Source organism: Kitasatospora viridis (assembly GCF_007829815.1).
In the GTDB taxonomy this organism is placed as follows: domain Bacteria; phylum Actinomycetota; class Actinomycetes; order Streptomycetales; family Streptomycetaceae; genus Kitasatospora; species Kitasatospora viridis.
Map to the genome: position 1 here is coordinate 458564 of NZ_VIWT01000004.1, position 53002 is coordinate 511565.

A 53002-nucleotide genomic window follows, 5' to 3' on the forward strand; every position below is an offset into this window, starting at 1 on the left:
CGGCAGGCGGGCGGACGATGTGACGATGCGTCAGGCGGGGCCCGACAAGCTGCGGGTCGACGTGCGGAACATCCCGCCCGGCGACACCGCACTCATCCTCTACCAGACCATGCCCGGCGGGCAGTTGGTGAGCACCGTCCTGCTGATCAACGGACCGGCGCCCGCCTGCGTCAGCTTCCCGCCGCTGAAGGTCCCGGAACCGCAGGACGACGGCGGCACGGGCAGCGGCAGCTCGCAGCGGCCGGGGGGCTGAGGAGCCGGCGGTACGACTGCCGCTCCTGCGGCTGTCAATACTGCGACTGGCGCTACTGCAGCTGCCATTACTGCGGCTGGCGCTACTGCAGCTGCCACTGCTGGTTCCACGCGTTGTTGCAGGTCCAGACGCCCAGCGCCTTGGCGTCCTCGTCGTAGGTGAGGCAGTCCTGGTCGGTGATCCGGATCTCGTACTGGCCGTTGCCCTCGTTGACGAGCTGCCACTTCTGCTGGTCGCTGCCCGTCCAGGGCTGCGCCTCGGCGAAGTAGCTCTTGGTGTTCTCGGTCAGCGCGAGCCCGTTGACGGCACTGGTGATCTCGAACCGGCCGGTGCCCTGCGGGGTGAGCAGCCAACCGGAGTTCTTCGGACCGCTGGCCCCGGCGACGATCGACGGGCCCGAGGCGGCGCCGGTGGCGATCGGGCCGCTGCCGGTCTTCACCTTGGGGTAGAGCGGCGCGGTGCTGGTGCCGCCACTGCCCGGGGCCAGCGCGCCCTGGGGAGTGGCGGTGCTACCGCCCGGAGCGGGGGTGCCACTGCCGCTGCTCGGCACGCCCGGGGCCACCACCGGGCCCTGCGGGGTGCTGGGGGTGCCGCCGATCGGAGTGCCGCTGCCGGCGCTCGGCACACCCGGGACGAGGACCGGGCCCTGCGGGGTGGTCGGGGTGCCGCCGATCGGGGTCCCGCCGCCGGCGCTCGGCACGCCCGAGGAGCCGCTGCCGGCGCCGCCGTTGCCGCCGCCGTTGCCCGTGCTGATGCCCGGACCGCCCGTGCCACCGGTGCTACCCGTGCTGCCGGTGCTACCCGTGCTGCCGGTCCCGTTGTTGACACCCGGGCCGATGCCCGTGCCGATGGTGCCCGAGCCGTCGCGGGAGGGGAAGTGGAGGGTCCGGTCCACGGTGAAGCAGGGCACCGGGTAGCAGCCCCCGTCCTTCTGCACGGTGGTGTCGGAGTCGTTGCCGACGAAGGCCCAGTTCATGTAACCGCCGTCGCCCAGGTTCTCGAAGGTCGAGTCGCCCGAGAACACCCAGATCCGGAAGTCGTCGTAGCCGAGCGGGTTCTCGGTCGTGCCGTGCTGCAGCCTGACGGTGCTGTCGAACACCACCCCGTGCAGGTTCGCCACGTAGTGGTTGAAGAAGAGCAGGGTGTTCCAGTAGTCGGTGCCGTCGTACTTGAACACCATGATGTTGTAGCCGGGTGCCACCGACCTCAACTGACTGGCCATCAGCTGGGTGTACGCCGCGTTCTCGGCCTGCACCTGGAGCGCCCCGGCCCGCCAGCCCTGGGTCAGACTGCTGAGCGAATTGGCCAGGTCCGTGGCACAGTTGCCGCCGCCCACGCCGTCCGGACCGGCGCAGTCGGCGGAGGCCGACTGCGGCGCGACCAGCAGGCCACCCAGCGACAGACCCGACAACAGGGCGCCCGCGACGAGGCGCCGGCCGAGCCGGACAGGACGGCGGGAGGAAGTGCGCATGCTGAAGTACCCGATCTCTTGCGGGGGATGAGATGCGTCCGAACAGGACACTTCTCGGATCGTAGAACCCGCAGGAAAGCCCGGTTGTCGCTTATGGCGCTTTGCTGGCGAACTGTCTGGCGCCGCTGCCCCTTGGGGTGTTGGCGGCCGCCCCAAGGGACACCGAATCACTCCCGGGCGTGCCGGACCGCCATGCTCGTGCGACGCAACAGCCGTGGGGCGATCCTGAACACCTCCAACAGCGGTAGCCGCCGTGCGACCCCGGCGCTGCCCGCCTGAAGATCCACCAGGCCTTCAGCCGCGGAACACCGCTCTCATGGTACTGATGACCCGTCAGTTCTCCGACAAGTCATCGAACTTGCGTCCGGGTGCGCTATAAGGGGGTTCCACGAAAGCTGAGGAAGGGGAACCGGATGAAGCTCAAACTCGGCCTGGCCTGTTCGACGCTCGCCGTGACCGCCGCGCTGGCGGGCACCGTGCCGGCCGTGGCCGCCGCGCCGCCCGCTCACGCGACGAACGCCGCGTCCGTGCAAGGACCCGACGAGGCCATCTCGATCTCCACCGACGTCGTCCCGCGCTTCGGCGAGGTGGACGTCCAATGGACGGCGGTGGGGACCGCCGACACCACCGGGCCCACCCAGATCACGCTCGACCTGCCGTCCTGGATGACCTTCGGCAGCCTCATGCTGACCGACGAGCAGACCTACACCTTCAGCTACACCATCTCGCCCGACGGCCACGAACTCACCGCCCTGTACGACGGCACCCAGAAGCCGGGGCAGACCGAGATCCTCCAGGCGCGGGTCTCCTCGGCCCTCACCGTCCCGCCCGGCGTGATCACCGCGACGGTGTCCAACCCCGGGGACCGCAATCCGGCCAACAACGTGACCACTGCGGGCATCGGCGGCGAGACCGCCCCGCCACCGGTGATCCCCTCCCAGCCGACCGTGACCGGCTCGGACATCAGCACCGGCCCCGGGGCCGGCGGATCCGTGGTGACGCTCTCCGGCACCTCACTGGCGAACGGCATGGTGCTCTTCGGTGGCACGCCGGCCACCAACGTCACCTGCACGGACACCAGTTGCACCGCCACCGCACCCGGTGGCCTGGGCCCCGTCCCGGTCGAGGTGGTGACGCCCGGCGGTAGCGCCTACTCCCCGTCGGCCTTCCTGTACACGGGCCCGCCGCCGCCCGCTCCGCCGGCCCCCTCGCTGAGCTTCCTGGCCGTCGCGAGCGGCCCGGCGGCCGGCGGCAACGCGATCTACCTGGGAGGCGCCAACCTGGCGGGCGGCCAGGTCCTGCTCGGCAACCGGCCGGCCGCCGACTCCTCCTGCGGTCCCTCCTTGTGCAGCGCCACCGTTCCGGCCGGCACCGGCACGGTCGACGTCCGGGTGGTCACGGCGGGCGGGATCACGCCGGTGGTGACGGCGGACCGGTACACGTACACCGGCTGACCGGTCGTCGGCCGCGGGCGGGCCAGGATGTCAGCACTCCTGGTCCGCCGTCAGCATGGCCGGTGCCGCCCGACCGAGGGCCGCACGCACCGCGTGCGTGATCCGTCGGACGTGGTAGGCGCGGCAGGCGGCGTCGAGATCGGCGGGCGACACCCACTCGAAGCCGAGCAGGCCCGGGACGCGCTCCTGCGGGCGGGCCAGGCCGGCGTCGGCGGGAGTGAGTCGGTGCACGAAGACGAAGTGGTAGGACTCGGTGGCGGTGCGCCCGCCGGGGGTGTGGTCCACGGCGGCCAGGTCGGCACCGGAGAGCGGCAGGTCGATGCCGAGTTGACGGCGGACGGCGTCGCGCAGCGCCGTGGCGGGCGGCTCGTGCGGCATGCACGAGCGGCCGGGCAGCCAGCCGCAGGGCCGGTGGGCGATGTCGAGCAGCAGCACGCGGTCCGAGGCCGGGTGCACGAGCACCGCCTGCGCGCCGATCCGGCGGGGCGGAGTCACCCGGCGGCGGGCCTGCGCCCCGGGTGCATCGCAACGCCCGCCTCGCGCATCAGGGTTCGGGCCGACGCACCGGACACCCCGAGCGCGAGGCCGACGGCCTCGGTGGTGTGCAGGCGCGCATAGAGGGACTGGAGTTCCGCGTGGGTGGGGCTGATCCACCGTCGGCGAACGGGCCGGATGTTGCGGGCCGGCGCGACGGCGCACTGGAGCACCCAGCTGTGCGCGCGCAGGGTCCCGCGCTGGTCCCGGTGCCAGCCGAGCGCGGTGCGGGTGACGGTGCCGGCCGGGTCGAACTCGCGCAGGGCGGCGAGGAGGTGGGCCGTGGAGCCGAAGGGATCGGTGTGCGGCTCACCGAGCGACGGGAGCTCGGCGGTGACCACGCAACCGCCCTGTTGCTTGAGGGGGCACTCACACGTCAACTCCTTGCCCTGGGCGAGCCAGGCGGCGTCGTTGAGGCCGAAGGTCCAGGCGCGGTGCTCACTCATCGGGGTGGGTGCTCTCCGGCTGGGCCACGTTCTCACGCCGGGCCGCGAGCGCCTCGTCCTCTGCGGCCACCAGGCGGGACGCGACGCGCGCGGCCACCCCGGTCCAGGGCGCGAGGTGCTGGTCGAGCGCGGCGAGCACGCGGGAGCCGTGCCGCGGGGCGGGGGTGGGGGCCGCGGGGGTGGGGCCGCTGCGGGAGTCGGTCATGGGTTCACTCCGTTGGTGGTTCGTCGAACTCCGGTGCGCCGTAACGCCGCTGGAGCTCGCTGGTCGCGGCCACGCTCGCGGTGACGGCAGCCCGGTACCGGGCGTCGTCCATGAGGAGGGCGAGGTGTTCGCGGGGGTACTGGCGATGGTTCCGCCCGTGATCGGGGTCGGCGAGGAGGAAGGCGAGAACGCCCGACGGTATGTCAGCTACGTTCACCCCGCCGCAACCCGGCACCGCGAGCAACGGCAGTCGGGCCACTCGGGGATGGCGAGCGGGTGGTAGCGGTCCCCGAGCCGGATGGTGAAGGAGCGGAGCACCTCCCGCTCGCCGGCGGGGGTCAGGCGGTAGATCTTGAGGGTCATCGAACTCTTGTCCTTCTTCGGCACCGCGCCTCATCTCCCTTGATAGGCATGGTCGTCGGGTCAGTCCGACGGCAGCACTCGAACAGCCAAGAGGGCAGCAGTACCTCGGCAGCTCGATACAACCAGTAGCGACAGCACTACCGACAGGCGTTACGATGACTGGCCACGAGAGACCTTCGCAACTTTCTGCCCCCAGCTGAGAAGTTGAGGAACCGTCATGAACATCAAAAAGCTGGACCCGTCCACGAGCCCGCGCGCCGCCTTCGGCGACCATCTGCGCAGGTCGAGGATCGAACGAGGCTGGACCCAAGATCAGCTGGGCGAACGGCTGGGCTGCTCCGGAACCCACATCTCCGGTATAGAAACAGCGGCCAAGTTCCCAGCCCCGAAGTACGCGGTACGCGCCGACAAGGTCTTCGGTACGGGCTTGACCTTCCAGATCCTCTGGGGAGCCATCAAGAACCGTTCGCTTCTCACGGGCTTCTCCTCCTACTTGGCCGAGGAGGCCAAGGCGATCGAGATCCGGATGTTCGAACTGGACGTCATCCCCGGGCCACTTCAAACACCCGACTACGCGGCTGCCTTGGCAGATGCCGAGGTCCAGCGCGGCACCATCGACGAGCAGCAAGCCCAGGAACGCTTGGACCTTCTTCTGGCTCGACAAGATCGGCTACTCAAGGGGCCGAACGCGCCCTACCTCCACGTGGTCCTGAATGAGGGATGTCTTCGCCGAATGGTCGGAGGAGTTGAGGTGATGTCGAGTCAGTTTCGCTACTTGGAAGATGTCGCGGTGCTCCCGAAGGTGACCCTACAAGTCGCGCCGTTCTCCATGGGGGCTCGCCGCCCCTTCGCCGCACCCGTGATCTTGCTTACCTTGGCTGATCGTTCCTTGGTCGGATGCACAGAGTCCCAGGCAGAGAGCTATCTCTCGCATGGCACCGACATGGTTGCGTCGTGGGCAAGGGACTACGATCGGCTGCAGGTGGGGGCCCTCTCCGATGTGGAGTCCCTCGCCATGATCCGCGCAGCTCGAAAGGACCTTGACGCATGTCAGCATTGACCAGTGCTCAGTGGCGCAAGAGCACCTACAGCCAGAACGGTGGCAACTGCGTGGAAGTTGCCACGAACTTTCCGGGCACTGCCCCCGTCCGCGACTCCAAGGACCCCGAGGGCCCCTCCCTCACCTTCCCTTCCTCCTCCTTCGCCACCTTCCTCACCGCCCTCAAGGCCGGCGCCTTCCCCGCCATCTGACGGCTCGCCACTCTCCAGGCCTCGGCCGGGCACCAAGCCCGCCGGGGCTTTTCCATGCCCCGTACCCCCATGCCCCCATGCCTCCGTGCGCCGTTCCCGCGCCGACCGCCTCCACCCCTACCATCACCACCACACCCCACCGCCGAAAGGACCACGTCCCATGGCGCCCCTCCCCCAGCCCCGCTGGCACAAGACCACCCACAGTCAGCACGGCGGCAACTGCGTCGAGGTCGCCACCGGCCTCCCCCACACCATCCCGGTCCGCGACTCCACCGATCCCCTCGGCCCCGCCCTCGCCTTCCCTTCCTCCTCCTTCGCCACCTTCCTCACCGCCCTCAAGGCCGGCGCCTTCCCCACCACCTGACGGTCCTGCCAAACCCACCGGGCCGGCCTACTACGACCGCCGTTCGCTCTCGTCGAGCCACCTCAGGTACCACCGGGCGAAGGTCACCGGCTCACCTCGCTCGTCCACCAACGGAGTGAGGTCCTCGTCGTCCACCCGGTTGTCGGACCAGATCCGCCCCTGCTCGGGCCCGCTGACGATCAGCCACTGGCGGGCGGCGCAGCCCAGGTGCGAGATGACGACGGCGCCGACCGTGCGGTCCGGTGCGAACATCACGGGTTCCCATCGCTCGTCCCAGGACTCGATGGCGTCGTCGAAGTCTTCGATCTCCTCGAAGTCCTCCTCCTCCGGCCGTTCTTCCAGGAGCGCCCTCACCTGCTCCGGGTCCGGGCCCTGCCGGGGGAAGGGCTCGGCCAGCCTGGACAGGTCCGCGAGGTCGGCGCCGTCGCCCTCCCAGCGCCAGCGACCCTGGATCCGCCGGACGGGGAAGACGCCGTGCGCGGGGCCTGCGCCGCCGGCGCCGACCTGGAGGAGGAACTCGCGGTACTCCTCGGGCAGGGCGACACCCGTCTGGGCTTCGAGGTCAGCCACCTCGCCCGGGGTCAGCGGCTCGTCCAGGGCGAACCGGTGCCCGTGGGAACCGAACACGCCGACACCGGCCGGACTCGTCCCCAGCGCGCGCACACGTTCCCGAACTCCGACCCAGGTCTGATCAGTCATGGGCCGAGCCTACGAGGCACAACCGACAGGCGGCCCAGCTCGTCCAACGGTGCGCGCTGCGGCTGATGGCGCGGGCGGTGGCAGGCGGCCGCCCGGCGAACCCGTAAACCCGTTGCCGTTTGCGGGATCCACCGGCTACCTTCACCGGGCCGTCGGTCGGGATGCCGAGCCGACGTCCATGCCCTGGCCGTCCCCGTCACCAAGGAGGTGTGCAGCAGATGCGCACGAGCCGTCAGCAGTCGTACCCGGGCCCTGACACCTTCCCCCTCCCCACGACGGAGACACCTTGTCCATCCGCATCACCCCGCTGATCGACCCCGATCGCACCCCGTCCGCCCACCGCCTCGCCTGGCTGGCCTCCGACGCGGACGGGATCCCCGTCGGCTCGGCGTTCCTGCGTCTGTTCACCGGCCCCGGGCAGGACCACCTCGCCGAGTTGGACCTGTGCGTCCACCCGGCCGAGCGGCGCAAGCACGCCGGCTCGCGACTCCTGGACGCGGCCGTGGCCGCCGCCCGCCAGGACGGCCGACGCTGCGTCATCGCCCAGGCCGAGGAGGGCTCTTCGGCCGACCGGTTCCTGCCGTCCCGGGGCTTCCGCAAGGTCCTGACCCTGACCTTCACCCGCCTCCCCCTGGCCGACGCGGACGTCACGGCCCTCTCCGGGATCATCGAACAGCCGCATCCCGGCTACCGGCTGGCCTCCTGGGAGGGCACGGTTCCCGACGACCTCGCCGAGACCTTCGTCGCGTCGCGCCACGCCATGGACGACATGCCGATGGGCAGCACCGACTTCGGCACCGTGACCTGGGACCTGGAGCGGGTCCGCGGCGCGGCGGCTGCCGTCGAGAAGCGGGGTGACCTGCTGCACACCGTCGTCGCGGTCGACGAGTCGGACGGCTCCATCGCCGGATTCACCGAACTGGTCGTCCCCGGCAACGGCAAGGGCGACGGCCAGCACTACGGCACCGGCGTCCTCCCCGCGCACCGCGGACACGGCCTCGCCCGCTGGATGAAGGCCGCCTCCATCCGCCAGGCCATCGAGCACCATCCGGACCTCGACGGCCTGTTGACCGACACGGCCGACAACAACCCGTACATGAGGCACATCAACGACGCACTCGGCTACGCGCCGACGCACACCACCTTCGAGTACCAGCTCGATCTCTGAGCAGACATCTCATCCGACGGTGCCGGCAATACCGACGGTGCCGGCGATGCTGGCGATACCGGCAGGGCCGGCCAGGGCGGCGAACCGCTCGGCCGGTGCCTGGCGAGCCCGAAAGCTGTTCAGAACAGCAGAAACACGATCGCGCAGATGATGAGCACGAGGGCAGCCGCGCATCCTCCGCCACCTCCCACGGAGTCAGGTCGCCGTCCAGCGCGTTGCGCTGGCGAAGCAGCACTGCTCCTGCCGGGAGTCCAGACGCCGGGACGATAGCCCTGGAGCTCTCCCCCTCGATGGACCAATGACGACCGCACGAACGCGTCATGGGCTTGCGGCTTCCATTGCTTGTGCACAACAGCGCCGGCCGCAGCCGGGTGCACACCGCTGGGGACTCGGAACACCAGCCATGCCCGGGGCGGCTCCATGTTCCAGAGCATGAACTCGTCGCTCGTGACATCGCTGGTCAGGAGCGCCGCGCACGCCTCGTAGCCCGGCAACTGGCCATCGCCCTCGCCGCGCAGCCAGGTGCGCAGATCGGCGCTCGCCTGACCGGCGGTGTCGAAGGTCCTGAAATGGGCACTGTCGAAGCCTCGGGCGAACACTTGCGAGTAGTCCCCCGGCCCAGGCTCCCACTGGGACTGCCACGGGTCCACGACCTGGATCCAGGTCCACTTTTCCACGCTGCCTCCTTGGATCGGCTCCTGGACCAGACATGACGTGGCGTCAGTTCCTTCTATCCCCCATCCCCCTGCTCCTGAGCCTGCCCAGCGTGGTGACCCGTGTCAACGGCACGTCCTCGCTCACCCTGCTGCCGGACGAGTCGCCTCACTTCGGCAGATCGGCGGCGAGGAAGGGGGCAAGGAGCGCGTACAACGCGTCGGGGCGGTCCAGGGGGATGATGTGGCCGCAGTCCTGGAGCTGGTGTCCGACCAGGTCATCGGCGATGGGGCGGAGTTGGCGTTCGAGCCCGGTGCCGACGGGGTGGGAGCCGACGGCCATGGTGGGCATGGTCAGCCGGGCCGTGGCGACGGCGTCCTGGATCTGCTGCGCACTGGTGGGCAGGGCCCGGTAGTAGGAGAACGCGCAGCGAAGGGCTTCGCTCCCGGTGTACGCGCGGACGAAGGCCGCGCGGACGTCGTCGGGTACGCCGCGCCCGAGCGTCCCCGAGTCGAGGAACCAGTCGACGTACGGGGCCTCGTTGCCGGCCAGGACGGTCTCGGCGAGGCCGGGGACGGCGTGGAAGCCGAACCACCACGGCGCTCCGCCCGCGACGGCGTGTTCGGCTCCGGGCAGGCGGCCGAGCAGCGCCTCCATCACGACCAGGCGCCGCACCAGGCCGGGCCGGCGCAGCGCGAGCAGGACGGCGGGGGCGGTGCCCGCGTCGATGCCGACCACCGCTGCCGAGGGCTCGCCGAGTGCGTCGAGCAGCCCTTCGGCGTCGGCGGCCAGGGTGCCCGCGTCGTAACCCTCGACGGGACGCGCACTGGCGCCGAGGCCTCGCAGGTCCGGGGCGATGACCCGGTACCGTCCGGCCAGTCGGCCCATGATGCCGCTCCAGACTTGCCAGGTGTGTGGGAAGCCGTGCAGCAGGAGAACCGCGGGTCCGTTCCCGGCGATCGCGACGTTGAGGTCGACGCCGTTCGTCGCGATGCGGCGCAGTTGGGGTGCGGTGGGGGCGGGCATGACGGCTCCTCCGACTGGTTACCATTGGTGACTACCGAACGATAGGTAACTGTCCGACCGCTGCCCAGACGGCACTTTCAGGGAAGGTGGTGAGCCACAGGTGACCACCGAAGGAGCCCGAGCCTCCGGGCGTGGGGTCCGCGGCGATCTGTTCGATCCCGACTGCCCGACGCGGCAGTTGCTGGACCGCATCGGCACGAAGTGGACGTCCATGGCCGTCAAGACGCTCGCCCACGCCGCACCGGACGAGGTGCGCTTCGCCGAGCTGAGACGCCGGATGCCCGGCGTCTCGCAGAAGATGCTGTCCGTGACACTGCGGAGCCTGACCCGCGACGGGCTGGTGTCGCGTCGGGTCGAACCGACCGTGCCACCGCGGGTCTTCTACCGACTCACCCAACTCGGGCTGTCCCTGGAAACCGCACTCGCGGGGCTGCGGACCTGGGCGGAGGAGCACATGGCCGAGATCGACCGCGCCAACGAAGCCACCGACCAGGAGGCCGACGCGGGATAGGCAGGCCGGTTCCGCGCTCATTGGAACTCCGGTCAGAACCGTTCTCGCGTGCGCAACGCGTCAGACGACTCCCCAGGCGTCCTGCTCAACGGCTTGGGCGACGGCGCCGGCGGCGCGAAGAGCGCTGACAGCCGCCCGGGCCCAGGCTTCTGGCTGATCGCCGAGCACCGTCGCCGGGAGCTGCCCGATGAGGAGTTTGCCGTGCCACAGACTGAGCCCGGTGAGCCGGCTGATCTCCTTGAGCACGTCCATGGTGCGGGGGCCCGGATCGGTCAGCACGACGCTGTACGGCACGTCGTCGCAGACCAGTGTGAAATACCTGACCTCTCCCATGACACTCCCACCACTTTCGCTGGCTACGGACGGATGACGACGGTGCCGTTGCCCCGGACAGCGAGTCGCAGGTCACGGCCCCTCCTCGGAGTCACCAACGGGTCCAGAGATGCGGTCAGTTGTCGAACCAGACGACGAGTCGGACGTTCTCCCCGCCGTGGACGTCGGCGAGGGCGCTCATGGCCTTCCACACCGGAGCCCACTCGCCGTCCTCCGGCACGGCGTCCCGGCGCACCAGTCGAGCGACGCGGAGCAGCTTCCCGTCCTCGATCCACTCGGCGCCTTCCGGCCTGCCCTGGCGGCGACTGCGGGACGACTTGCCCGTCCGGACCCAGCCCCGGTCCGGCGTGCGGGCGTACTCGTGGACACGCTCGTCCACGGTTTCGGCGGGTTCGTCCCAGTCCACCGTGGTCAGTTCGGCCCAGCTGATCCAGGACGGGCTGTGCCCATCGGGACCCCACTCCTCGAACGCCTGCCGGATCCGGGGCGACACCTCGGCGGGCAGCCCCCGGTCTCCGGCCAGCGGGCGGAAGCCGGCCTGGTTGCGGACGCCGAACAGGCAGCCGAAGGCGTCGTAGCTCCGACCGCCGTACAACAGGTCCAGGTCGATCGCCGCATGCCAGCGCGCGTCGTCCCCGTCGAGTGTGCCGTAAGTGGCCCGGCACTCGACGAACCCGTGGATGTCGGCTCCCATGCGAACGGATTCTCCGGGCCGGACGGCCGGACCGCCAGGGGTTTTCGGGCGGCCCGACCCTGTCACGACGGGCCCTGGACCACCGCCCCTGCCGCCGCCGTGCTGGTGACCCACTCCTGGAACCGCTGCACCGGTATCGCGGGCGAGGCCGGCGAGCCGGCGGCGAGGCTGCCGGCGGGGTAGAAGGCGACCAGGCAGGTCCGGCAGAGCCAGCCGGCCTGCCAGATCCGCTTGCGGGCGGCGAGGGCTGCCGGGTCCTCGGCCGGGCCCCGCCTGGTCGGCTTCGCCGCGACCGGCTCGGCGAGCAGCACGCTCGCGGAGACGCCGACCGGCTGGACGGTGTCCGCGAGGGCGCGCGGGATGGGCAGGGCGTGGTCCGTTCCGGCGCACTGCGGGCAGGCGGCGGTCGTCGGCGGCAGTTCGGCGGACCAGGGGCTCTGGTCGGGCGGGTGGCCGCCGTCGACGGCCGCGATCACCCGGGCCTGGTACTCCGCGGGCTCGATCGCGGGCGAGGCAGCGGAGTCGGGACCGACCGCGCCCGCCGGGAAGAAGGCCACCCCGCAACCGCGGCAGAGCCAGCCCGCCTGCCAGACCCGCAGCAGGCCCTGATGGCGCGTCTGCTGCTCGTACCCGGCCTGCTCGGCGGCCTGCCGGGCGCGGTCCCGCGACCTCGACCGCACCGCGACGCCGATCGCCACCAGGATCGCGGGCAGCCCGATCGGCGCGGCCTTGCCGGCGGTGAGGCTGAACAGCGCGGCGCCAGCGGCCAGCCCGGCGAACACGAAGAGCACGCTCGCCCCGGTGCTCTGCTGCGGCGGCGCCTGCGGCTCGGGCGGCGGCGGTGCCAGCACGGCGCGCGCTTGCGAGGGGATGGACGCGTCCGCGTGGATCTGCGGGACCGGAACCGCGTGGTAGGACGTGGCGCACTGCGGGCAGGCGGGGGCCATGAAGGGAACTGCTCCTGGAGGTGCCGAAGGTACTGGAGTGCTGGATGTGCTCGAACAGTGTGCGGTAGTACATCACATCCAGTGATCCGAGTGAACGCCCTTCACCTCCCCGGCGGTCGGCGCGAGGAGACGGTCAGTCAACCGCGAGCCGCACACGCCCACCGGGCAGCATCAGCTGGTGCACAGGACTTCCCAATCCGCCGTCCACAGCTCGCCGTCGAACGAGGCGGACGGGTCGCCGACCGGCGCGCACTGACTGTTGACGAAGCCGGCGGCGCGGGCCTTCGCGAGGGCGTGGTTCAGCGCCGACTGGGTGGCGATGGGCACGGTCGCGCCGAGACCGGTGCCGGGGTAGACGCCCTGCGCCGGGGTCGCCGAGGCGGGCAGGGCGGCGAGCACCAGCATGGTGCCGGCCGCCGCGGCCGTGCCCAGCAGTCGAGAGATCGTCCTCACGGGTTCGTCCTTCCGTCGGTGCGCCTTGACCGGAGTGCTCCCTGAGCAGGGCGGAACGCCCCAAGTGCGTGAGCTGATATGGGAGACCATAAGAGTCTGATTCATCTCAGTTCATCAGGTCAGCACGACCAGCTTGGGGCACCTCCGACAAGGCGTCAACGGGTGGGAAGGACTCGGGAAGTCACCCGTCAGTCGACGACCAGTCGTTGCTTCCCGTCGATGAGTTCGCGCACGGCGTCCAGGTGGCCGGCATGGGTGGCGGTCTCGGTGATCACGTGCAGGATCACCTCGCGCAGGTTGTCGCACCGCCAGTCGCCGAAGAAGTCCGGCCACCAGGCCGGAGCCACGTCCAGGTCGGCGTCGGCCAGGAAGGCGTCGGCGAGCTCCGCCTCCTTCCGGTAGCGGGCGAAGATCTCCTCGGCCGTCAGCTCCGGGGCGGGCTTCCAGGCGTCCTCCCCGGCACCGAGGATCTCCTCGATCGCCGTTCGCTCCCCCGCCGCGACCGCGCGGAACCAGAACTTCTCGTCGTCCAGCGCGAGATGGTTCACCAGTCCCAAGCACGTCCAGCCGGACGGCAGCACCGGGCGTCGCAGTGCCTCCTCGTCGAGGCCCTCCAGGATGCCCAGGACGTGCTTGCGCTTGCTGTTCAGGGCCCCGAGCAGGGTCGTCAGTTCAGTGTCAGCCATGGCCCGGACGGTATTCGGCTCCACTGACACCCGGCGCACCGTCGCAGGGGCAGGCTCGCGCGGCCGTCAGCCGGGCCGGGCCGGCTATCAGGAACAGCCACGCCTGGACCGGTCGTCGCGGAGCGCGCCACTGCTCAGTAGGTCTCTTCACGGCCGCATCATCGCAGCAGGCCTGCGATCACAGCCGACCGCTCCTCGGCGCCACAGGCCAGCACCGAACGGCCCTCATGGCTCCTCCTGCCAAGAGTCCCTAGAGTCGTTTCCCGTGGCGGATCATCAGGACGAAACCAGGGCGGCCTACGACGCCGTCGTCGAGCTGTACGCGTCGCTGTTCGCGGACCGGCTGGAGGGGCAGCCGTTCGCCCGGGCGATGATCGGTACCTTCGCCGAACTGGTGCGCGCGACGGGCAACCCGCGGGTGGCGGACGTCGGGTGCGGGCCCGGGCACTTGACCGCCATGCTGCACGAACTGGGCCTGGACGCCTTCGGACTCGACCTCTCCCCCGGCATGGTCGACCACGCCCGGCGGGCCCATCCGGCGCTGCGGTTCCAGGAGGCGCGGATGGAGTGCCTACCGGTCGAGGACGGCTCGCTCGGTGGCGTGCTGGCCCACTACTCGATGATCCACACCCCGCCGGGGGAACTGCCACGGCTGCTCGTCGAGCAGGCCCGCGTGCTGGCACCGGGCGGCTTGCTGCTGGTCTCCTTCTTCGGGACGGACGGGCCGGAGCCCGTCCGCTTCGACCACAAGGTGACGCCTGCCTACAGCTGGCCGGCCGACCGCCTGGCCGAACTGCTGGCCGATTCCGGGCTCGTGCCCTTCGCCCGGCTGCTCCACGACCCGGCCTCCGAACGGGGCTTCCTCGACGCCCACCTGCTGGCCCGCCGCAGGGAGCCCGGGGCGTAGCCGGGCGCGGAGTGGCGGCCCGACCCGAACCCGCTGCGTGAAAACGAAGTTGACGCTGCCACAGCTCCGGACGATCATCGCTGCTCATGCTGCAGAGTGAGATTTGGGACGCCCGCGCCGCGCAGAGCTACGACACCCCGGGGGCCGGCATGTTCGCGCCGGCGACGTTGGGGCCGACTGTCGACCGGCTCGCGGAACTCGCGGAGGGTGGGCGGGCGTTGGAGTTCGCCATCGGGACCGGGCGGGTGGCGGTGCCGCTCGCGGCGCGCGGTGTGCCGGTCAGTGGCATCGAGTTGTCGGTGCCGATGGTCGACCAGCTGCGCACCAAGGTCGACGAGACGGCCGTGCCGGTGGTCGTGGGCGACATGGCCACCGCGCGGGTCCCGGGCGAGTTCCAACTCGTCTACCTCGTCTACAACACCATCTCCAACCTGCTCACCCAGGCCGAGCAGGTCGCCTGCTTCCGGAACGCCGCGCGCCACCTCGCGCCGGGCGGCCGGTTCGTCGTCGAGCTGTGGGTGCCCGAGCTCCGCACGCTGCCGCCGGGGCAGCAGGCCGTGGTCTGGGAGCAGGCGCCGGGCTACATCGGGCTGGACACCTACGACGTCCTGCACCAGCAGGTCGTCTCGCACCACTTCCGGTTCGACGCCGAAGCCGGCCACGAGGCCCAGGTGGTCCGCAGTCCGCACCGGTACATCTGGCCGGCCGAGCTCGACCTGATGGCCGAACTCGCCGGAATGACACTCGAATCCAGGCACGCGGACTGGACGGGGGCGGAGTTCACCGCGCAGTCCCGCTCCCACGTCTCGGTCTACCGGACGGCGGGTCCGCGGTGACGAGGCCGGTCAACCGACGGCTCGGGCGCGTTGTCCACCGGACGGGTGCGGTTCAGCCGTTTCGACCATGACACGAAGCGCCGCCGAATCGGTGGGCCAAGCGTGGCGAACGACCGCTGCCGGACCGGCGCAACCGCCACATTGGCGGCGATCCCGCTGCTACGTTGTCGGCATGGCTATCGACACGAACTACGAGTCCACCGCCGAGGTCTTCGTCCGGGCTTTCTACGAGGCGTTCGACACGGACGACGCGTCCCGTGCGGGGCTGGCCGAGTCCTACTCGGACGACTCGATGGTCCTCTTCGAAGGCATGCCGTTGCAGGGGCAGCAGAAGATCATGGCGCGGTTCCAGGAGCTCGGATTCCCCAAGACGCGCGTCGCGAACACCTACGACAGCCTGCCCCTGCCCGACCGGGCCATCCTCATCGCCGTCACTGGAGCGTTCGCGACCGCCGACGACGAGCCCTACACCTTCAGGGACACCTTCGTGCTGACGCCCACCGACCACTCCTTCCTGATCAGCCACCAGATCTTCCGCACCAATACCTTCTGAACGGCCCCGAGCGAACGTTAGACCGACGGGCTTCACGAGGAGGTGGGCGTCCTCCGGGTACGGTTCACGCCGGAGCGTCCAACACGGCGGTGACGTACGCGTCCAGCCGCTGCTCGACGGCACGCGCCGTCAACTCCGGCCGCCCCGCCTCCCGCCAGGCCCGCGCCACCGGCTCCACCTCCTCCGAGAACGCCAGCGCGCTCCGCAGCCGCCAGTACAGCCGCTCGCTCGCGGTCCCGGCCAGCTCGCCGCCGGCCTCCTGGTACGCCTCGGTGAACCGGCGGCCCCACTCCGGGCCGTGCAGCAGCGCCAAGTTGGTGGAGCAGTGCGCCACGTCCAGATCAGTCGGGCCCCAGGAGGTGGACGCCCAGTCGACGACACCGGAGATCCGCTCGCCCGCGCCCACCCCCGGTGAGGTCGGCACCTCGAACAGCACGTTGCCGGGCTGGAAGTCCCGGTGCAGGAAGCGTCCTTGCCAGGACGGCACGGGCCGGCGCAGCACGTCGATCGCCGCGGCCCAGGCCGCCGCGTCGGCGCCCTCCGGGACCACGACGGTGTCGGCGGTCGTCAACGCCACGTACTCGCGGGGTCGCTGGGCGGGGCGCACCGTGTGGATCGCCGCGAGCTGACGGGCCAGCAGCGGCACGCGCGCCGCCACCCCCGCGTCGGCGAGGACCGACCGGCCCGGCAGGTGGGTCATCAGGAGCGACGGGTACTCGCACCGCGCGGCGGTCGGATCCACCGCGACCAGCCCGGGAGCCGGCACGTCGGTGCCCGCCAGCAGGCGCAGGGCACCGACCTCGCGCTCCAGCAACTCCCCGGCGTGCGCCAGGTACACCGGGTCGACGAAGCTGCGCAGCACCAGGGCACGGGTGGAGCCGTCCCGCCCGCCGACGGTCAGCCTGCGCATCTCGGCGGTGATGCCGCCGTGCAGCGCCTCGGTCCTGACGATCCGTTCGCCGTCCGCCAGGTGCCGGCTCACCCAGGCGAGCGTCAACGGTCGGACGGCCGCCGCGTCATCGTGGTTGGTCACCGTGCCAGCTCATCATCCGGACGATGGCGAGCGCAAAGGGCTTGCCCCGCCGTTTCACCCCTCGCGGTCGTCCTCGACGGTCACGTCCTCGGGCCACCCGCCGTGGTCGATGACGTGTGCCACGGCTCGGGCGGCGACGCCGAAGGGCACGGTGTCCCGGTCCGCGTAGGTGTCCGACTGTCCGTTCGACAGCAGGTACCCGTCCGAACTCCCCTCGGCCCCGGGGTCGATCAGGTGCTCGCCGGGGTCCCCCGCGCCGTGCATCAGGGTCACCATCGCGCGCTCGCCGTTGGTGACCACGGCCAGCAGTCGGCCCTGCTCGTCCTCGAACCAGGTCTCCTGGCTCGCCCAGTCGAACCGGTTGCCCACCAGCCGCCGCGCCTCCTCTCCGGAGTAGGCGTGGGCGGTCGAGCCCTGGAGGTGCCAGCGGTGCAGGGTGTTCACTTTGACTCCGTGACTCAGAGCGGCCAGACGGTGCCGAGCACACGGTCCGCCCAGTCCTCGGGGATGCCGTCGGTGGTGACGTGGCGGGCGTAGAAGGAGCCGATGAGCATGCTGGTGAGCGCGTCGAGGTCGGCGGAGGCCGGGAACGGGCCGGCTGCCAGGGCGTGGCGGAGCAGCGACCGGCGCGGCTCGACGATGGCGGTCCTGAAGAGCTGGAGCAGTTCGGGGTGCCGGTCCTCCTCTGCGAGCAGGGAACCGAGGATGGCCAGCCCGGGGGCGCCCCGCAGGTTGTCGTGGAAGTTCCGCAGGATCGCCAGGGCGTAGGCGCGGGGGGTCGGTGCGGTGGCCGGCGGCTCCTCGACACGGAGCGAGCCGATCACGGCGGCGGCCAGCTCCGCCTTGCTGCGGTACCGGCGGCGCAGGCTGGGCACGGTGGTTCCGGCGGCCGCCGCGATGGACTCCATCGACATCCGGGCGTAGCCGCGCTCGCCGAGTTGGCGGGCGGCGGCGGTCAGGATCGCCGAGTCCAGCTCGGGGTTCCTCGGCCGTCCGGCCCTTGCCTGTGGATCACTCATTCCATTACGATAGCCAATCGGAACGTAATTCGTCCAGGGAGTCCAGGGAGGGGCCACCCATGACCGAGTCACTGCCCACGAACGCCTATTTCCGGGTCTCGCGCGCCAACTTCGATCCGAGCCGGTTCGAAGAGGTCGACGCCATGAACAAGCGGACCTCGGAGTACCTGATCCCGGCCGTCCAGCAGCTGCCGGGGCTCATCCACTTCTATGCGGGCGTCTCGCCGGACGGCTCGGCCACCCACGTCAGCATCTGGGACTCCGAGGAGCACGCGAAGCAGCTCGACCACCTGAAGGAGATGGTCGTCGACGCGCGCGCGGAGGCCGAGGCGGCGGGCGTGACGTTCACGCCGATCGTCAACTACCCGATCAACTGGACGATCTGACGGTGAATCAGTAGGAATCTCTACCGCACCGTGGCAGCAGCCGGAGCCTGCGCGGCCTCGGGCACCAGGTGGTCGAGCCCCCGCGCGCTCGCCGTCGCGGCCTCGACCGAGCGCGGCAGCATGACGGCTTCGTAGGCGCGGACGGCGGCGTCGACCCCGGGCTCGGCCACCAGGGCGTGGGCGAGGTCGGCGCCGTCGAGCATGGCGAGGTTGGCGCCCAGGCCGACCGGCGGCATCAGGTGCGCGGCGTCGCCCAGCAGCGTGACGCCGGGGACGTGCCGCCAGGTGTGCGGCGCGGGCAGGACGAACAGCGGGCGGTTGACGAATTCGTGGTCGCCGTCGCGCAGCAGGGCTCGCAGACTCTCGTGCCAGCCCTCGAACAGGCCCGACAGGTACTCGCGCACGGCCCGCTGGTCGCCGAGGTCGAGGCCGGCGGCAAGGTGCCAGTCCTGCGGGGCGCGGAACGCGAGGTAGGCGCGGATGTGGTCGTCGCTGTTGCGCTGGGCGACCAGCGAGCGGCCGGCGCCCTTCGCCAGCAGCGATCCGTTGCCGACCAGCCGCGCGATCTCGGGGTGCCGGGTCGCGCACTGGTCGAACCCGGTCTCGATGAAGGTGACCCCGGTGTAGCGGGGCACGGCGGGCGACAGGGCCGGGCGGGCCCGGGACCAGGCGCCGTCGGCGCCGATCACCAGGTCGAACTCCTCGGCGGTGCCGTCGGCGAGGAGCAGTCGGCAGCTGCCGTCCGCGAGCGGGGTGACGCCGTCGACGGCGTGCCCCCACCGCACCGTGCCCTCGGCCAGCGAGTCCAGGAGCAGGCCGCGCAGCTGGCCCCGGTCGATCTCCGGACGTTCGCCGTCGCTGACGGACGGCGGCTGCTGCGCCAGCGGGGCGGCGGTGGCGGGGTCGAGCACGCGCCACTCGTCCCCTTCGGGGCGGGCGAGGGCCTGGAAGCGGTCGAGCAGCCCGGCCGAGCGCAGGGCGGCCTGGCCGGAGTCGGGGTGCAGGTCGAGGCTGCCGCCCTGCGGGCGGGTGTCGGCGGAGGCCTCACGTTCGAAGACGGTGACGGGGCGGCCGTGCCGCTGGAGGATCCGGGCGCAGGTGAGGCCGCCGAGGCCGGCGCCGACGACGGCGATGCGGGGAGGGCGAGTCGAGTGCACGGGCGTGCCCTTCGAGAGGTGGTGGGTCGGCCGGGAGTCCGGCACCTCCAAGAAAGCACACTCGGTAAATAAGTGCAATGACTACACTTTCAGAGCCATCCCACTTGTCTCCTCGCTTCACTTATGACCCCGCTTCACTTGTGACTCCGCTTCGCGATACGGTGCAGGGGTGACCGAACCCACCGGGCGCCGCGAGCGCAAGAAGGCCCAGACCCGCCAGGCGCTGGCCGACGCCGCGCTCGAACTCTTCCTCGAACGCGGCTACGACCAGGTCGGCGTGAAGGACGTCGCCGACTGCGCCGACGTCTCGGTGACCACCCTGTTCAAGCACTTCTCCGGCAAGGAGGCCCTGGTCTTCGACCAGGCCGACGACCTGGAGGCGGCACTCGTCGCCGCCGTGCGCGAGCGCGCGCCCGGCCAGTCGATCCCCCGGGCGCTGTGCGAGCACGTCCTGCTGGCGCAGCAGCAGTTCGCCGTCCACCGCGAGGACCCGCGGTTCGCCGACTTCTCGCGCATGGTGCAGGAGACCCCGGCGCTGCGCGACTACGCCCACCGCCTGTGGACGCGCCACGAGGCGGCCCTGGCCGCCGCGATCGCCGAGGCCGCGGATGCGCCCGCGGACGACGTCGGCTGCGTCGCCCTGGCCCGCTTCGCCCTGGAGGCCCGCGGCCTCGTCCAGCGGCACGCCGACCCGCGCCGGGCCGCCGACGAGGTCTTCGGGCTGCTCGAACACGGCTGGGCCGCCTCCCACCCGGCGACCTGACCCACCCAAGTGCCTGCCCCGCGCGGGCCCGCCCCGAAGAGCGGCCCCGCGCAGTGCAACTGCCGCTGCGTCACCCCGAAGTGAGCGAACTCCACAGCGAGATCGACCGGTCCGGCACCTCGATCCGGTCGTCGTGGTTGTCGTGGTCCTCGATCGACACGATCCGGTACTGGTCCTGGTGGAAGACCCAGTACCAGCACTTGCCGTTCACCCGCTGCATGTCCGGGATCGGCAGCACGGTGGTGATCCGGTCGATGCCCGCGAAGGAGTCCCAGGCGGAGAGCCTGCGGTCGCCGCGGATCAGGGTGTCCTCGTGGCGGGTGCCGTCGGCGATGGTGATGATCCGGTAGAGCTGCTCGCCGTTCAGGGTGTGGAACACCCAGTACCAGCTCTTGCCGCCCTGGCGCTGGAGTTCGGGGATCGGCAGGAAGAAGTCCACCGCCGCGACGCCGTCCAGCGATCGCCAGAGCGACAAGTCACCGTCCACGCGCACGAGTTCGTCAGTGTGGGCGTTGCCGTCGGCGATCGAGACCACCCGGTAGCGCTGGCGGTCGGGGCCGGCGTGGAAGAGCCAGTAGGTGCTCTTGCCGCCGACGTTCTGGCCGTCCGGGAACGGCAGCAGGCAGTCCAGCCGGGTGACTCCGGCGAACGAGTCCCAGTCCGCGATCGGCCGGTCCGGCTTCTCCAGCTTGTCGGTGTGGGCGTTGCCGTCGGCGATCGAGATCGCCCGGTAGCGCTGCTCGCCGGCCACCGTCCGGTAGGCCCAGTACCAGCTCTTCCCGTCGACCCGCTGACGGTCCGGCACCGGCAGGAAGGTGTCCACCGGCTGCCCGGACGGCGGCACTTCGCCCGGCAGCCGGCCCTCCTGGAGCGCGTTCAGCATGGTGAGGGAGGGCAGGAAGGCGTAGACAGCACCCTCGGTGCGGACGAACCGCTGGAAGCTCAACTGCACTGGATCGCCGCCGTCCCGCTCCCAGTCGACCGCGCCGTCGAAGCCCACCATGGCGTCCGGGCCCGGCTTGTTCGGCCGGTTGGGCGGGAAGTCCGAGTTGTCGATCCAGCGGTTCTGGATGAACTCGAACTGCCGGACCAACTCCCGCTGGTAGCAGACGAAGAGCAGGCCGCGCGACTCGTCCGGGCCGCCGGGCCCCTCGGAGGCCGGGTCGAACGGTGCGCCGTACGGGCTGCCCCGGCGGATGATCCGGCGGCGGTCCATCACCGGCTTCTCGTCGAACGGCTTGTCCCCCGGGTGCTCCTGGAGCCCGTCGCGCGGGTTGGTCTTGCGCAGGTGCGAGAAGAGCGGGGTGACGTGGCCCTCAAGGTCGTTCAGGTAGCTGATCTTGTTGTCGTTGGCGGCCACCGTGTTGAACGGCTGGTCGGCGTTGGGGCAGGTGGCCACCGGGGTGCCGGAGCGCCAGCGCCCGACCACCCGGGCGGCCACCCACTCCACGGTGGCGTCGTCCGGAATCGCCTTGGCCTTCTTGAGGACCGGCAGTTGGCGGGCGATCTGCGCCCACCACCCCGGCACGTCCTGGGCCAGCCGGCGGACCACCTGGAAGGAGCCGTTGACGGCCCAGGCGGGCAGCGCCTCCGGCGTGTCGTCGATGGTCGGGTGGCCCACCACGAACTCGCCGGCCGGGATCAGCCGGGTGCCGGGGTGGTCCTTGACCCACTCCGGCATCAGCGGGTCCGGCTCGTCGAAGTCGGTGACGCCCGGCTCGCTCACGCCGTCCTTGAACCCGAAGTGCTCCTTGCCGCGCCGGGAGCCCTTCAGGGTGGCGCCGTGCTGCTCGAAGACGATGGACAGGCCGTAGCGGGCGGCGAGTTCGCGCTGCTCGGTGATCGCGCCCTGGAGGTCCTCCACGCCGTCGGAGGCGATGGTCAGGACGGCGTGGACCTGCTCCTCGGTCTTGTTGTTGCCGAACAGCCAGCGGCTGGGGTGGCTGTCGTCGCGGTCGCCCATCGCGTCGGCCCGCACCACCGGCCCCTGTTGGAAGGCACCCAGGGTGGTGGTCGCGTCGGCCTGCGGGTAGGGCGCCTTGCCGATCAGCTTCGCCAGGCCGTGGTAGGTGAAGCTGACGCCGAGCCAGGTCGCCCGCAGCGCGCTGGGGTCGCCGCCGGAGCGCTTGCGGGCGTCGCTGAACGCCTGGTTGAACGTGGCGACCTGACGGGTGGTGGCGATCCGCGGGGTCAGTCTGCGCAGCCAGGCGCGGGCCTGCAACGGGTCGCCGAAGGTCAGCAGGAGCAGGACCATCTGGTCCTTCTTGAAGCCGGCGAGCACGTCGCCCTGGATGTCCTCGTTCTCGCGCAATGGAAGATCGACGGGCACGGTGTCTCTCCACTCGGGTGTCGGTGATTGCACTGAGTAGTCGCAGACACTACGGTACGTACTCGAACCAAGCGAGGCGACAGGCCGTCGAACCCATCCGGCCCGGCAGCAACTCGCTTTCCCCGCAAGACCCGTCCGGTCCCTGGCCGAGCACCGAAGGAAGCCCATGCCCCGCACCTGTGCGCCTCCCAGACGCCGACTCGCCACCCTGCTGCGCGCTTGCGTGGTCGCCGCCGTCACCACCTCCACCGCGCTCGCCACCCCGCTCGGCGTCCACGCGGCCGACGCCGGCCCGACGTTCACCACCCAGCAGGTGCGGGCCGAGGAGCGCCCCGAGGAGGTGGCCGCGCTCGGCCCCGAAGCGGCCGAGTACCTGGCCTGGCAGCGCCTGGAGCAGCGCGCCGCACTGCGCGAGGCGGCCCGCACCCGGGCCGAGGGCGGGCCGGACAACGGCTACCCGAACCCGCTCCGGGTGCACCGCCTGGAGATGCTCACCAAGACCCAGGCCGACCTCAACAAGAAGTTCGACCCCTCGGTCTTCGGCAAGTTCACCGACTACTTCCCCTCCCCCGACTACGGCGACCACATCGCACTGCTGCCCACCGGCAAGGTGCTGGTCTTCTCCTTCGAGCCGGTGGAGACCGACCCGACCCAGGAACCCGCGCCGACCAACATCATCGGCTCGGCCAACAAGGGGCGGGCCTACCTCTGGGACCCGGCCAAGGGCACCGGGGCGGGCGCCTTCAAGGCGGTGCCGCCGCCCAACGTGGTGCTCGACGACGGCACCGGGGCCAACCGGCCGGCGCCGTTCTTCTGCGCGGGCCACTCCTTCCTGCCCAACGGCATGCTCGGCGTGTTCGGCGGGAACCTCGGCGGCAACGGCGGCACCGGGGCGAAGCTCTCGCTGGTCTTCGACCCGTGGACCGAGACCTGGACCCGCAACCCCGACATGTCGGTCGGCCGCTGGTACCCCTCGGTGGTGACCGGCGCGGACGGCCGGCAGCTGATCATGTCCGGCCAGTCGGAGCTCGGCTGGGGCACCCCGACCCCGGTGGTCGAGCGGTTCCCGGCGAAGAACGTCGCCGTGCCGCTCGACCCCAGGCAGGCGCCGCTCGCCCCGGTGGACCGGTTCGGCGCCGACGCGCCCTTCACCACCGACTACCCGCAGCTCTTCTCGCTCAACGACGGCAAGGTCTACGCCCTCGGCCGCACCCCCAACGAGCAGTGGCTGTTCGACCCCAAGACCGAGACCCGCACCGACCTGCCGACCCGCCCGGACAACCTGGACCCCGGGGTGATGTCCCGCAACTACGGCTCGGCGGTCGCCCTGCCCGGCGGCTTCAAGGGCCCGGACTCGGTGCTGGTGCTCGGCGGCAACCGCAGCGACCCGAACACCTACCAGCTCTCCGGCGGCATGTGGACCAAGAAGAGCCCGCGCGCCTTCGGTCGCACCCAGGACGACACCCTGGTCATGCCGGACGGCAACCTGTTCACCGTCAACGGCGCCTACGACATCCGCGACTACGGCAACGGCCCGTACAACCCGAACGCCGACCTGAAGTACCGTCAGACCGAGCAGCGCGACGCCCAGGGCAACTGGAAGCTCGGCCCGGTGCAGCGGCTGCCGCGCGGCTACCACTCCAACGCGGTGATCCTGCCGGACGGCCGGGTCATGATCACCGGCGACGAGCTCCAGCAGATCGCCAACAACCCCGACATCAAGTCGGGCATGAACGGCACCATCGAGATCTACGAGCCCTGGTACCTGCACAGCGGCAGCCGGCCCGTGCTCGACTCGGCGCCGACCGACCCGCAGCGCTACAACCGCACCTTCACGGTGACCAGTTCGACACCGAACCAGGTGACCCGGGCGGTGCTGCTCTCGCCGATCACCTCCACCCACTCGGTGGACACCGCCCAGCGGCACGTGGAACTGCAGATCACCAACCGCGGCGGCAACCAGCTGACCTTGCAGACCCCGGCCACCTCGGCCGCCGCCCCGCCCGGCTACTACATGCTCTTCCTGCTGGACGCGGCCGGGGTGCCGTCCACCGCCAAGTGGGTGAAGCTGGAGCCCAAGGAGTCGGGCGGCTCACTGCCGTGACGGACCGTCAGTTCAGGCGCCGCCGGTGTCGTGGGCCGGTGGCGCCCACCCCCTCACGCCTCACGCCGAGGCGTAGCGCTCCAGCACGCGGCGGCAGAACGGGGCCAACTCCAGCTCCAGCGCCGCCTCGTGGGTGAAGGCGGCCAGGGCCTGACCCTCCGTCAGCACCATCCCCTCCGGCCGCACCGGCGTGCGCGCCTCGAAGACGGTCAGCAGCCGCCCGTCGCCGTGCGCGTCCACCACCCGCCACAGCGGGCGGCACTCGACCTCCACCAGTCCGAGCTCCTCGCGCAGTTCACGCAGCACGGCCTCGGCGGGCAGCTCGCCCTCCTCCACCGCACCGCCGAACAGCGACCAGCAACCCGGGTGCGGGATCCAGGACTTGTCGTCCCGCAGGTGCAGGACGATGCCGTCCGGGCTGAGCACCAGGGCCATCGCACCGGCCGCGGTGGCCGAGCGCGCGAGCTCGGCGTCCGCCGGGTCGAGGAAGGGCGGCGGGGCGGACGGCAGAGCGGACGACGGGAACGGCGCGGCGGGGTGCGGGTCGAGGTGTGTCATGCCGCCGCAGTCTAGTGATCTCGGCCGCCCTGACGATCTTGGACGGTCTGGTGACCTGGCCCCGCCGCGCCCGTGGCAGACTCGCCGGCCACCCCGCCCCGCCCCGTCGCCGGCCCACATGCGCGAACTCCTCGCCCTGGCCGGTCTGAGCCCACCCCCGCGGTGCTCAGACCGGCCCGATCCCCGAGTACGCCAGCGGCGGCGCGATCGCCTGCGCGTCCGCGCCCTCGCCCACCCACAGGCCGATCAGGAGCGCGGCCGTCGCCTCCAGCAGGCCCGCCCGGTCGAGGCCTCCGCCGTTGACCGGCAGGCAGCCGAGGTCGCGGACCAGCTGCCGGACGGTGGCGAGGGCCGCCGCGTCGTCACCGCAGAGCGGCACCGCGAGCGGGCGGCCGTCGAAGACCGGCGGGGTCAGGCCCCACACGCTCTCGTGGCACAGGTTGAACCCCTTGACCACGCGGGCGCCGGGCGCCGCGGCCGCGATCCGCTCGGCCGCCGACGGCCCGCCCCCGGTGGCCAGGACGAAGCCCGGCGCCACCGGGTTGGTGCAGTCGATCAGCGTCCGGCCCGGCAGGACGTCGGCCAGCACGGACGCCACCTCGACCGCCGCCGCGTACGGCACGGCCAGCAGCACGGCGTCCTCCCCGTGCCGGGCCGCGTCCCGCAGCGTCCCCGCCCGGGCGCCGATCCGCTGGGCCAGGGCCGCGGCCAGGTCGGCGTCCCGCCCGCCCACCAGCACGGCGTGCCCGGCCCGCACCCACTGAGCGCCCAGCACCCGCGCCATCGTGCCCGTCCCCGCGATCCCGATCCTCATCGGCCCCGCCTCCTCGTGGTGGTCCGTCAGTCGAACGAGGACGACAGTAGGCAGCCGCTCGGGCACCATCTGGTAAGTGACCACTGATCAGGGCTTCGTCGCCGACTGCCGCGCCCGGCTCGCTTTCGACCTGCTCGCCAACACCTGGAACGCGGTGGTGCTGTGGACGCTGCGCGGCGGGCCCGCGCGGCCCGGTGAACTGCGCGGGCGGATCGGCGGGATCAGCCCCAAGGTGCTCACCGAGACGCTGCGCCGGCTCCAGTTCAACGGCCTGGTGGAGCGCCGCGCCCACCCCGGGTCGCCGCCGCACGTCGAGTACTCCCTCACCGTGCTGGGGCGGACCCTGCTGGAGCCGATCGAGGCGTTCGGCCTCTGGGCCTTCGAGCACGGCGACGACGTGCTGGCGGCCCGGGAGCAGGCGGAGACGGACGGGTCGCAGGAGCATCAGCTGCGCGCACCCGGGGTCGGCTTGTCCCCTGACCAGACGATGTCGGAGTAGTCCGCGTCCATGTTCACCACCTCTCCGCGACGTCGGTGGCCTGGATCGCGACGAGCCGCTGGCGGATCTCCACCACGCTCGCCCTGCTGTGGCGGGCCGTGCCCCACAGCCGCAGCACCTGGCCGTCGTGCAGCCGCAGCACGACCACCGAGACGCCGGCCGCGTCCGGCACGTCGGTCTCGGTACCGCTGCCGACCGTGATCTGCCTGACCTCCCGCCAGGAGATCCGCCGCACGCCGCCCATCGAGCGGTCGACGAGTCCGTCCCGGTCGGCGACCACGCCGAGCCGGGAGCCCCGGCGGCACACCGCCACCGAGCCGGCCACGACGACGGCGCACAGCGCCTTCGCCTCCACCGGCGCAACCGCGACGCCGGCCGCCGACGTCCCTAGGGACGCCAGGCCGCCGACCACCGAGAGCAGCCGCTGGTACTTCGGGTAGGCCTTCACCGGCCTCGCCGGGACGGGCTTGGTCAGGACCGGCTTGGTCAGGACCGGCTCGGCCAGGGCCGGTCTGGTCAGAACCGGTCTGGCCGGGGTGGGTCTCGCCGGCACCGGCTTCGGCCGACCCCGCCGGCCCCCGGACTGGATCACGCTGACGTTCATGATCACTCCTCGACTGAACTGCGGCGACCCGGTCGTCCGGGCAGTGGCGCCAGGTGCGGCCGCCACCGCTCACACTGACGTTCCGGCAGGTCAGCCACCACGTCAGGAACCCGCCAGATGCGGCGGGCGGCCCGTCGGAGGCCGCCGGTAAGGTGATCGCACCGTGGAGCAGGTCCGTGATGGGAGTGGTTCGTCGAAGTGAGCAGCAGGTTCGGTCCCATGGTCCGCGGGTTGCGAGCAGCTGCGGGGTTGACGCAGGAGCAGTTGGCCGAGCTGGCCGGGCTGGGGGTGCGCACCGTCCAGCGGCTGGAGACCGGCAAACCCACGGACGCCCGGCTGGCGACGGTGAAGCAGGCCGCCCACGCCCTGGCCGACTGCCTGGGCCGCGACCGCGACGAGGTGTGGCGCGAGCTGCTGGCCGCGCACGACGACAGCGGGCCGAGCGCGGCGGTCGACGCTGCCCCCAGCGCCCCAGGCGGCGGTGCCCCGAGTCCGGCAGCCGCGCCGGTCGTGCAGGCCGCGCCGGTCGCTCTCGCCGGGCCCCGCGGCCCGCTGGCGGGCGGTGACCTGGCCCGGACCGCCGAGTCGCTGGCGCGCAACCTGCACGGCCGCTGGCTGCGCGAGGAGGAGCGGCGCCGGATCCACGACCCGTTCCCACTGCCCGTCAGATGGCGCTCCGCCCCCGCCGACCTGCTGGACCACCAGGACGGCGGCGACGCCGCGGCCGCCGGAGCGGGCCTGGACCGGATCGCCGACGTCCACCGCCAGGTGCCGTCCGGGCGGCTCGTGGTGCTCGGCCGGGCGGGGTCCGGCAAGACCGTCGTGGTGATCCGGTTCGTCCTCGACTACCTGGCCGCCCGCACCGGCGACGACCCCGTGCCCGTGATCTTCAGCATCGGCTCGTGGGACCCGACCGCCACCGCGCTGCGCGACTGGCTCGTGGACCGGCTGCTGCGCGACCACCCGAACCTCGCCGCGCGCGCCCTCGACGGCTCGACACTGGCCGCCGCCCTGGTCGACACCGGCTGGATCCTGCCGGTGCTCGACGGCTTCGACGAGATCGCCGCCGGACTCCACGAGGCCGCCCTGAGCGAACTCAACGAGACGTCACTCCCCCTGCTGCTGACCAGCCGCACCGAGCAGTTCGCCACCGCCACCAGGACCCACCTGCTCAGGAAGGCCGCCGGCATCGAACTGGCCGACCTGACCACCGGCGACCTCGCGCACTACCTGCCCCGCACCGCCCGGCCGGAGGCGCCGGACGGAGGCACCTCGACCGTCTGGGACCCGGTACTGGACGAACTGCGCCACCGGCCCGACAGTGCGGCCAGCACCCGGCTCACCGCCGTGCTGCGCACCCCGCTGATGGTGCTGCTCGCCCGGACCCGGTACAGCGACACCCCCGGGCAGGACCCGGCCGTGCTGCTGGACGCCGCCCGCTTCCCGACACCGCACGCCCTTGAGGAGCACCTGCTCGCCGGCTTCGTCCCCACCGTCTACCGTCCGCGCCCACCGGACCGGTCCGACGCCGGCTCCGGGCGCCCGCCCCGCCGTTGGGACGCCCGGCGCGCCCGGCGGTACCTCGGCCACCTCGCCCGGGTCGACCACCAGGACCTGGCCTGGTGGCAGCTCTGCGACATCCTGCCGCTGCGCACCCGCATGCTCGTCATCGTGCTCGCCTGCACGGTGGGCGTCACGCTGTGCCTCGCGGTCCCGGGAGCGGTGGTGAGCGCGCTGTCCGCGGCCGACCTGATCGGACTGCGCACCAGCCTGCGGATCGGGCTCACGGCCGCCGGCCCGCTGACCGGTTTGGTCCTCGCACTGGCCTACGGGTTCGCCGTCACCCTCGGCAAGGTGTCCTTCGCCCCCTCCCGCAGCCTGCTGCGCCTGCCCGGCCGCGGCCGTCCGGTGGGCGGCGCCCCCGCCCACCGGCTGCGCACCGTTGCCTTCACCGGTCTGCTGCTCGGCGGTACCACCGGTGCGCTCTACGGCTCCGCCGGCACCCTGCTGCACGCGTTCGTCCAGCCCAAGGTCCACGGGGTGCCGATCCGTACATCCGTGGTCGAGCCACTGGTCTCCGACACGCTGCTCTACGGGGTGGTCTACGCCCTGACGAGCTGTCTGGCGCTCGGGCTCATGTCCGCGCTGCAAGCACCGGTCGACCTGGACCGTGCCGCCGCCCCGGCGGACCTGCTGGCAGTCAACCGCAGCGTGGTCACCCACCAGGCCCTGGTCGTCGCACCGGTGCTCACCGCGACGCTGACCGTCGGCCTGCACGTGCGGGGCTGGCTCGGCATGCCAATGACGGACTGGCAGTACCTGGACATGGCGGCCAACATCGGCCTGACAGCGACGCTCTGCTACTCGCTGGTCTTCACCGCCTGGGGCCAGTGGTTGATCTTCGTCCGGATCTGGCTCCCGTTGACCGGGCGCCTCCCCTGGGCGACCGTGGCCTTCCTCGACGACGCCCACCGCCGGGGCGTGCTGCGCCAGGTCGGCGCCGTCCACCAGTTCCGCCACGCCCGGCTCCAGCACCACCTGGCCGAGCCGGGCTGACCTGGCTGACCCGGGGTCAGGAAGGGAGCAGGTCCAACAGCGGCGAGAGCGCGGCCGGCCGCTCGGCCACCGGCAGGTGCGGGACCTGGTGGAAGGCGCAGCCCAGGGCGGTGGCGCCGCCGTCGGCCTCCAGGTGGTCGCCGACCATCAGCACGTCCTGCGGGGCCAGGCCCAGCGCCTCGCAGCCGGCCAGGAAGATCCGCGGATCCGGCTTCTGGGCGCCGAGCTCGTAGGAGAGCAGGTAGGCGTCGACCAGCGGGTCGAGCCCGTGCTCGCGGAAGACGGGGCGCAGGTCCCAGCCGATGTTGCTGACCACGGCCACCGGGATCCCGCGCCGCCGCAGCTCACGCAGCGTCGGCCCGGCGTCCGGGTACGGGGCCCAGGCGCTCGGGCTCATGTGACGGTCGTACAGGTGCTCGGCCGACACCCCGTCAGGCAGCTCCGCCGCCCTGGTCAGCCCGGTGTACGCGGCGCGGTGCAGCTCGGGGGTCAGGTCCCTGGTGTCCACCAGCTCCTGGAGCCCCGCCGGCACCTCGCTCGGCGCCACACCGCCCGGCAGCGCGCCGAACCACTCCAGCCGGCGCACCAGCCCGGCCCGCTCCGCGGCGCCCAGCACCTGCCCGGCATCCGCCAGCACGCCGTCGAGCCACTCCGCAGTCGACTCGACCCGGAACAGCGTGCCGGAGAAGTCGAACATCACACCCTTCAACATGCCGCCGAGCCTACGGCAGCGCGCCGCCCGGCAGTGAGCCGATCCCCAGGCTCCTCAGGACTGTTCCCAGCGGACCCGGCGCAGCCCGTCCAGCAGGTACTGCGCCTCCTCCCGCCGCCTCGGGTCGGTCGCGGCGATGTCCGCCAGCTCCCCGAGCAGGCGCTCGCGGTCGGGCCCGGACAGGTCGCGCAGCGACCGCACGATCTGGGGGAAGAGGTGCTCCAGGTTCGCGAAGTCGATCGAGACCAGGATCGCCTGACGCACCTTCTGGTAGTCCGTCGGCTCCGGGCCGTCGGGAGCCCGCCGCCTGCGCCAGTTGTCGAACACCCGCCACACCCTACGCCGTGCCCGCTACCCTGATCGAATGCTCACGGTCCTGGTCAACGGCCTCCCCGGTTCGGGGAAGACGACGCTCGCCCGGGCCCTGGCGGCCGAGCTGGGCCTGCCGCTGTTCAGCAAGGACGCGATCAAGGAGACCCTGGCGGACACCCTCGCGGGCCTGCGGGCCCCGGACTGCTCGGACCAGGAGTGGAGCCGGATCCTCGGCGTGGCCGCCGGCGAATCGCTCTGGACCCTGCTCGCCGACGCCCGGGGCAGCGCCGTACTGGAGAGCCCCTGGCTGGCCGACCTGCGCCCGATCGTGCTGGCCGGCCTCCACCGGGCCGGGGTGACCCAACCTCAGGAAGTCTGGTGCGAGGTCCCGCTGGCCACCGCCCGCCGCCGCTTCGCCGACCGTACGGCCGACCGGCACCCCATCCACCCCGAACGCCCCGCCGGCTTCGCCGGCCACTGGAACACCTGGTCCCGCAACGCCGAACCCCTCGCCCTGGGCACCCTCCACCGCGTGGACACCACTGTGCCGGTCGACGTCCCGGCCCTGGCCGCCCTCCTGACGGCCACTCGGGCCGAGTAGCCGAGGCCGCCCAGCTCCGCCACACACCCGACGATCGATCAGGAGCAATCGTGACCCGCACCGTGCCATGGCAGCCGAACACGATCGCCGATCTGCGCGAGTGCCTGGACCGGATCACCGCCGACGGCACCGTGCCCGGCGGAGTCATCGCCCACGGCACCTTCGACAGCGAGCCAGGCTTCCTGGCGTCCGGCGTCGTCGCCCCCGAGTGCGGCGACGCCCGGCCGGGCCCGGACACGGTGTACGACGTGGCGTCGCTGACGAAGGTGCTGGCCGGCTGGCCGCTGGTCGGCACGTTCCTCCGCAACGACCTGGACACCCCGGTCAGCCGGCTGCTGCCGGGGATCCCGGCCGAGGCGCCCGGCGGCCGGGTGACGGTCCGCCAGATCCTGGCCCACACCTCCGGTCTGCGGGCCGACACCCGCCTCGACCAGTACCGCAACCGCACCGAACCGCTCGCCGAACTGATCTGCGGCGAAGACCTGATCGCCGAACCCGGCGCCGGACACCGCTACATCAACCGCGGGTTCATCCTCCTCGGCCTGGCCCTGGCGCACTCCCGTGGCCGGCGCCTGGACGAGCTGGCGGCCGAGTTCTGGCAGCGCCTCGGCATGACGAACACGACCTACGGACCGGTGGCCCGCTCCGCCCAGGTCGCCCCGACCGAGCAGCGACTGCCTGGTGCTCCCCGCCTGTGGGGGATGCCGCACGACGACAACGCCGCGCTGCTCGGCGGAGTCGCCGGCCACGCCGGGGTGTTCACCACCCCGGCCGACCTCGCCGCCTTCGCCGCCCACCTGCTGTCCTCGCACGCCACCAGCGGACCCCAGGGCCGCTGGCTCACCGCGAGCATGCAGCCGCAGGCCGCGATCGAGCCGGGTCTCGACCGCGGCCTGGCCTGGATCCTCGCCGACGACGGCCGGGTGGCCCACCACCACGGCTTCACCGGCACCAGCCTCTACCTCGCCCCGGCCACCGGCCGCTACCTGGCCATCTGTACCAACGCCGTCTACCACCACCGGGACAACCGCACCCGCCTCGCCCCGCTGCGGGCCCTCGCGCTCAAGGCCATCACCGGCGAACCCGTCGGCGCACCCAACTGACGAACCGTCAGAACGGCCCGTTGGCCGGGGCCTTGGGGATCGTCACCTGGAAGTCGGCGCCGACCAGCAGCGGGAGCGGGAGGGACCACTTGCCGGCCGTGGCCATTTGCTGGAGGGCCTGGACGCGGTCGACGGACTGGGGCCAGTCGGACTTGCGGCCCGGGGTCTTGGGGTTCTTCAGGTGGGCGGTGCGGACCTGGTTGAACTTGGTCAACCAGGTGGCTTCCGCCACGCCCGTGGCCGGGGTGCCGGACTCGGCCTTGGTGGTCTCGGCGACCAGGACCAGCAGGCCGTCGGGGCTGTCGGGGGCGCCGTCGGGGCCCATCTCGACGGCGGTGTCGAAGAAATCGGCGACGCCGAGCGGGGTGGCTATGCCCACCTTCCTGGCCTCGGCCAGGGCCGGCGCCAGGTAGTTGGCGTGGGCCTGGTCGAACTGGGCCTGGATGAACGCCTGGTCCTTGGCGGCGGCCTTCCAGGCGTTCGGGAAGCCGTCGAGGCCGGTGTGCGCGTCGCTGCCGGCCGCGGCCAGCTTGCGCAGGGCGGGCAGGTACTTCGCCAGCGGGTTGCCGGGACGGGCCGTGTCGTAGGCCGTCACCAGTTTGACGTCGTCGTCGGTCTGGGTGCAGAAGCCGATGTAGCCGGCGGTGTAACCGCAGCCGTCGCCGTAGTCCTTGATCGCGGCGAAGCCGCTGGTCAGGTCGCCGTTCTCGAAGACGTTGGTGATCTCGTCCACCGCGTACTGCTGGGCGCTGGTCAGCGTGACACCGGCGGGGGCGGCCGCGGCGTGGGCGGTGGCCGCGCCCGCCAGGGACAGGGCGGTGACCGGGGCGGCGAGCAGGGCGAGCGCGCGCAGCAGCGGAGCGGGGGGCGTGGCGGAACGGGTCATGGCGGCGGTTCCTTCCGGTGTGACGGCGCGTCAGTCGGTGCGGGCGGCACCGGAACGACTCTCGCAGCCGAGCACCGCCCGCACCAGACGGCCCCTCAGGCCGCTCAGGCCGCTCAGGCCGGTCAGGCCGGTCAGGCCGGTCAGGCCGTCTTGATCGTCCCGCCGTCGATCACGTGGTCGTGGCCGTGGATGCCGGCGGCGCGCTCGGAGAGCAGGAAGGCGACCAGGTCGGCCACCTGCTCGGGGGTGCCGAGGCGTCCGGTGGCGATGCCGACCTGGGCGGGCAGGGCGGCCAGCAGGTCGGCGTGGCCGATGCCGGCGGCTTCGGCGACCTTGCCGCCGAAGCCGTTCGGGTCGGTCCACAGCGGGCTGGTGGTGATGCCGGGCGAGACCGTGTTGACCCGGACGCCGAGCGGCCCGAGCTCCTCGCTGAGCCGCTTGCCGAACTGGGTCAGCGCGGCCTTGGCCTCCGCGTAGCCGACGGGCGAGCCGGTGGGGACGCGGCCGTTGATCGAGGAGATGTTCACGATCGCGCCCTTGCGCTCCACGATGCTCGGCAGCGCCGCCTTGGTGGTCCACACGGGGCTGAACAGGTTGAGGCCGAAGATGGTCTGCCACTGCTCGTCGTCGACGTCCAGGAAACCGGCGACGGAGAGCCCGGACGGGTCGCCCGCACCCACGTTGTTGACCAGGAAGTCGATCCCGCCGACTGCCGAGATCGCCTGCTCGACCACCGAGCGCGCCCCCTCACGGGTGCTCAGGTCGACCGGGACGGCCGCGGCGGCGACCTTCGCCAGCTCGGGCGTGACGGTGCGCGCGGCCCCCACCACCCGCACCCCTTCGGCGGCCAGGGTCTGGGCGATCGCCAGGCCGATGCCGCGGCTCGCGCCGGTGACCAGCGCCGTCTTGCCGGTGATACCGAGGTCCATGTTCTTCTCCCCATTCGTGAACATCGAATTCTTGAACCGCAGGTCTGAAATCAGGGCACGAAAAACGGCCGACGACGCCGGATGGATGGGCCTGACGCAGCGTCAGAGACCGGCCAGGGCCGTGTCGATGACCTGGACGAGCACGGGCCGGTCGAAGGTCTTGGCCATCACCCGCAGGCCCATCAGGGTGGTCTGCAGGAAGAGGGCCTGCGCCCGCACGTCGAGCTCCGGAGCGACGTCGCCGTCCCGCTGCCCCCGCTCCAGGCGCCGGGCGAAGAGCTCGATCATGCTCTCCTCGATCCGGTGGACCGTCCGGATGACCTCCGGATCCCGCCCGGCGAGCTCGGTGGCCGTGTTCTGCACCAGGCACCCCCGGCGGACCGGACCCTCCAGGTCCAGGTCCACCAGCAGCAGGAAGTACCCGCGCAGGGACTCCTTCGCGGTGCCCGGGCGGGCGAGGAACTCCTCGGTCAGCTCGGCACCGACGCGGCCGTACAGCTCCAGCGCCTTGGCGAACAACTCCCGCTTGGAGCCGAAGCAGTGGTACAGGCTGCCCTTGCCCACCCCGGTCGCCTCGGCGAGGTCCGTGGGGGACGTCTCGCCGTACCCCTTGGTCCAGAACGCCTCCATCGCCCGTGCGACGGCGACCTCCGGCTCGAAGCTCATCGGCCTGCCCATGGGCACCACCGTAGTGAGTTCTTGAACCATGGGTCAAGAACTCACCGGAAGAACGGCTACGCCGCCTCGGGGCCGCGGCCGTCCAGCCAACCGCGGTAGCGGCGCACGGCCTTGCGCTGCTCGCGCAGCTCGGCCAGCAGGGCGACGGCGGGCCGGGTCCGGGGCGTGGGGGTGCGGCCGTCGGCGAGGCGGCGCATCTGACGGCGGACCAGGGCCATGGCGGCGGCCGAGGCGAGCGTCCGGTCGGACCAGGTCACCGGGCGCAGCGCCTGCTCGGCCTCGCCGGCGGCGGCCCAGCGGTGGGGCAGGTCGGGCGTGACGGCCAGGGCGGTGCCGATGCCGACGACCGCGACGCCGTCCGCGAGGACCTGTTCGGCGGTGCCGCGCCGGGTGATGCCGCCGGTGAGCATCAGCGGGAGCGGGCTGGTGCGGACCAGGTCGGCGGCCAGGTCCCGGAAGTAGGCCTCGCGGGCGCGGGTGCGACCGTCGGCGGGGCGGCCGGTCATCGCCGGGCTCTCGTAGCTGCCGCCGGAGAGTTCGACCAGGTCGACGCCGAGCGGGGCGAGCAGCTCGATCACCTGCCGGGCGTCGTCGGCGTCGAAGCCGCCACGCTGGAAGTCGGCGGAGTTGATCTTCACGGCGACGGCGAACCGCGCCGGAACGGCGGCGCGGACGGCACGCACCACGTCCAGCAGCAGCCGGGCGCGGTTGGCCGGCGAGCCGCCCCAGTCGTCGGTGCGGGTGTTGACCAGCGGGGAGAGGAACTGCGAGAGCAGGTAGCCGTGGGCGGCGTGGATCTCCACGCCGTCGAAGCCGGCTTCCGCGGCGCGCCGGGAGGTGGTGGCGAACCGCTCGACGGTGGCAGCGATCTGACGGTCCGTCATGGCAGTGGGACGACTGAAGCGGCCGCTGTGCCGACCGACGTCGACCGCGAGGTCCGAGGGTCCCCACACCACGCCGGGCATGCCGGAGGGCACTTGGCGGCCCGGGTGGTTGATCTGCATCCAGACCGCCGCGCCGCCGGACTTGGCGGCCGCGGCCCACTCGGCGAAGGGCTCCAGCGGCGCGGCGGCGTCGAGCACCACGCCGCCCGCCCCGGTGAGCGCCTCGGCGTGGACCATGACGTTGCCGGTGATCAGCAGGCCGGTGCCACCGTCGGCCCAGCTGCGGTAGAGGGTGAACAGCCGCCGGTCCGGCAGCTGGCCCGGGCCGGCCAGGCTCTCCTCCATGGCCGCCTTCGCGATCCGGTTGGGCAGCACCGCGCCCGAAGCCAGCCGCAGCGGCGTGAACAGGTCGTCCGCCATCGGGGTCTCCTCATCCTCGACTAGAATGTGTGCACCGCACACATTAGACGGGGATGTGTGCAGTGCATACATGAACGAGGGTGACCCATGCCACAGCAGACCGGTAGCTACCACCACGGCGACCTGCGCACCGCCTGCCTGCGCGCCGCCCGCGAACTGCTGGAGGAGGACGGCAGCGCCGCGCTCTCCCTGCGCGCCGTCGCGCGCCGGGCCGGCGCCTCCGCCACCGCCCCCTACCGCCACTTCGCCGACCGCGACGCGCTGGTCTCCGCCGTCGCGGCCCAGGGCTACCGCGAACTCGCCGAGCACCTCACCGCCGCCCACCCCGCCCCGCGCGCCCCCGAGGACCTGGCCGCCGTCGCCGCCGCCTACGTCCGCTTCGCGATCGACCGCCCGGCGCTGTTCCGGGTGATGTTCGCGGAACCCTGCGACCCCGCGAACGCGGAACGCGCCGCGGCGACCGCCGCGATGTGGGAGTACGTCGGCGCGATCGTCCACGCCACCTTCCCCGGCGCCGACCGCGAGGCGATGTCCACCGCCGTGTGGGGTCTGGTCCACGGCCTCGCCTTCCTGCACCTCGACGGCAAGCTCGACACCACCGGGCCGGCCACCCCCGAGCAGCGGGTCCAGGCGGCGGTCCAGGCCCTGCTGGCCAACTCCCGGGCCTGACAGCGAAATCCGTTGGCATGCCGGCGCGGCGGCGCGTAGCGTGCTGGCTTTGATGACTGACACCTGGGACACCATCGCCGACTGGTACGCCGAACTCCTGCGCACCGGCTCACCGCTCAACGACTTCAACCGTGCCGCGCTGCTCGACCTGCTCCCCGCGGAGTTGGCCGGCCGGCGGGTCCTCGACCTCGGGTGCGGCGAGGGCCTCGTCGCCCGGGCGCTGGCCGCGCGCGGCGCCGAGGTGCTGGGCATCGACCCGTGCGCACCGCTGCTCGACCACGCGCGGGCCGCCGGGACGCCCGGTCCCGGCACGGTGCGCTACGCCGTCGACGACGGGTGCCTGCTCGCCACCGTCGCCGACCGCTCGGTGGAGTGGGTGACCGCCGGGCTCTCGCTGAACCACGTGCCCGACCTCGGCGCCGCACTGACGGCCGTCCGGCGGGTCCTGACGGCGCACGGCGCCCTGGTGTTCAGCGTCCCCCACCCCTGTTTCGAGGCGCCGCACGCCAGTTGGACGAGCGAGCCGGACGGGACGGTGCGCCGGGCGGTCGGCGACTACCTGACCGAGGGCTTCTGGCGCTCCGACAACCCGGCCGGCGTGCGCCGGGCCGGCAACCAACACCACACCGTGGCAACCTACTTGACTGCGCTGCTGGACGCCGGCTTCGCCCTGGAAGCCGTCACCGAACCCGCCCCGCCGCCGCCCGTGACGCAGCAGCAGCCACAACGAGCCGGCCTGCCACCGTTCCTGGTGATCCGCGCCCGCACGGGAGGCCCGGCGTGACGGCGATGTCGAGGATCGAGGCGTTCGCCGCCGCCGGGGCACCTGTCACCGAGCCGATCACCAAGTTCGGCGGCCAGCCAGGCTGGCTCGCCGAACCGCAGTGGCCGGTCAACGACGCCTGGGGCGAACCGATGCGGTTCGTCTGCCAGTTGGAGCTCGAACCGGTGCTCGGCGAGGCCGGGCGGGGCCGACTGGCGTACGTCTTCGTGACCCACGCGGACCACGGCGACGAGGAGTTCTTCGACCCCGACGTCATCTTCCCCGACGAGGGCGCCAACGCCGTGATCGTGCAGCCCGGCGGCGGCTACGCCGGCACGACGCTCCCGCTCGCCACCGGGCCCGGCCTGTACCACGCGCACGACGGGTCCGCGGCCGAGTACACGCCCCGGCTCCGGCCCGACGACGAGCACGACGACGACCCCTGGGACGGCGACAAGATCGGCGGCCGACCCGCGTTCTTCCAGGACGACGACTGGCCCGACGGCGGCCCCTGGACCCTGGCGCTGCAACTGCACGCGAACTTCAAGCCGTTCCATCTCAACCTGGGCGCCGCGCCGACGGCGTTCGTCCTCGTCTCGCCGGACGGGACCGAGGGCCGGATGCTGGTCCAGGACTCCTGAGGCCGCACATCTGATGGCCCGTCAGGCCACCGCGATCCAGTAGTCGGCCAGGTACAGCAGGACCATGCCCGTGACCGAAACCAGTGCCCAGGTGGTGCGGCGGCCCCGGTGCAGGCTCATGCCCGCCAGGCCGGCCAGCCAGAGGGTCGGGATGCCGAACAGCGGGATGTCCCAGAACAGGACGCCACCCAGGGTGGAACAGGCCAGCCGGGCGCTGCCGGCATCGCAGCTGTCGGGCGCCGCGTCCCAGATGTACGGGAGGACGATCACCGCCAGGCCGGCCAGGGTGGTCAGTGCCAGCGCCGCCAGCAGGAGACGGGTGAGCTGGGCCTCCGTCAGGGCTCGGGGGCTCGTGGTTCGGTCGGACATGGCCGTGAAGGTAGCAGCACCTCATTTCGGGCTCCCAATGGGCCCGGCCGGAGCGACTGCGCTGCTCAGGACCCCGGCCGGCGGGAAAATCCGCTGGCCGGACCGCCCGTCCCGGTGCCAGGATCCGGGCCGTGACAACGACCCGGGCCGCCGCGCTCTTCGACCGACTCGCCGCCGTCTACGACGAGGTGCTGCCCTTCTTCACCGGCTTCGCCGAGCAGCACCTGGAGTGGCTCGCCCCCACCCCCGGCGCCCGGGTGCTGGACCTCGGCGCCGGCCGGGGCGCGCTCACCGGCGCCGCGCTGGCCCGCGGCTGCGAGGTGACGGCGGTGGACGTGGCCCCGGGGATGGTCGAGCGGATAGCCGCGCAGTACCCGGGGGTGCGGGCGGCCCGGGTGATGGACGCCCAGCGGCTCGACTTCCCCGACGCCTCCTTCGACCTGGTCTGCGCCGGCTTCGTGATCCACCTGCTGGACGACCCGGCCGCCGCCGCCCGCGAGGTCCGCCGGGTGCTGGCACCCGGCGGGGTCTTCTCGTTCTCCGTCCCGGGCGCGGTCGCCGACGCCCCGGAGTGGGCGTTCTACAGCGCGCTGTTCCGCGAGTTCGAACCGCTGATCACGCCGGGCCAGGGCCGCCTCGGCCGCCCCCTGGACGGGCGGCCGCTGCTCGCGGGCGCCGGGTTCACCGGGATCGGTGAGCACGCCGTCGAGCAGCGCCTCCCGGTGCCCGATGCCGACACCTTCTGGAACTGGGCCCTCTCGCACGGCTCCCGCGCCTTCATCGACGCCCTCCCGCCCCGGCCGCGCGCCGAGTTCGAGGCCCGGGTCCGCGCGGAGCTGGCCGCCATGGACCCGATCGTCCTCGCCTCCGGCGCGCACCTCTGGCGCGGCACCGCGCCACTGCTGGGAAGCTTCTGACCTCGGACGCTTGACCCTCACACCGTGTCAGGGCCTGAACTCGGAGACATCATGTTCACCATCGGAGACTTCGCCCGGCACGGACGCGTCTCGGTCCGGATGCTGCGTCACTACGACGCCACCGGCCTGCTGCGCCCGGCCCACGTCGACCCGGCCACCGGGTACCGCCACTACACCGCTGCCCAACTGACCCGCCTCAACCGCGTGATCGCGCTCAAGGAGCTCGGGCTGACCCTCCAGCAGGTCCGGGAGATCCTGGACGAGGAGGTCGGCACGGGGGAACTGCGCGCCATGCTGCGGCTGCGGCAGGCCGAGTTGCAGGCGGCGATGACAGCGGCGGCCGCCCGGCTGGTCCAGGTCGAGGCGCGGCTCCGAGCGATCGAGAGCGAGGGGCACATGCCCACCAACGACGTCGTCCTCAAGAGCATCCCGGCCGTCCGGGTGGCGGAGCTGACCGCCACCGCGGCGAGCTACCAGCCCGAGGACATCAGCCCGGTCATCGGGCCGCTCTACGACGAGCTGTTCCGCCGCCTGGACGCGGCCGGCATCAGCCCCACCGGTCCCGGCATCGCCCTCTACGAGGACTCGCCGGAGGGCGGCGGCCGGATCACCGTGCACGCCACGGTCCAGGTGTCGGCCCCGCTGCGGGCGGACAGCGAGCTCCGGGTGCTCGACCTGCCGGCGCTCGACCAGGCTGCCACGATCGTGCACCACGGCTCGATGGACGCCGTGGTCCCGACCTCGCAGACCCTGTCCCGCTGGACCGACGCCCACGGCTACCGCGCCACCGGCTACCCCCGCGAGGTCACCCTGGAGCACCACGAGGACCGCTCGCAGTGGGTGACCGAGCTCCAGTCGGCGGTGGTGCGCGCCTGACCACGGCTCAGCCCCACCGCCGCCCCGCCCGGCACGACCAGTGCCGGGCGGGGCGGCCCCGTCGGGCGCGTCAGCCCGTCGGCACCCCGGTCTGCGTCCGTTCCAGGGCGGCGCGCAGCAGGCCGAGCAGTTCGGTGCCGGCCGCCAGCTGGTCGCCGTCGAGCGCCTCGCCGAGCAGTTCGGCGAGGCGCTCGTCGAAGCTCCGCCCGGCGGCCTCGACCAGGCGCTCCCCCTCCTCGGTCAGCACCAGCAGCGAGGAGCGGCGGTCCGCCGGGTTCGGCTGCCGGGCCACCCAGCCCTGGCGCTCCAGGCGGTCGACCCCCTTGCTGGTCGCACCGACCCCGATCGCGAACTCGGCCGCGAGGTCGGCGACCCGGGCGGCCGGGTGCCGGCGCAGATAGTCGAGGAACTCGAACTGCGAGGTCACGATCGCGTGGTGCTCGCGCAGGTGGTCGTTGAGCGCGTTGTAGATCCGGGTCTCGGTGCGGACCAGGTGGTCGAAGAAGGCCCGGGGGGCGGCCGCGGCGCCACTTGATTTATATGCCACGGCAGATACTGTAGCGGCATCCACTTCGAGTGACCACGCCTGGAGGCGTATCCATGAGCAGGGAACAGCGCGCGAAGATCGACGCCATGCTGCGCGGCCACCAGGCCGAGGGGCCGCGATCCGTCGAGGAGATCCGCACGGGCTTCGCCGCGATGATGGCCACGATGGCCGTACCGGAGGACATCCGCACCACCCACACCGAGCTCGGCGGCCGCCGGACCCTGCTCGTCGAGCCCACCACACCCGCCCCCGTCGGGGCGGACGACGCGGCCGGGACCATCCTGTACTTCCACGGCGGCTCCTTCGTCTTCGGCTCCCCCGAGACCGCGCTCTCGCTGACCGGGAACCTGGTGGCCCGGACGGGGCTGCGGGCCTTCTCGGTGGACTACCGGCTCGCCCCCGAGCACCCCTTCCCGGCCGCCATCGAGGACACCCTGGCCGCCTACCGGGCGCTGCTCGACGACGGCGTCGACCCCGCGCGCCTGGTGCTCGCCGGGGACTCGGCCGGCGGCGGACTCACCGTCACCACCCTGCTGGCGGCCCGCAGTGCCGGACTCCCGCTGCCCGCCGCCATCCTGGCCTTCTCCCCGGGCGTGGACAGCACCCGCACGGGCGAGAGCCTGGAGACCCGGGCCGCGGCCGACCCGATCTTCACCCGCGCCGCCCTGGAGCACACGGGGGCGATGTACCTCGCCGGCCAGGACCCGCGCCAGGAACTGCTCAGCCCGGCCCTCTTCGCCGACCTGACCGGCTTCCCGCCGATGCTGATCCAGGTGGGCGGCAACGAGATCCTGCTGGACGACTCCACCCGGCTGGCCGCGCGGGCGCGGGACGCCGGCGTGGACGTGACCCTCGACGTCACGGCCGACGTGCCGCACGTGTTCCAGGTCTACGCCGACATCCTCGACGAGGCCGACCAGGCCCTGGACCGCGCGGCGCTCTTCCTCACCCAGCAGCTCGGCGGCTGACCCCGGGTCAGCGGCCGCGCTGCTCGCCCCACCCCGCATCACGGCTGGTCAGGCCGCCCTGGCAGACTCCGCAGCATGGATACAGCATTGCCGTCGCCGACGCCGACGCCGTCGCGGCCGACCGGGGCGCACGCCAGCAGATCCACCTCCGAGACCGAGGTGGGATAGCCGATGTCGGGGGGAACGGCCACCCGCTACCTCTACCTGGCGCGCCACGGCGAGGCGCGGCCGGACGGGAACGGGCTCACGGAAGCCGGTCGGCGCCAGGCGGTGCTGCTGGGGCGCAGGTTGGCGGACCGTCCGATCACCGTGGTGCACCACGGCCCGCTCCCCCGGGCCGCGCAGACGGCCCGGCTGATCGGCGAACAGCTGCGCGGCACTCCGCTGACGGTGTGCGAGGAGGCCGGCGACTACGTGCCGCACGTCCCGGCGCGGGCGGAACTGCCGGACGACTGCGCCGACTTCCTGCTCGACTACCTCGCGGACACCACCGCCGAGGAGCGGGCGAGCGGCGAGCTACTGGCCCGTCAGGCGCTGGCGCGCTTCACCGGGCCGGTGCCCGGCGAGCAGGAGCGCCACGAACTGGTCGTCACGCACAACTTCCTGATCGCCTGGCTGGTCCGGCACGCCACCGGCGGCCCCGACTGGCGCTGGCTCGGGCTGAACCACGGCAACGCCGCGCTGACCGTGATCCGCTACGCACCCGGCCGGCCGTCCTCGGTGCTCGCCTACAACGACACCCGGCACCTGCCGGAGGAAGTGCGCTGGACGGGTTTCCCGCCGGAGGTCCGGATCTAGGGTCTACTCCTGCGGAGCCCGCCGGGCCTGGAGGTAGCAGCGGCCGAGCAGTCGCAGTGCGGCCGGCTTGCCCGGGCCGACCGAGCGGCGCACCAGCGCCGCCGGGTCGACCCGGGCCGCCCGGACGGTGAGCAGTTCCAACTCGACCATGCAGCGCAGCATCGGCCGGTGCGCGGCCGGCGCCAGGCCGACCACGGCGCGGCCCGCGTCGAGCGACCGCGCGGCGCGGTCGAGCTGATCGGCCAACAGGGCCCGGACGGCGGGCAGTTCGCGGCTCCGTTCCAGGTCCTCCCGGCTCACCTGATGCTCCGTCAGGTAGCTTTGCGGGATGGCGAGTCGGCCGCCCGCCAGGTCCTCGGCGAGGTCGTTGGCGAAGTCGAGCCGCTGGCTGCCGTCGATGAACGTCCGGCAGGCCGCCCGGTACTCGGCCTGGTCGCCGGCGGGCCCGAGCATCCCGGCGATCACCATCACGGCGGGCAGCGAGTACTCGTCCACGTAGCGCTGGTAGTCGGCCTCCGTCTCGAACCCGGCGAAGTCCAGGTCGGCCGCCGCCCGTCCGAGGAACTCCAACGCCCGCTGCCCCAGCACCGGATGCACCCCCGCCGAGTGCACCAGCGGGCGCAGCGCGGCGTTCCCGGTGCGCCCGGCGGCGAGCGCCTCGGCGGTCTCCGCCGCCCACCGCGCGGCCGCGTCCCGCCGCTCGGCCACCGAACCCTCGCCGTCCAGCAGCAGATCGGTGCGGTGCATGAACGCGGTCGCCGCGATCACGTGCGGCACCATGCCCGGCGGCAGCAGCAGCCGGGTCGCCAGCTCCGCCTCCCGCCGGTACTGCGCCACCTCCGCCCGCTGCCGCCCGTAGTCGGCGCGCAACCCGGCCTCCCGCACCCCCGCCGCCCGCAACGCCCGCTCCCAGCCGCCCACCGCTCACCCTCGCTCACCACGTGCTCGTCCGTCCCGCCAGACCCTACGGGCTCGCGCGGGTTCCCCCGAACCGGCCCCGGGAACGCCCGGGCGGCCGCATGCTGATGGGTGTCACCAACCTCGGAGGACCCGATGGCACCGTACGACGAGCTGAGAGCCGAACTGCTCAAGGATGCCGAGACCATCGGCCACCCCCATGTGGAGCTGCACACCCCCGAGCACCCCGAGCTGAGTTTGCGGCTGCGGCTGCGCTCCGACGACGGCCCGCAGTGGGCCCTGGAGTCCGCGGCCGCGTTCTCCCGGGTCGGCGGCTGGCACATCCGGGAGGTGAGCAGCGAGGGCGGGCAGACCTTCACGATCTGGCTCACCGTCGAGAAGGCCGCCGGTCGGCCTTGAGGCCACCCTGCCTCACGGGAGGGCCTCGCCCGGTTCCGGGTCCCAGGTCGGCACGGGCAGCCCGTTGCCGGCGGTCACCCGGACGATCCGGCAGCCCATCAGTTCGACGGCCTCGTGCAGCCGTTGCCACGCCGGGGCGCTGTGCTCGGCCGGGTACGCGATCCGGATCTGGTGCGGGCGGGCCAGGTCGTAGGTGAGCAGCCAGTCGGTGTCCGCGGTCGCGAAGTGGTCCTGCCCATCGTCGCCGGACTCCGACCGCCAGGAACCTCGGTCGGCCGTCGGTGCCAGCGCCGCCCGGAGGACGCGCAGGCGCTCGGCGTGCGGCAGGGCGCCTTCGGTCAGGTGCAGGCAGCGGTGGACGCGGGGCCGGGCGGCGGTGAACCAGGGGGCCAGCTCGGGCTCCATCTCGGCGAGCACCCGCGAGGTGATCCGCCCGCCGATCCAGCCTTCGATGAACTCGGCCGCGCCCGGCGCGAAGGTCTCGTAGCGGCCGTCCTCGCTCCAGACCACCACGGGCCAGTCCTGCGGCTCGCCGCCGGTGAGCCAGCACAGCCGGTCGGCGTCGATCGTGCCGCCCCAGACCAGCAGGCCGCCCGGGGCCGGGTGGAGCGGGTAGGGATAGCGCTCGCGGTCCCGGGCGGAGACCGGAGGTGCCGGGGCCGTCTGCCAGTCGATCCCGTTGAACCTGTTCGTGCCGAACGGGGTCCACAGGCGGAGGAGGTCGCAGAACTCGCCCCAGCCGTACTGCTCGACCAGGCCGCGGTAGTCGCCCGGCAGCCGCACCCCGAGTCGGCGCGTGACGGCCTGCCAGTCCGACCCGGCGTCAACGGGCGTGGCCGGCGGGGGGACGAGGCGGATCAGCCGGTCCAGGCCCATCAGGCGTGGGACTGCTGGTAGGCCAGGCGCGCGTCGGCGCCCTCGCCGATCCGGGTGAGCAGCTCGTCCAGCTCCAGGAACTCCTCCCACCGGGCCCGCCCTCCGACGCGGACCAGCTCGGCCACCACGAGGTCCTCCAGCTCGGGGACCCGCTTGTTCTTCCACACCTTGTCGGCCAGGGTGACCAGCAGGTCCTCGATCCCGCGCCCCTCCTCCCAGGACGCGTGGCCGGCGGCGAACCGGGCCGACTCGGCGCTCACACCGAGCGCCAGCAGCAGCTCGCGGCCGGCCTCCTCGTGCGCGGAGCCGGGACCGGAGAGCTCGGCGGGGTGCTCGGCCTTGCCGATGTCGTGCGTGGCGGCGCCGAACAGCACCGCCTCGCGGTCGAGGACCAGCGCCGGCCGGTGCCGCTCGATCCAGGCGACGAGCTGGTGCGCCACGTCGTGGACGGCGCGCAGGTGGGCGACGAGGCGCGGTGGGGCGTCGACCGCCTCCAGCAGCGCGACGACCCGGGACGGCAGCGGCAGGAGCGACGGCCCGTGGGTGTCGTCCGTCGCGATCGAGTGCTGGATCGAATGCTGGGACGATTGCTGGGGCGTCGGCGTCACGAGGCCAGGGTAACCGTCCGGCCATCTGACGATCCGATGAGTTCCACGATTTCCACGTCTCGCATTCTCATATGACAGTACGTTCTTCACCCATGACGAATGATCAGCTCCGCGCCGGCGGCAGACGGGCCGGGGTGGCCGTCCTCGGGGTGGCGGCAGTGCTCTGGCTGGCCGGCTGCACCCCGGACGCGACCGGGACGGGGTCCACGGCCGAGGGTCCCGCGCCGGCGGCCAAGCCGTCCCCGTCCACCGCCGCCCCGCTCGCCGCGCCGCCGACGACTGCGGCACCCGCTCCCCCGCCGCACACGACGCCTCCGCCTCCCCCGCACACCCCGGCGCCGGCCGCCCCCACCACCCACCGGCCCGCGCCCACGCCGCCGCCCCGGCCGACGCCGACCCAGGCGCCGGCCCAGCCCCCAGCCCAACCTCCGGCCCCGGCGGCGCCGAGCCCGGCGGGCTCCTGCAAGTCGCACACCGTGGCCTACTGCGGCTGGACGGTGGGCGAGACGCCCACCCAGCCGGGCGAGACGGCCACCTGCAAGGACGGGACCATCTCGTTCTCCGCCGACGACGGATCCGGCACCTGCTCGGGCCACAAGGGCGTACTGGTCTGGTTCAAGTAGTCGCGCCTGACGGACCTTCCGGGCCTCCCGGACCCTCCAGGCGGAGCTCCACCCGCGCCGGACCGCTCCGGCGCGGGCCGGGCGGGGCCGCCATGCTGCCCCCGCCCGCCGCCGGGAACGGGCCGTCGGCCCGCCGTGCGACGTCCAGCGCCATGGCGGTCAGCCGCAGCCGCAGCAGCCCGGCGCCGGTCGCCGTGTCGCGGAACACCGCTGCCAGCGGGTCGAGTTGACGCCGCGCCGCCGCCGACAGGCTGACGGCGGCGTCCAGCAACTCCTCGTGCCGGCCGGCCCGGAGGGCCGTGACGACCTCGTGCGGGGTCGGCCGCCGGGCCCCGGAGCTTTCCCGCGAGCCGTGCACCACGAGCGCGAGCAGCGGGACGATCCGCTGCCCCGCCCATTCCCGGTCCATCTCCCAGACCCGGTAACGGCGTTGGGCCGTGGCGGCGAACCCGGCGTCGGCCCGGGCCTCGGCGAGCCGCCGCCGGGCGAAGGCCAGCGCCTCGTCCCAAGCGTCCACCGAGCACCCCTCTCAGGTCGGCCGGATCGGTCAGCGCTCCTCGAAACCCTCCAGCACCGCCGGGAGTTCCTCGGTGTGCAGGACGCCCAGGGTCTTCGTCGCCCGGGTCAGCGCGACGTAGAGGTCGTTCAGGCCGCGGGTGTGGGCGGCGAGCATCCGCGCGGGCTCCAGCAGGAGCACCGAGTCGAACTCCAGGCCCTTGGACTGCCCCGGCGTCATCAGCACCACCGGCGAGTCGAGGGCCGACGGTTCACCGGCCGCGACCACCCCGGCCAACGAGGCCAGCGCGTCCACCGGCAGGCCCTCCGGGTGGACGATCGCCATCCGGCCGCCGTCCATCGCGGCGATCTCCTTCTCGACCACCGCCCGCAGCTCGTCCGGCGCCACCTGACGGCTCCACGGCCGCACGCCCCCGCTGCGCACGGCGCGCGGCGCGGCCAGCCCGGTGTCGAGGGCCCGCAGCACGCCCTCGGTGGTGCGCATGATCTCCGACGGCGTGCGGTAGTTGACGCTCAGTTCGACGCTGCGCCAGCGCCCGGCGGTGTACTCGTCGAGCGCCTGGCCCCAGGAGTTCAGGCCCGCCGGTGCGCCGGTCTGGGCCAGGTCGCCGACGATGGTCATCGAGCGGCCGGGGCAGCGGCGGGTGAGCATCCGCCAGGCCATCGGGGAGAGTTCCTGCGCCTCGTCCACGATCACGTGCCCGTAGGCCCAGGTGCGGTCCGCGGCGGCGCGCTCGCTGAGCGGGCGCAGCGACTCGGTGCCCCGGTACTGGCGGGCCAGCACCTCGACGTCCACCAGGGAGGTCTCGATGTCCACCATCGAGGCGTCGAAGGACTCCATCAGGTGCTTGGCGTATTCGAGTTCGGCGGCGCTGAGGCCGTCCCTCGGGAGGGTGGCGGCACTGCCGGGCACCGGGCCGAGCAGTTCGGCGGCCTCGTCCAGCACCGGCACGTCCGCCTCGGTCCAGGGTGCGCCCGGCTCGCGCCGCAGCAGCTCGCGCTCCTCGGCGCCGAGCAGGTCGGCGGCGGCCGCCAGCTCGGGCGAGCCGTAGAGCGCCGTGACCAGCTGCTCGGCCGTCAGCACCGGCCAGAGCCGCTCCGCCAGCTGCTGGAACTCCGGCTCCTCGACCAGCGAGTCGGCGAGGTCGGCCACCGCGTCCAGGTCCATCTCGCCGTCCCGGTCCCGGGCGATCCGCAGCGCCAGCTCCGAGGAGACCCGCTCGACCAGTGCGGCCCGGGCCTGGTTGTGCGGCTCGTGGGTCCGGTGCGCGGCGGCGTGCGCCCGCTCGCCGAGCGCGCGGCTGATCCGCAGCTCCTGGCGGTGGCCCGAGGAGCGGCCGACGGTGATGGTCCACTCCTCCTCCGGCAGCTGCCGCAGGCCGTCCAGGGCGGCGAGCAGCACCTGGGCCATCCGGGCGTCGCCCTTCACGGCCGCCACCTCGGCGCGCTCGCCGTCCGCACCGGTCACGCCGGTCACGCCGGGGTAGAGCGTGCCGATGCTGCCGAGCACCACCTCGGTCTCGCCGAGGGCCGGCAGCACCTGGTCGATGTAGCGCAGGAAGGTGGTGTTCGGGCCGATCACCAACACCCCGCGCTTGGCCAGCCGGTCGCGGTGGGTGTAGAGCAGGTAGGCGGCGCGGTGCAGCGCGACCACCGTCTTCCCGGTGCCGGGGCCGCCCTGGACCACCAGGACGCCGGCCAGGTCGGAGCGGATCACCCGGTCCTGCTCGGCCTGGATGGTGGCGACGATGTCGCCCATCCGCCCGGTCCGACGGGCCGTCAGGGAGGCCAACAGGGCGCCCTCCCCGCTCAGCGCGCCCTCCCCGCCCGACGACTCCTGGTCGTCGAGCCCGAAGGCGTCGTCGTCGAAGTCGACCACCGCGCGCCCCTTGCTGCGCAGGTGGCGGCGGGCGACCACGCCGCCCGGCCGGGCGGGGGTGGCCCGGTAGAAGGGCTCGGCGGCCCGGGCCCGCCAGTCGGTGAGCAGCGGCTCGTGGTCGTCGTCGGCCAGCGCGATCCGGCCGATGTACTGGCGCTCGCCGTCGGCGTCCTCGATCCGGCCGAAGCACAGGCCGTACTCGGCGGCGTGCAGCTCGGCGATCCGGCGGGTGTGGGTGCTCTCCATGGTGTCCCGCTCCATCCGGGACTGGGCGGTGCCGCCGCGCTCCTGGCGGTGGACCTCGCGCAGCCGGTCGCCGGCCAGCTCGCGCTGGAGGTCGAGGCGGTCGTAGAGCAGGCCCACGTAGGCGTTCTCGGCGCGCAGTTCGCGTTCCTTGCGGTCCGCCGCGATCAGCTCGACGAGCCGGCGGGCAGCCCGCTCGGCGCCGTCGGTGCGGATCCGCGCGGCCACGGCGGCGGCGCGGGTGCGGACCTCGGGGGCCAGCGCGGCGGCGAGCGCGGCCGACAGGCTCTCCACCGTCGGCACCGGCCCGTCGTGGGCCGCGCCGATGCCCAACTCGGCCACCCGCTCCGCGTAGTACGGCTGGTCGGCGGCCTGCGGCAGCACCACCTGGGGCGCCCCGGCCAGCGCGGCGGCGAACAGGGTGCCCGCCCCGCCGTGGTGGACGACGGCGGCGACCCGGCGGAACAGCTCCTGCTGGTTGACCTCGCCGACGACGAAGCAGTCGCCCCGGTCGTCGGCCGCGGCCAGCCCGGCCCAACCACGGCCGAGCAGCACCCGGCGGCCCTGCGCCCGGACCGCCTCGACCGCCACCTGGGCGAGGTCGGGGGCCAGGTGGCGCATGCTGCCGAAGCCGACGTAGACCGGCGGCTCGCCGGCCGCCAGGAACTCGACCAGGTCGGCCGGCAGCGGGCGCTCGTCCGGCAGGTGCCAGGCGCCGGTCTGCACCACGTCCAGCTCGGGGGTCGGCTGCCAGGGTCCGAGCACCGGGTCGGCGGCGAGCCACGGCTGGTCGGTGAAGACGTGGTCGCGCACGCTCGCCACCGGCGGCAGGCCGAGCGCGGCCCGGTGGGCGCCCACCGCCGCGCCGAAGCGGTCGTTGTAGCCCTGCGCCTCCAGCTCGCGCAGGACCCGCACGTCGGTCTCCTCCGGCGGGTAGGGGCCGCCGGGGCCGGGCAGCGGCGCCCGGTCCGGGGAGGGCAGCACGACCGGGCAGAAGGCGGTGAACACGTAGCGGATGCCCAGCGCCTCGGCGACCGAGGGGGCGCTGAAGAGCACCATGCCGGTGGCGACCAGCAGGTCGCAGCCCTCGGCGGCGGCCGCGAGGGTGCCGTGCTGCTCCTCGATCAGGTCGGCCACCATCCGGGCGGCCGCGTCCTTGCCGGACGGGCGCACCATCTCGTGCCACGGCCGCCCGAGCGGCACCAGCTCCACGCCGGCGCCGGCCAGGCGCTCGGCGAACTCCTGCTCCGGCGGCGCGCACACCCGCACCTGCGCACCCGCCTCCCGCAACCGCACCGCAAGCGCCAGCATCGGCTCGACGTCTCCGCGCGACCCGTACGTCGCCAGCAACACCCGCATCCCGAGACTCCCCATTTCCGCACGTCATCGGCTCAGGTCCGACAGTGTGCGGCACCTGGGGGGCCTTGCCGCAAGGCCCCCCACACGGTATAAGTTAAGAGTGGAGAGGAGCGGGTTTCCTCTCCTTCTTCGTTTTACGGCTTCTTCGTTCTGCGACGGCCGATCCGTTCGACGGTGGCTGACGGTTCCTCAGGTGCCGCGCAGCAGTCGGCGCAGCCACCGCACCCGGGCCTCGCGGGCGTCCTGGCTCACCGCAGCCCCCGGCGCGAGGGTGTCGAACCCGTGGAACGCGCCCGCCCAGACGTGCAGTTCGGCCGAACCGCCGGCCTGCCAGAGCGCGTCGGCGTAGGCGACGGCCTCGTCCCGGAAGGTCTCGGCCGAGCCGACCTCGATGTACGCGGGCGGCAGTCCGGCCAGATCGGTGGCCCGGGCGGCGGCCGCGTACGGGGAGAGCTCGGCGGCACCGTACCGCTCCCCCAGCAGGGCCCGCCAGGCCGTGGCGTTGGAGGTGCGGCCCCAAGTGTCGTGACCGTCCTGCTGGTGGGCGGAGCGGGTGTCGCCGCGGTCGTCCAGCATCGGGCTGAGCAGCAGCTGGCCGATCGGCGCCGGCCCGCCGCGGTCCCGGGTCAGCTGGGCGAGTGCGGCGGTCAGGCCGGCGCCGGCGCTCTTGCCGCCGAGCACGATGCGCGCCGGGTCGACGCCGAGCCGCTCGGCGTGCCGGGCGGCCCAGCACAGTCCGGCGTAGCACTGCTCGACCGGCTCCAGGTAGCGGGCGGCCGGGGCGAGCGGGTACTCCACCGATAGCACTGCGAGCCCCAGCAGCTCCGCCAACTCCCGCAGCACGCGCGGCAGTACCGACCAGGCGTTGCCCATCACCAGCCCGCCGCCGTGCAGGTAGTAGAGCAGTGGCAGCGGCCCCGCCAGCCCGGCCGGCCGCGCGCTGACCATGATCGGGCCGGGGCCGGGGCCGGTGGTAGTGCCGGGGCCGGGGCCAGGGAGTTCCGTGACCTCGAACCGGCCGCCGTCGGCCAGCTCCCGCAGCGTCGGCCTGGGGCGCGCCTCCGCGTCCCGCCGCTGACGCTCCGCCAGGTTCTCCGGCGTCACCGGCTCGGCCTTCCCGACGGCCGCCAGCGCCGCCGCCAGCTCCGGATCGAACGGCACCGCGCCCGTCGCGTCCATCCGCGCTCCCCCGCTCCCTCGGCCGTACGACTGAGTGATCATCAGCTGATGATCCTCCGAATGCTATCGATCCCGAGGGAGAACGACGCCGAACCCCGTCACCGACCGGCCACGCTCCGATGGCAAGGAAAACCGATTTCGTTCCGACGGGGTTCACGGGCTATGGTGGTGTCACCGACGCGGGGTGGAGCAGCTCGGTAGCTCGCTGGGCTCATAACCCAGAGGTCGCAGGTTCAAATCCTGTCCCCGCTACTACTGGAAGCCGGAGTCGACGCAATTGGGCGTCGGCCCCGGCTTCTTGTCGTTGCGGGCCCCTGTCGCCCCGGCCGTTCATCGTGCCGTGGTCGGTGCCGTCGGCGCGCCGCGAGGCCGTCGCCCGTCCGCTCCCCGGCGTCACTCCGGCCAGGCGGAGCCCTTGATCACCTCGACGAAGTCCCCGCGCACGAACCCCGGCACGAAGTGCGCCAGCACGTCGGCCTTCACCGTGCCGAAGGTGCTGTCCGGGCGGTCCCGGACGCCGTCGGTGAAGGCCGCGAGGATCCGGTTCTTGAAGTCGGGGCGCGGGTGGGCCGCCACCACGGCGGCGCGCTGCTCCGGCGTCACCGCGTGGTAGCCGAGGCCGAGCACGTCCAGCTCCACGCCGCGGGTGACCAGGGCGATCTCGGGTGCCATGTGCAGCGGGACCTCGGGGGTGGTGTGCAGGGCGATGCCGGCCCAGACCCGGTCGGCGGGCTCGCCGGTGATGCCGTGGGAGCGCAGGAAGCGGCTGGCCTCGTCGGCGCCGTCGAGCTCGAAGCGCTGGTCGGCGCGGCCGTACCGGGCGGTGAGGCCGAGGTCGTGGAACATGGCGGCCACGTAGAGCAGTTCGGGGTCGAAGTCGAGCCGCTCGGCGCGGCCGCGCAGGGAGCCCCAGAGGAAGACCCGGCGGGAGTGGTCGAACAGCAGCGGTCCGGCCGCCTCCCGGACCAGCTCGGTGGCCTCGCGCGCCAGGGCGCTGTCCGGGATCCGCACACCCGCGATCATCCCGGTCGTCCCGGTCGTCCCGGTCGGCTCGTTCAGCTCGGTCGTCTCGGTCGTCTCGTTCACGGTTCCTCCGTGCCTGTTTCGGTGGTGTGCCTCCACGATCCTGCGGGGGCGTAGCCTGGGGCCATGTCCTCACGGCCAGGAAACCCACGGATCCGGACATGACGGCGAGACCGCGCCGGGTCGCCTTCCTGGTGTTCGACGGCGTCACGATGCTCGACGTCACCGGCCCCTCCGAGGTGCTGCACCAGGCGGGGCGACTGGCTCCGCCCTACGAGCTGGTGCTCGTCTCGCCGCAGGGCGGCCCGGTGACCACCTCCACCGGGCTGGCGTTGACCGGCACCGTGACGGCTGCCGAGGTCGGGGCGCCGCACACCCTGGTGGTGGCCGGCGGCGACCGGCTGGCCGAGCGGCCCGTCGAAGCGGCGCTGCTCGATGTGGCCGGCGCCCTCGCCGGGCGGGCCGAGCGGGTCGCGTCGGTGTGCACCGGAGCGTTCGTGCTGGCCGAGCTCGGCCTGCTCGACGGCCGGCGGGCGGCCACCCACTGGCGGCACGCCGACGCGCTGGCCCGGCGCTACCCCCGGGTGGACGTCGAGCCCGACGCCATCCACGTCCGCGACGGACGCTACGTCACCTCGGCGGGCATCAGCGCCGGGATCGACCTGAGCCTGGCCCT

The 53002-nt window shown here is 72.8% G+C and carries 63 protein-coding genes and 1 tRNA gene (2 of these 64 cut by a window edge); 28 read left to right on the forward strand and 36 right to left on the reverse strand.

Annotated features, from left to right (window positions below):
- On the forward strand, nucleotides 1–253 hold the end of the coding sequence (locus FHX73_RS35545) for a hypothetical protein (protein WP_145910128.1). Its footprint begins 362 nt before the window's first position; 253 of the gene's 615 nt are visible here — the last part of the coding sequence; its start codon lies off the left edge, out of view; it ends in the stop codon at nucleotides 251–253.
- Between the two features lie 82 nt (nucleotides 254–335).
- Here the strand turns inward: FHX73_RS35545 and FHX73_RS35550 are convergent, their stop codons facing one another.
- A complete protein-coding gene (locus FHX73_RS35550; RefSeq protein WP_145910129.1) occupies nucleotides 336–1724 on the reverse strand; it encodes an RICIN domain-containing protein in 1389 nt (462 codons plus the stop codon).
- A 413-nt stretch (nucleotides 1725–2137) separates the two neighbouring features.
- Between FHX73_RS35550 and FHX73_RS35555 the strand changes: the two genes are divergently transcribed.
- Entirely contained in the window at nucleotides 2138–3178 is a 1041-nt protein-coding gene (locus FHX73_RS35555) for an IPT/TIG domain-containing protein (RefSeq protein WP_145910130.1), read from the forward strand.
- A 30-nt stretch (nucleotides 3179–3208) separates the two neighbouring features.
- Here the strand turns inward: FHX73_RS35555 and FHX73_RS35560 are convergent, their stop codons facing one another.
- The 4 genes from FHX73_RS35560 to FHX73_RS45165 form a co-directional block, all read right to left on the reverse strand.
- On the reverse strand, nucleotides 3209–3673 hold the full coding sequence (locus FHX73_RS35560; protein ID WP_145910131.1) for an NUDIX hydrolase: 465 nt from the start codon (nucleotides 3671–3673) through the stop codon (nucleotides 3209–3211).
- Nucleotides 3670–4158: a hypothetical protein gene (locus FHX73_RS35565; protein WP_145910132.1), complete on the reverse strand. Its 489-nt coding sequence runs from the start codon at nucleotides 4156–4158 to the stop codon at nucleotides 3670–3672. The genes FHX73_RS35560 and FHX73_RS35565 overlap by 4 nt, the downstream gene beginning before the upstream one ends.
- Nucleotides 4151–4363, reverse strand: a complete 213-nt coding sequence (locus FHX73_RS35570; protein WP_145910133.1) for a hypothetical protein — start codon at nucleotides 4361–4363, stop codon at nucleotides 4151–4153. Before FHX73_RS35570 ends, FHX73_RS35565 begins: the two co-directional genes overlap by 8 nt.
- Nucleotides 4364–4576: 213 nt before the next feature.
- Entirely contained in the window at nucleotides 4577–4726 is a 150-nt protein-coding gene (locus FHX73_RS45165) for a hypothetical protein (protein WP_170305227.1), read from the reverse strand.
- A gap of 217 nt (nucleotides 4727–4943) precedes the next feature.
- Here FHX73_RS45165 and FHX73_RS35575 point away from each other — a divergent pair, with 217 nt between their 5' ends.
- From FHX73_RS35575 to FHX73_RS35585, 3 genes are all read left to right on the forward strand, one after another.
- Nucleotides 4944–5786: a helix-turn-helix domain-containing protein gene (locus FHX73_RS35575; protein ID WP_145910134.1), complete on the forward strand. Its 843-nt coding sequence runs from the start codon at nucleotides 4944–4946 to the stop codon at nucleotides 5784–5786.
- Entirely contained in the window at nucleotides 5774–5977 is a 204-nt protein-coding gene (locus FHX73_RS35580) for a DUF397 domain-containing protein (RefSeq protein ID WP_145910135.1), read from the forward strand. Before FHX73_RS35575 ends, FHX73_RS35580 begins: the two co-directional genes overlap by 13 nt.
- A 160-nt stretch (nucleotides 5978–6137) precedes the next feature.
- Nucleotides 6138–6341 (forward strand): DUF397 domain-containing protein, encoded by a 204-nt coding sequence (locus FHX73_RS35585; protein WP_145910136.1) that lies wholly within the window; start codon nucleotides 6138–6140, stop codon nucleotides 6339–6341.
- 30 nt (nucleotides 6342–6371) lie between these two features.
- On the opposite strand, the gene FHX73_RS35590 is transcribed toward FHX73_RS35585, so the two are convergent.
- Complete coding sequence (locus tag FHX73_RS35590; RefSeq protein WP_145910137.1) at nucleotides 6372–7040, reverse strand: SMI1/KNR4 family protein; 669 nt, start codon at nucleotides 7038–7040, stop codon at nucleotides 6372–6374.
- 286 nt (nucleotides 7041–7326) lie between these two features.
- Here FHX73_RS35590 and FHX73_RS35595 point away from each other — a divergent pair, with 286 nt between their 5' ends.
- Nucleotides 7327–8208, forward strand: a complete 882-nt coding sequence (locus tag FHX73_RS35595; protein ID WP_145910138.1) for a GNAT family N-acetyltransferase — start codon at nucleotides 7327–7329, stop codon at nucleotides 8206–8208.
- Nucleotides 8209–8327: 119 nt separating this feature from the next.
- Here FHX73_RS35595 and FHX73_RS35600 read toward each other — a convergent pair whose 3' ends face one another.
- Together FHX73_RS35600 and FHX73_RS35605 are read right to left on the reverse strand one after the other, a co-directional pair.
- Nucleotides 8328–8885, reverse strand: a complete 558-nt coding sequence (locus FHX73_RS35600; protein WP_145910139.1) for a hypothetical protein — start codon at nucleotides 8883–8885, stop codon at nucleotides 8328–8330.
- Nucleotides 8886–9030: 145 nt separating this feature from the next.
- Nucleotides 9031–9888 (reverse strand): alpha/beta fold hydrolase, encoded by an 858-nt coding sequence (locus tag FHX73_RS35605; RefSeq protein WP_145910140.1) that lies wholly within the window; start codon nucleotides 9886–9888, stop codon nucleotides 9031–9033.
- A 100-nt stretch (nucleotides 9889–9988) separates the two neighbouring features.
- Here FHX73_RS35605 and FHX73_RS35610 point away from each other — a divergent pair, with 100 nt between their 5' ends.
- Nucleotides 9989–10399 carry a winged helix-turn-helix transcriptional regulator gene (locus FHX73_RS35610; protein WP_145910141.1) on the forward strand — a complete coding sequence of 137 codons (411 nt, stop codon included), beginning with the start codon at nucleotides 9989–9991 and terminating at the stop codon, nucleotides 10397–10399.
- A gap of 60 nt (nucleotides 10400–10459) precedes the next feature.
- Here the strand turns inward: FHX73_RS35610 and FHX73_RS35615 are convergent, their stop codons facing one another.
- The 5 genes from FHX73_RS35615 to FHX73_RS35635 all read right to left on the reverse strand — a co-directional run bounded on the left by FHX73_RS35615 (nucleotide 10460) and on the right by FHX73_RS35635 (nucleotide 13512).
- Complete coding sequence (locus FHX73_RS35615) at nucleotides 10460–10732, reverse strand: ribosomal protein L7/L12 (RefSeq protein ID WP_145910142.1); 273 nt, start codon at nucleotides 10730–10732, stop codon at nucleotides 10460–10462.
- Between the two features lie 115 nt (nucleotides 10733–10847).
- Complete coding sequence (locus FHX73_RS35620) at nucleotides 10848–11426, reverse strand: hypothetical protein (RefSeq protein WP_145910143.1); 579 nt, start codon at nucleotides 11424–11426, stop codon at nucleotides 10848–10850.
- A 62-nt stretch (nucleotides 11427–11488) separates the two neighbouring features.
- Nucleotides 11489–12373, reverse strand: coding sequence for a hypothetical protein (locus FHX73_RS35625; RefSeq protein WP_145910144.1), 885 nt, complete (start codon nucleotides 12371–12373; stop codon nucleotides 11489–11491).
- A gap of 171 nt (nucleotides 12374–12544) precedes the next feature.
- Nucleotides 12545–12826: a hypothetical protein gene (locus FHX73_RS35630; protein WP_145910145.1), complete on the reverse strand. Its 282-nt coding sequence runs from the start codon at nucleotides 12824–12826 to the stop codon at nucleotides 12545–12547.
- A gap of 188 nt (nucleotides 12827–13014) precedes the next feature.
- Nucleotides 13015–13512: a DinB family protein gene (locus tag FHX73_RS35635; RefSeq protein ID WP_145910146.1), complete on the reverse strand. Its 498-nt coding sequence runs from the start codon at nucleotides 13510–13512 to the stop codon at nucleotides 13015–13017.
- A gap of 265 nt (nucleotides 13513–13777) precedes the next feature.
- Between FHX73_RS35635 and FHX73_RS35640 the strand changes: the two genes are divergently transcribed.
- From FHX73_RS35640 to FHX73_RS35650, 3 genes are all read left to right on the forward strand, one after another.
- On the forward strand, nucleotides 13778–14419 hold the full coding sequence (locus FHX73_RS35640) for a class I SAM-dependent methyltransferase (RefSeq protein ID WP_145910147.1): 642 nt from the start codon (nucleotides 13778–13780) through the stop codon (nucleotides 14417–14419).
- An 86-nt stretch (nucleotides 14420–14505) separates the two neighbouring features.
- Complete coding sequence (locus FHX73_RS35645; RefSeq protein ID WP_145910148.1) at nucleotides 14506–15255, forward strand: class I SAM-dependent methyltransferase; 750 nt, start codon at nucleotides 14506–14508, stop codon at nucleotides 15253–15255.
- A 172-nt stretch (nucleotides 15256–15427) separates the two neighbouring features.
- Nucleotides 15428–15808, forward strand: a complete 381-nt coding sequence (locus FHX73_RS35650; RefSeq protein ID WP_170305228.1) for a nuclear transport factor 2 family protein — start codon at nucleotides 15428–15430, stop codon at nucleotides 15806–15808.
- A 64-nt stretch (nucleotides 15809–15872) separates the two neighbouring features.
- Here FHX73_RS35650 and FHX73_RS35655 read toward each other — a convergent pair whose 3' ends face one another.
- The 3 genes from FHX73_RS35655 to FHX73_RS35665 are packed head-to-tail and all read right to left on the reverse strand — an operon-like array spanning nucleotide 15873 to nucleotide 17860.
- A complete protein-coding gene (locus tag FHX73_RS35655; protein ID WP_145910150.1) occupies nucleotides 15873–16841 on the reverse strand; it encodes a phosphotransferase family protein in 969 nt (322 codons plus the stop codon).
- A gap of 54 nt (nucleotides 16842–16895) precedes the next feature.
- Nucleotides 16896–17285: a hypothetical protein gene (locus tag FHX73_RS35660; RefSeq protein WP_145910151.1), complete on the reverse strand. Its 390-nt coding sequence runs from the start codon at nucleotides 17283–17285 to the stop codon at nucleotides 16896–16898.
- 14 nt (nucleotides 17286–17299) lie between these two features.
- Complete coding sequence (locus FHX73_RS35665) at nucleotides 17300–17860, reverse strand: TetR/AcrR family transcriptional regulator (protein WP_145910152.1); 561 nt, start codon at nucleotides 17858–17860, stop codon at nucleotides 17300–17302.
- A gap of 59 nt (nucleotides 17861–17919) precedes the next feature.
- Here FHX73_RS35665 and FHX73_RS35670 point away from each other — a divergent pair, with 59 nt between their 5' ends.
- Nucleotides 17920–18246, forward strand: coding sequence for a hypothetical protein (locus FHX73_RS35670; protein ID WP_145910153.1), 327 nt, complete (start codon nucleotides 17920–17922; stop codon nucleotides 18244–18246).
- A gap of 20 nt (nucleotides 18247–18266) precedes the next feature.
- On the opposite strand, the gene FHX73_RS35675 is transcribed toward FHX73_RS35670, so the two are convergent.
- A complete protein-coding gene (locus FHX73_RS35675; RefSeq protein WP_145910154.1) occupies nucleotides 18267–19403 on the reverse strand; it encodes an FAD-dependent oxidoreductase in 1137 nt (378 codons plus the stop codon).
- Nucleotides 19404–19572: 169 nt separating this feature from the next.
- On the opposite strand from FHX73_RS35675, the gene FHX73_RS35680 reads away from it, so the two are divergent.
- On the forward strand, nucleotides 19573–20166 hold the full coding sequence (locus FHX73_RS35680; RefSeq protein ID WP_145910155.1) for a TetR/AcrR family transcriptional regulator: 594 nt from the start codon (nucleotides 19573–19575) through the stop codon (nucleotides 20164–20166).
- A 70-nt stretch (nucleotides 20167–20236) separates the two neighbouring features.
- Here FHX73_RS35680 and FHX73_RS46775 read toward each other — a convergent pair whose 3' ends face one another.
- On the reverse strand, nucleotides 20237–22495 hold the full coding sequence (locus tag FHX73_RS46775; RefSeq protein ID WP_246214087.1) for a Dyp-type peroxidase: 2259 nt from the start codon (nucleotides 22493–22495) through the stop codon (nucleotides 20237–20239).
- Between the two features lie 166 nt (nucleotides 22496–22661).
- Between FHX73_RS46775 and FHX73_RS35690 the strand changes: the two genes are divergently transcribed.
- Nucleotides 22662–24599 (forward strand): galactose oxidase early set domain-containing protein, encoded by a 1938-nt coding sequence (locus tag FHX73_RS35690; protein ID WP_145910156.1) that lies wholly within the window; start codon nucleotides 22662–22664, stop codon nucleotides 24597–24599.
- 60 nt (nucleotides 24600–24659) lie between these two features.
- Here the strand turns inward: FHX73_RS35690 and FHX73_RS35695 are convergent, their stop codons facing one another.
- Both FHX73_RS35695 and FHX73_RS35700 read right to left on the reverse strand, forming a co-directional pair.
- Nucleotides 24660–25157, reverse strand: a complete 498-nt coding sequence (locus FHX73_RS35695) for an NUDIX domain-containing protein (RefSeq protein ID WP_170305229.1) — start codon at nucleotides 25155–25157, stop codon at nucleotides 24660–24662.
- Nucleotides 25158–25323: 166 nt separating this feature from the next.
- Complete coding sequence (locus FHX73_RS35700) at nucleotides 25324–25971, reverse strand: NADPH-dependent F420 reductase (RefSeq protein WP_145910158.1); 648 nt, start codon at nucleotides 25969–25971, stop codon at nucleotides 25324–25326.
- Nucleotides 25972–26047: 76 nt separating this feature from the next.
- Here FHX73_RS35700 and FHX73_RS35705 point away from each other — a divergent pair, with 76 nt between their 5' ends.
- The gene (locus FHX73_RS35705; protein WP_145910159.1) at nucleotides 26048–26470 is read left to right on the forward strand and encodes a winged helix-turn-helix transcriptional regulator; all 423 of its coding nucleotides are present in this window, start codon (nucleotides 26048–26050) and stop codon (nucleotides 26468–26470) included.
- A 13-nt stretch (nucleotides 26471–26483) separates the two neighbouring features.
- Here FHX73_RS35705 and FHX73_RS35710 read toward each other — a convergent pair whose 3' ends face one another.
- Entirely contained in the window at nucleotides 26484–27074 is a 591-nt protein-coding gene (locus tag FHX73_RS35710) for a hypothetical protein (RefSeq protein WP_145910160.1), read from the reverse strand.
- A gap of 219 nt (nucleotides 27075–27293) precedes the next feature.
- Between FHX73_RS35710 and FHX73_RS35715 the strand changes: the two genes are divergently transcribed.
- The gene (locus FHX73_RS35715) at nucleotides 27294–29630 is read left to right on the forward strand and encodes a helix-turn-helix domain-containing protein (protein ID WP_145910161.1); all 2337 of its coding nucleotides are present in this window, start codon (nucleotides 27294–27296) and stop codon (nucleotides 29628–29630) included.
- Between the two features lie 16 nt (nucleotides 29631–29646).
- On the opposite strand, the gene FHX73_RS35720 is transcribed toward FHX73_RS35715, so the two are convergent.
- Together FHX73_RS35720 and FHX73_RS35725 are read right to left on the reverse strand one after the other, a co-directional pair.
- Nucleotides 29647–30339, reverse strand: coding sequence for an HAD family hydrolase (locus tag FHX73_RS35720; RefSeq protein ID WP_145910358.1), 693 nt, complete (start codon nucleotides 30337–30339; stop codon nucleotides 29647–29649).
- Between the two features lie 57 nt (nucleotides 30340–30396).
- Nucleotides 30397–30669, reverse strand: a complete 273-nt coding sequence (locus FHX73_RS35725; protein WP_145910162.1) for a hypothetical protein — start codon at nucleotides 30667–30669, stop codon at nucleotides 30397–30399.
- A gap of 37 nt (nucleotides 30670–30706) precedes the next feature.
- Between FHX73_RS35725 and FHX73_RS35730 the strand changes: the two genes are divergently transcribed.
- Entirely contained in the window at nucleotides 30707–31255 is a 549-nt protein-coding gene (locus FHX73_RS35730; protein ID WP_145910163.1) for a P-loop nucleotide/nucleoside kinase family protein, read from the forward strand.
- A gap of 50 nt (nucleotides 31256–31305) precedes the next feature.
- A complete protein-coding gene (locus tag FHX73_RS35735; protein WP_246214089.1) occupies nucleotides 31306–32358 on the forward strand; it encodes a serine hydrolase domain-containing protein in 1053 nt (350 codons plus the stop codon).
- Nucleotides 32359–32365: 7 nt separating this feature from the next.
- Here FHX73_RS35735 and FHX73_RS35740 read toward each other — a convergent pair whose 3' ends face one another.
- The 4 genes from FHX73_RS35740 to FHX73_RS35755 all read right to left on the reverse strand — a co-directional run bounded on the left by FHX73_RS35740 (nucleotide 32366) and on the right by FHX73_RS35755 (nucleotide 36155).
- A complete protein-coding gene (locus FHX73_RS35740) occupies nucleotides 32366–33244 on the reverse strand; it encodes a chitosanase (protein ID WP_145910164.1) in 879 nt (292 codons plus the stop codon).
- A gap of 140 nt (nucleotides 33245–33384) precedes the next feature.
- A complete protein-coding gene (locus FHX73_RS35745; protein WP_145910165.1) occupies nucleotides 33385–34173 on the reverse strand; it encodes an SDR family oxidoreductase in 789 nt (262 codons plus the stop codon).
- A 102-nt stretch (nucleotides 34174–34275) separates the two neighbouring features.
- A complete protein-coding gene (locus tag FHX73_RS35750; protein ID WP_145910166.1) occupies nucleotides 34276–34851 on the reverse strand; it encodes a TetR/AcrR family transcriptional regulator in 576 nt (191 codons plus the stop codon).
- A gap of 56 nt (nucleotides 34852–34907) precedes the next feature.
- A complete protein-coding gene (locus tag FHX73_RS35755) occupies nucleotides 34908–36155 on the reverse strand; it encodes an NADH:flavin oxidoreductase/NADH oxidase family protein (protein WP_145910167.1) in 1248 nt (415 codons plus the stop codon).
- Between the two features lie 87 nt (nucleotides 36156–36242).
- Between FHX73_RS35755 and FHX73_RS35760 the strand changes: the two genes are divergently transcribed.
- From FHX73_RS35760 to FHX73_RS35770, 3 genes are read left to right on the forward strand one after another with little or no spacing between them, the layout of a single operon-like run.
- Nucleotides 36243–36824 carry a TetR/AcrR family transcriptional regulator gene (locus FHX73_RS35760; RefSeq protein WP_145910168.1) on the forward strand — a complete coding sequence of 194 codons (582 nt, stop codon included), beginning with the start codon at nucleotides 36243–36245 and terminating at the stop codon, nucleotides 36822–36824.
- A gap of 52 nt (nucleotides 36825–36876) precedes the next feature.
- Nucleotides 36877–37608 (forward strand): class I SAM-dependent methyltransferase, encoded by a 732-nt coding sequence (locus tag FHX73_RS35765; RefSeq protein WP_145910169.1) that lies wholly within the window; start codon nucleotides 36877–36879, stop codon nucleotides 37606–37608.
- Nucleotides 37605–38228: a YwqG family protein gene (locus FHX73_RS35770; protein WP_145910170.1), complete on the forward strand. Its 624-nt coding sequence runs from the start codon at nucleotides 37605–37607 to the stop codon at nucleotides 38226–38228. Before FHX73_RS35765 ends, FHX73_RS35770 begins: the two co-directional genes overlap by 4 nt.
- Before the next feature lie 21 nt (nucleotides 38229–38249).
- Here FHX73_RS35770 and FHX73_RS35775 read toward each other — a convergent pair whose 3' ends face one another.
- Nucleotides 38250–38597, reverse strand: a complete 348-nt coding sequence (locus FHX73_RS35775) for a hypothetical protein (RefSeq protein WP_145910171.1) — start codon at nucleotides 38595–38597, stop codon at nucleotides 38250–38252.
- Nucleotides 38598–38728: 131 nt separating this feature from the next.
- Here FHX73_RS35775 and FHX73_RS35780 point away from each other — a divergent pair, with 131 nt between their 5' ends.
- Both FHX73_RS35780 and FHX73_RS35785 read left to right on the forward strand, forming a co-directional pair.
- Entirely contained in the window at nucleotides 38729–39514 is a 786-nt protein-coding gene (locus tag FHX73_RS35780) for a class I SAM-dependent methyltransferase (protein WP_145910172.1), read from the forward strand.
- 51 nt (nucleotides 39515–39565) lie between these two features.
- Entirely contained in the window at nucleotides 39566–40390 is an 825-nt protein-coding gene (locus FHX73_RS35785; protein ID WP_145910173.1) for a MerR family transcriptional regulator, read from the forward strand.
- Nucleotides 40391–40460: 70 nt separating this feature from the next.
- On the opposite strand, the gene FHX73_RS35790 is transcribed toward FHX73_RS35785, so the two are convergent.
- Entirely contained in the window at nucleotides 40461–40937 is a 477-nt protein-coding gene (locus FHX73_RS35790) for a MarR family winged helix-turn-helix transcriptional regulator (protein WP_145910174.1), read from the reverse strand.
- A gap of 53 nt (nucleotides 40938–40990) precedes the next feature.
- Between FHX73_RS35790 and FHX73_RS35795 the strand changes: the two genes are divergently transcribed.
- Both FHX73_RS35795 and FHX73_RS35800 read left to right on the forward strand, forming a co-directional pair.
- On the forward strand, nucleotides 40991–41905 hold the full coding sequence (locus FHX73_RS35795) for an alpha/beta hydrolase (RefSeq protein ID WP_145910175.1): 915 nt from the start codon (nucleotides 40991–40993) through the stop codon (nucleotides 41903–41905).
- A 171-nt stretch (nucleotides 41906–42076) separates the two neighbouring features.
- Nucleotides 42077–42703 (forward strand): histidine phosphatase family protein, encoded by a 627-nt coding sequence (locus FHX73_RS35800; RefSeq protein ID WP_145910176.1) that lies wholly within the window; start codon nucleotides 42077–42079, stop codon nucleotides 42701–42703.
- Between the two features lie 3 nt (nucleotides 42704–42706).
- On the opposite strand, the gene FHX73_RS35805 is transcribed toward FHX73_RS35800, so the two are convergent.
- A complete protein-coding gene (locus FHX73_RS35805) occupies nucleotides 42707–43624 on the reverse strand; it encodes a squalene/phytoene synthase family protein (protein ID WP_145910177.1) in 918 nt (305 codons plus the stop codon).
- Between the two features lie 132 nt (nucleotides 43625–43756).
- Between FHX73_RS35805 and FHX73_RS35810 the strand changes: the two genes are divergently transcribed.
- Nucleotides 43757–44020, forward strand: coding sequence for a hypothetical protein (locus FHX73_RS35810; RefSeq protein ID WP_145910178.1), 264 nt, complete (start codon nucleotides 43757–43759; stop codon nucleotides 44018–44020).
- 12 nt (nucleotides 44021–44032) lie between these two features.
- On the opposite strand, the gene FHX73_RS35815 is transcribed toward FHX73_RS35810, so the two are convergent.
- Together FHX73_RS35815 and FHX73_RS35820 are read right to left on the reverse strand one after the other, a co-directional pair.
- Nucleotides 44033–44896: an SMI1/KNR4 family protein gene (locus tag FHX73_RS35815; protein ID WP_145910179.1), complete on the reverse strand. Its 864-nt coding sequence runs from the start codon at nucleotides 44894–44896 to the stop codon at nucleotides 44033–44035.
- Nucleotides 44896–45504, reverse strand: a complete 609-nt coding sequence (locus FHX73_RS35820) for an HD domain-containing protein (protein WP_425461469.1) — start codon at nucleotides 45502–45504, stop codon at nucleotides 44896–44898. Before FHX73_RS35820 ends, FHX73_RS35815 begins: the two co-directional genes overlap by 1 nt.
- A 92-nt stretch (nucleotides 45505–45596) precedes the next feature.
- Here FHX73_RS35820 and FHX73_RS35825 point away from each other — a divergent pair, with 92 nt between their 5' ends.
- Nucleotides 45597–46127 (forward strand): DUF3761 domain-containing protein, encoded by a 531-nt coding sequence (locus tag FHX73_RS35825; RefSeq protein ID WP_211786435.1) that lies wholly within the window; start codon nucleotides 45597–45599, stop codon nucleotides 46125–46127.
- Here the strand turns inward: FHX73_RS35825 and FHX73_RS35830 are convergent.
- From FHX73_RS35830 to FHX73_RS35840, 3 genes are all read right to left on the reverse strand, one after another.
- The gene (locus FHX73_RS35830; protein WP_145910181.1) at nucleotides 46120–46644 is read right to left on the reverse strand and encodes a hypothetical protein; all 525 of its coding nucleotides are present in this window, start codon (nucleotides 46642–46644) and stop codon (nucleotides 46120–46122) included. The genes FHX73_RS35825 and FHX73_RS35830 overlap by 8 nt on opposite strands.
- 30 nt (nucleotides 46645–46674) lie before the next feature.
- A complete protein-coding gene (locus FHX73_RS35835; protein ID WP_170305230.1) occupies nucleotides 46675–50124 on the reverse strand; it encodes a nucleotide disphospho-sugar-binding domain-containing protein in 3450 nt (1149 codons plus the stop codon).
- A 189-nt stretch (nucleotides 50125–50313) separates the two neighbouring features.
- Nucleotides 50314–51345, reverse strand: coding sequence for an alpha/beta hydrolase (locus FHX73_RS35840; RefSeq protein ID WP_425461470.1), 1032 nt, complete (start codon nucleotides 51343–51345; stop codon nucleotides 50314–50316).
- A 136-nt stretch (nucleotides 51346–51481) separates the two neighbouring features.
- Here FHX73_RS35840 and FHX73_RS35845 point away from each other — a divergent pair.
- A tRNA-Met gene (locus FHX73_RS35845) sits at nucleotides 51482–51555 on the forward strand.
- A gap of 141 nt (nucleotides 51556–51696) precedes the next feature.
- On the opposite strand, the gene FHX73_RS35850 is transcribed toward FHX73_RS35845, so the two are convergent.
- Nucleotides 51697–52326, reverse strand: a complete 630-nt coding sequence (locus tag FHX73_RS35850; RefSeq protein ID WP_145910362.1) for an HD domain-containing protein — start codon at nucleotides 52324–52326, stop codon at nucleotides 51697–51699.
- A gap of 161 nt (nucleotides 52327–52487) precedes the next feature.
- Between FHX73_RS35850 and FHX73_RS35855 the strand changes: the two genes are divergently transcribed.
- Nucleotides 52488–53002 carry the 5' portion of a GlxA family transcriptional regulator gene (locus FHX73_RS35855; protein WP_145910183.1) on the forward strand. Its footprint extends 460 nt past the window's final position, so 515 of the gene's 975 nt are visible here — the first part of the coding sequence; its start codon is at nucleotides 52488–52490; the stop codon falls past the right edge of the window.

Coding starts and splice junctions, on each gene's coding strand:
- FHX73_RS35550 (WP_145910129.1), bottom strand. CDS start 1,724: ATGCGCACTTCCTCCCGCCGTCCTGTCCGGCTCGGCCGGCGCCTCGTC.
- FHX73_RS35555 (WP_145910130.1), top strand. CDS start 2,138: ATGAAGCTCAAACTCGGCCTGGCCTGTTCGACGCTCGCCGTGACCGCC.
- FHX73_RS35565 (WP_145910132.1), bottom strand. CDS start 4,158: ATGAGTGAGCACCGCGCCTGGACCTTCGGCCTCAACGACGCCGCCTGG.
- FHX73_RS35570 (WP_145910133.1), bottom strand. CDS start 4,363: ATGACCGACTCCCGCAGCGGCCCCACCCCCGCGGCCCCCACCCCCGCC.
- FHX73_RS45165 (WP_170305227.1), bottom strand. CDS start 4,726: ATGACCCTCAAGATCTACCGCCTGACCCCCGCCGGCGAGCGGGAGGTG.
- FHX73_RS35575 (WP_145910134.1), top strand. CDS start 4,944: ATGAACATCAAAAAGCTGGACCCGTCCACGAGCCCGCGCGCCGCCTTC.
- FHX73_RS35580 (WP_145910135.1), top strand. CDS start 5,774: ATGTCAGCATTGACCAGTGCTCAGTGGCGCAAGAGCACCTACAGCCAG.
- FHX73_RS35585 (WP_145910136.1), top strand. CDS start 6,138: ATGGCGCCCCTCCCCCAGCCCCGCTGGCACAAGACCACCCACAGTCAG.
- FHX73_RS35590 (WP_145910137.1), bottom strand. CDS start 7,040: ATGACTGATCAGACCTGGGTCGGAGTTCGGGAACGTGTGCGCGCGCTG.
- FHX73_RS35605 (WP_145910140.1), bottom strand. CDS start 9,888: ATGCCCGCCCCCACCGCACCCCAACTGCGCCGCATCGCGACGAACGGC.
- FHX73_RS35615 (WP_145910142.1), bottom strand. CDS start 10,732: ATGGGAGAGGTCAGGTATTTCACACTGGTCTGCGACGACGTGCCGTAC.
- FHX73_RS35620 (WP_145910143.1), bottom strand. CDS start 11,426: ATGGGAGCCGACATCCACGGGTTCGTCGAGTGCCGGGCCACTTACGGC.
- FHX73_RS35625 (WP_145910144.1), bottom strand. CDS start 12,373: ATGGCCCCCGCCTGCCCGCAGTGCGCCACGTCCTACCACGCGGTTCCG.
- FHX73_RS35635 (WP_145910146.1), bottom strand. CDS start 13,512: ATGGCTGACACTGAACTGACGACCCTGCTCGGGGCCCTGAACAGCAAG.
- FHX73_RS35645 (WP_145910148.1), top strand. CDS start 14,506: ATGCTGCAGAGTGAGATTTGGGACGCCCGCGCCGCGCAGAGCTACGAC.
- FHX73_RS35650 (WP_170305228.1), top strand. CDS start 15,428: ATGGCTATCGACACGAACTACGAGTCCACCGCCGAGGTCTTCGTCCGG.
- FHX73_RS35665 (WP_145910152.1), bottom strand. CDS start 17,860: ATGAGTGATCCACAGGCAAGGGCCGGACGGCCGAGGAACCCCGAGCTG.
- FHX73_RS35670 (WP_145910153.1), top strand. CDS start 17,920: ATGACCGAGTCACTGCCCACGAACGCCTATTTCCGGGTCTCGCGCGCC.
- FHX73_RS35690 (WP_145910156.1), top strand. CDS start 22,662: ATGCCCCGCACCTGTGCGCCTCCCAGACGCCGACTCGCCACCCTGCTG.
- FHX73_RS35695 (WP_170305229.1), bottom strand. CDS start 25,157: ATGACACACCTCGACCCGCACCCCGCCGCGCCGTTCCCGTCGTCCGCT.
- FHX73_RS35700 (WP_145910158.1), bottom strand. CDS start 25,971: ATGAGGATCGGGATCGCGGGGACGGGCACGATGGCGCGGGTGCTGGGC.
- FHX73_RS35710 (WP_145910160.1), bottom strand. CDS start 27,074: ATGAACGTCAGCGTGATCCAGTCCGGGGGCCGGCGGGGTCGGCCGAAG.
- FHX73_RS35715 (WP_145910161.1), top strand. CDS start 27,294: ATGGTCCGCGGGTTGCGAGCAGCTGCGGGGTTGACGCAGGAGCAGTTG.
- FHX73_RS35730 (WP_145910163.1), top strand. CDS start 30,707: ATGCTCACGGTCCTGGTCAACGGCCTCCCCGGTTCGGGGAAGACGACG.
- FHX73_RS35740 (WP_145910164.1), bottom strand. CDS start 33,244: ATGACCCGTTCCGCCACGCCCCCCGCTCCGCTGCTGCGCGCGCTCGCC.
- FHX73_RS35745 (WP_145910165.1), bottom strand. CDS start 34,173: ATGGACCTCGGTATCACCGGCAAGACGGCGCTGGTCACCGGCGCGAGC.
- FHX73_RS35750 (WP_145910166.1), bottom strand. CDS start 34,851: ATGGGCAGGCCGATGAGCTTCGAGCCGGAGGTCGCCGTCGCACGGGCG.
- FHX73_RS35755 (WP_145910167.1), bottom strand. CDS start 36,155: ATGGCGGACGACCTGTTCACGCCGCTGCGGCTGGCTTCGGGCGCGGTG.
- FHX73_RS35760 (WP_145910168.1), top strand. CDS start 36,243: ATGCCACAGCAGACCGGTAGCTACCACCACGGCGACCTGCGCACCGCC.
- FHX73_RS35765 (WP_145910169.1), top strand. CDS start 36,877: ATGACTGACACCTGGGACACCATCGCCGACTGGTACGCCGAACTCCTG.
- FHX73_RS35775 (WP_145910171.1), bottom strand. CDS start 38,597: ATGTCCGACCGAACCACGAGCCCCCGAGCCCTGACGGAGGCCCAGCTC.
- FHX73_RS35785 (WP_145910173.1), top strand. CDS start 39,566: ATGTTCACCATCGGAGACTTCGCCCGGCACGGACGCGTCTCGGTCCGG.
- FHX73_RS35795 (WP_145910175.1), top strand. CDS start 40,991: ATGAGCAGGGAACAGCGCGCGAAGATCGACGCCATGCTGCGCGGCCAC.
- FHX73_RS35800 (WP_145910176.1), top strand. CDS start 42,077: ATGTCGGGGGGAACGGCCACCCGCTACCTCTACCTGGCGCGCCACGGC.
- FHX73_RS35810 (WP_145910178.1), top strand. CDS start 43,757: ATGGCACCGTACGACGAGCTGAGAGCCGAACTGCTCAAGGATGCCGAG.
- FHX73_RS35815 (WP_145910179.1), bottom strand. CDS start 44,896: ATGGGCCTGGACCGGCTGATCCGCCTCGTCCCCCCGCCGGCCACGCCC.
- FHX73_RS35825 (WP_211786435.1), top strand. CDS start 45,597: ATGACGAATGATCAGCTCCGCGCCGGCGGCAGACGGGCCGGGGTGGCC.
- FHX73_RS35835 (WP_170305230.1), bottom strand. CDS start 50,124: ATGCGGGTGTTGCTGGCGACGTACGGGTCGCGCGGAGACGTCGAGCCG.
- FHX73_RS35840 (WP_425461470.1), bottom strand. CDS start 51,345: ATGATCACTCAGTCGTACGGCCGAGGGAGCGGGGGAGCGCGGATGGAC.
- FHX73_RS35850 (WP_145910362.1), bottom strand. CDS start 52,326: ATGATCGCGGGTGTGCGGATCCCGGACAGCGCCCTGGCGCGCGAGGCC.